The sequence below is a fragment of the Dyella japonica genome (assembly GCF_040545895.1).
Classification (GTDB): domain Bacteria; phylum Pseudomonadota; class Gammaproteobacteria; order Xanthomonadales; family Rhodanobacteraceae; genus Dyella; species Dyella japonica_D.
Map to the genome: position 1 here is coordinate 401,929 of NZ_JBEPMU010000003.1, position 57,671 is coordinate 459,599.

Here is a 57,671-nt window from a genome sequence, read left to right on the forward strand (position 1 = left end):
ATGGTGACCGCGCAATCGGCCACCGGCACCTGCCACGGGCCGACCATCGGGTCGCGCGCATTGAGGCCGCCGACGGTGCGGTCGCCGATGGTGATGAGGAAGCTCTTGCTGCCCACGGTGGGCAGACGCAGCACGCGCATCAGTGCTTCGTCCATGCTGATGCCGGCAAGGTCGGGCAACAGATCCACGCGCGGCTTCAGACGCTTGGCATCGCGATGCATGCGCGGCGGCTTGCCGAACAGCACGTCCATCGGCAGGTCGATCACCAGCGTGTCGGTGCGCGGATCGTGCACCACCAAGCGACGCTCGGCCGTGGCATCGCCGACCACGGCGTACGGGCAACGCTCGCGCTTGCAATAGCCCTCGAACTCGGCGAGATCGTCCGGCCCGATCGCGAGCACGTAGCGCTCCTGCGATTCGTTGCTCCAGATCTGCATCGGCGACAACGACGGGTCGTCGCATGGAATGGTGGAGAGATCGATGCGACCGCCCACGCCGGCGTCGTTGAGCAGCTCGGGAATGGCGTTCGAAAGGCCGCCCGCGCCCACGTCGTGCACGCTGACGATGGGATTCTTGTCGCCACGCGCCCAGCAGCTGTCGATGACCTGCTGCGCGCGACGCTCCATCTCGGCGTTGTCGCGCTGCACCGAGGCGAAATCGAGTTCCTTGCTGGACGTGCCCGACGCCACCGACGAGGCGGCGCCGCCGCCCAGGCCGATCAGCATGGCCGGACCGCCCAGCACGATCACCTTGTTGCCCGGCTGCACGTCGCGCTTCTGCACGTGGTCCGTGCGGATATTGGCGAGGCCGCCGGCGATCATGATCGGCTTGTCGTAACCGCGGCGCACGCCGGCTTCGCCGGTCTCGTGCTCGTAGGTGCGGAAATAGCCGCCCAACGCGGGGCGACCGAATTCGTTGTTGAACGCGGCGGCGCCCAGCGGACCATCGCGCATGATTTCGAACGCGGTGGCCATGTGCGGCGGCAGCGGGCGATCCACTTCCCAGGGACGCGGCAGGCCCGGGATGCGCAGGTCGGACACGGAGAAGCCGGTCAGGCCCGCCTTCGGCTTGGCACCACGGCCGGTGGCGCCTTCGTCGCGAATCTCGCCGCCGGCACCCGTGGCCGCACCCGGCCACGGCGCGATGGCCGTCGGGTGGTTATGCGTTTCCACCTTGATCGCGTAATCGATGCGTTCCGGGTGAGCGCGCCACACGCCGTCTTCGTCGGCGAAGAAGCGCTTGCCTTCGGAGCCTTCGATCACCGCCGCGTTGTCTTTGTAGGCGGACAGCGTGTAGGCAGGCGAATGCTGGTGGGTGTTCTTGATCATGCCGAACAGGCTCTTTTCCTGAGCCTCGCCGTCCAGCGTCCAACTGGCGTTGAATACCTTGTGGCGGCAGTGCTCGGAATTGGCCTGCGCGAACATGAAGAGTTCGGCGTCGGTGGGATCGCGGCCCAGTTCGGCGTAACGCGCCACCAGGTATTCGATCTCGTCATCGGCCAGCGCCAGGCCCAGTTCCTTGTTGGCCTGGTCCAGCGCACCCTTGGGGTCGCCGCCCAGCTCGATGTAGACCAGCGGACCGGGCTTGCCGCCGAGGAACAGGCTCTTGGCCTGGCCCAGGTCGGTGAGCACCGATTGCGTCATGGCGTCGTGCAGTACGGTCACCACCGCGTCGTACTGCGCGCTGCCGAGCGCCGGCAGGCTGGCCACTTGCCAGGCCACGCCACGCTCCACGCGATGCACGTCGAAACCGGCGCCATGCAGGATGTCGGTGGCTTTGCTGGACCACGGCGAAATCGTGCCCAGACGCGGCACTACCCACAGCGAGGCGGATTCGGGCGTGCCTTCCTTGGCCTCCAGCACTTCCAGCAGGCGACGATGCTGCTCGCCCTCCGGCGTGCGGTCGGCGTCGATGAAATAAACGAACCACGACGCCTGCACACGCGTGCCACGATGAATGGCTTCCAGGCGTGCGTTGAGGCGTTCGAGGCGAAAAGGCGAGAGGGCGCTCTGCCCGTCGAGTGCGATCATGCGGGGAACGGGAGGTAGGCGAAAACGCCGATTGTACCCCATGGCGCATCAAGACTGCCGCGACGCAGCATCGCGGCTCATGGGGCGGCATTGGCTTGCCCAACACCGAAAAAATCACCCAAACGCCTGAATCCCATGAAAATTCAGGCCCGTTCAGACACCCAAACGGGCCGATTGGAAGAACTTCAGCCGCCCGACTTCAGCGCCTGCAGCAGCTGGTCCGGCGTCACGTAGCCGCCCAGCATGGCGCCATCGGCCCCGATGATGGTGGGCGTACCGGATACGCCGAGCTTCACGCCCAGCTCGAATTCGTCCTTCACCGGGTTGGGGCAGTTGGTGGCCTTGGGCGTCTTGCCCTGCTTGGCGGCGGTGAATGCCGCCTTGCGGTCACTGGCACACCACACCGACACCATCTCGTTATAGGTAGGTGTGGTACGCCCGGCTTCGTTGGTGACGCCTTCGCGCGGCCAGGCCACGTACTCCACGGCGATGCCCGCCTTGTTGAAGTCGGCAATGTGTTCGTGTAGCTGGCGGCAGTAGGCGCAGTTGACGTCGGTGAACACGGTGACGCGGTAGCGCGGGTTGGCCGGCGAGAACACGATGCGATCGGCCTCGGGCACCTTGGCCAGCTCGGCCTTGCGGTAATCGGCCCAGCCGTCGTCGGTGATGTTCTTCTTTTTGCTCAAATCGATCAGGTCGCCATTGAGCATGTACTTGCCATCACTGGACACATAGACCAGATGGCCCGAGGCAATGACCTGATAGAAGCCCTGCATGGGCGCCGGGCGGATCGAATCGATGCTCGCATTGGGCACCAGCCCGAGCACAGCCTTGCGGATGGCCGATTCCTGACCGGCAGCGACGCCCGCCGTGCCATCGGGTGCGGCACAGGCATTGAGCGTCAATCCGCCGACGCACAGCGCCAGCAACCATTTCTTGAACATTGCGGACCTCTTGGACATGCATTTCCCCAGGGGGAAACGTGGGGGAAAGCCATTCTGGCACAGCCACATGAACGCGTATGCGGGCCGTTTGGCACAGCGGGCGTCGGTCAGCCGCGGGGATGGTGCTGGGCGTGCAGGCGCTTGAGACCTTCCTTCGCCACCAGGGTGTATATCTGGGTGGTGCTGAGTGCGCTGTGGCCCAGCAGCATCTGCAGGGCGCGCAGGTCGGCGCCGTGGTTGAGCAGGTGGGTCGCGAAGGAATGGCGCAGCACATGCGGCGAAATGCGCTTGGACACGATGCCCACCTGCACCGCGTAACGTTTCACCAGCGTCCAGAACATCTGCCGCGTCATGCCTTCGCCGCGATTGCTCAGGAACAGCGCCGCGGGTTGGCGCCCCTTGGCGAGCACCGGACGCGCCGTGGCCAGGTAGGCCTCGATGCGTTCGGCCGCCACCTCGCCGATGGGCACGAGGCGATCCTTGCCGCCCTTGCCGGTGACGCGCACCACGCCCTGCCGGAGGTTGAGCGAGGCAAGCGGCAGCTCGACCAGCTCGGACACACGCAGGCCTGAGGCATACATCAGTTCCAGCATCGCGCGATCGCGTAGGCCCAGCGTGCTGGCGATGTCCGGCGCATCGAGCAGGCCTTCGATCTCGCGTTCGGCCAGCGCCTTGGGCAGGCTGCGCGGCGTCTTGGGACGCTCGATCAACAATGTGGGATCGTCGAATCCCGGCTCGATGCGCGCCACGTGCGCGTAGTACCGGCGAAACGCCGACTGACGTCGCGCCAGCGAACGCACCGCCACCGGCTGGCTGCCGTGATACGCCGACAGATGATGCCGCTGGGCACTGCGCAAACTCTGGCCTTGCCTGCCGAGCCAGCGTGCGAGACCTTCCAAGTCCTGGCGATAGGCTTCGAGCGTGCGATCGGAAAGGCCATCTTCGGACCACACGCGCTCGATGAAGGCATCGATGCTGCGGCGGTCGGCTTCGGCGATACTGGGTTCTTCTTGCTGCATGGACGCGATGCTCGCCGCCCGCCTCGCCACGTGCAAGCGTTCCTTTTTTACGGGCCACCGTTTCGATGACTTCCATCCCCGCCACCGATGTCTACTGCCCGCTGTGGCGTCGCCTGATCGCCCTGGTCTATGACCTGCTCGCCGTGGTGGCCATCGTGATGGTGGTGGGTTACGTGTGCCAGCGCGTCACGGGCGGCACCTTGATCAGCACCGATGGACACGCGCGCATCGCCTGGTGGTACCAGCCGCTGCAGGCGCTGGTGGTATCGGCGTATTTCGTTGCGTCGTGGCTGCGCGGCGGACAAACGCTGGGCATGCGTCCGTGGCGCATTCGCCTGAGAAATGCGCAAGGTCTTGCCGTGTCGCCAACACAGGCGCTGGTACGCTTGTTCGCTGCCGCCGCGCCTTTGTTTTTGCTCGCATTGGCGCCGTGGATAGGTACAAGGGCGGCACTGTGGGCGGTGGCCATCGCATGGATCGGCTGGTTCGGCGTAGCCATGGTCGATCCGCAGCGACGAGCTCTCCACGATGTGATCGCGCGCACGATTTTGTGCAAGTAAGGAAAGCTTCACATGAAAGTGAAGTGGTTTCAGGCAACACTCCTTGTATGCCGTCGCTTGCGCTTTCCCATCGCACCGCCACCGAACTGAATCACGTCAACCAGGCGTTCTACGATTCGCTGTGGTCGGGCTCGCGACTCGTGGACCCATCGCGTTTCAACACCTGGCCCATGGTGCGCGAACTGGCCATGGCCTTGCCTCGTCGTCTGGAAATTGCACCGGGCCTGCGTCCGCGCCTGCCGCTGGACGGCACGTACTTCGTCGACATCAGCCAGGCCGCCCTCGGCGAGCTGCGTTCGCATGGCGCCAGCGCCACGCGCGCCAGCATCGGCGCCCTGCCCTGTGCCGATGCAAGTTTCGACCTGGTTTGTGCGCTGGACATCCTTGAACACGTGGCCGACGACGACAAGGCGCTGCGCGAGCTGTCCCGCGTCGCAGCACCCGACGCACGCATGCTGCTCTCGGTGCCGCTGCATGAAGAGGCCTGGACGGCGTTCGACGAGTTCGTGGGCCACTATCGCCGCTACGAGCCCAGCCAGATCCTGCGCAAGCTGGAATCGCATGGTTGGACCATCGAGCAAAGCGCCATCTACGGCATGCAACCCACCTCCAAGACCTTGCTGGGCCTAGGCCAGTGGTATTTGACACACCAGCGGGAACGCGCCCTGTGGTGGTACAACCGGGTGATCATGCCCTTGGGCCTGCGCCTGCAGAAACCGCTGCAGTGGCAGCGCGGCATGCCGGACTGCGATGGCGTGGACGAGCTGCTGCTGCTTTGTCGCCGCGCGTAAGCGTCTGATTCAGCAAGCCTGAGACAATGCGGCGGCGCAGCACGACCGCCTCAAACCGGGTAAGATGCCTGCCTCTGACGCCTCCCGGTTCCACCCCGATGCTTTATCAGATCCATGAGTGGCAGCGCGCTTTCCTCGGCCCGCTGAGCCATTACGCCGAAGCCAGCGCCAAGCTGCTGAGCGACATCACCAGCCCGCTTTCGCATCTGCCCGGCGCCCAGCGCATGGCGGCCGGCTACGAGCTGCTGCACCGTCTGGGCAAGGAATACGAGAAGCCCGCGTTCAATCTCCCGCAGGTCACCGCGCACGGCCAGGAAATTGCCGTGATCGAACGCGTGATGCTGGACAAGCCGTTCTGCCAGCTCAAGCGCTTCAAGCGCTTCAGCGACGATCCGGACACCATCGAAAAGCTGAAGAACGACCCGACCGTGCTGGTCGTGGCGCCGCTCTCCGGCCACCACGCCACGCTGCTGCGCGACACCGTGAAAACGCTGCTGCAGGACCACAAGGTGTACATCACCGACTGGGTCGATGCGCGCATGGTGCCGGCCAGCGAGGGCGCGTTCCATCTCGACGACTACGTGGCGTACATCGAGGAATTCATACGCCACATCGGCGCCGAGCGCGTGCACGTCATTTCGGTGTGCCAGCCGACCGTGCCGGTGCTGGCCGCCGTATCGCTGATGGCCGCGCGCGGCGAAAAGACGCCGCTCAGCATGACCATGATGGGCGGCCCGATCGAGCCGCGCAGCAACCCGACCGGCGTCAACAACCTCGCCACCAACCGCCCGCTCAGCTGGTTCCGCGGCAACGTGATCCATACCGTGCCGCCGAATTATCCGGGTAGCGGTCGTGAAGTGTATCCAGGCTTCCTGCAGCACGCCGGCTTCATCGCCATGAACCCGGGCCGTCACCTCAACTCGCACTGGGACTTCTACGAGAACCTGCTGCGCGGCGACCAGGACGACGCCGAAGCACACCGCAAGTTCTACGACGAATACAACGCCGTGCTCGACATGCCGGCCGAGTATTACCTCGACACCATCTCCACCGTGTTCCAGCAATTCCTGCTGCCGCGCGGCCTGTGGGATGTCTCGGGCGAACGCGTGAAGCCCTCCGCCATTACGAAGACGGCGCTGTTCACGGTCGAAGGCGAACTGGACGACATCGCGGGCCTGGGGCAGACCGAAGCGGCGCATGATCTGTGCACCAGCATTCCGGCGGATCGACGCGAGCATCGCGTGGTGGAAGGCGCGGGCCACTACGGCATTTTCAGTGGGCGCCGGTGGAGGCAGACGGTTTATCCGCAGGTGCGGGAGTTTATTCGTAGGTTTGATGCGCGCTGAGTTGGCGCGCGGCTCTTTCGGCTCTTTCGGCTCTTTCGGCTCCGTTTTCACGGCGGAGCCGAAATCCCTCTCTTTTTGCTCGTCATCCCGGCGAAGGCCGGGATCCAGCGCCCCGGTTTTAGGTTGTCGCGATTACGCCTGATCGCGCTTTTGCGGCGCTGCTGCAACCGGGCCGCCTACGCGGCGGGCGTTTCGATCGGCTGCCGCCGCTCGAGTCACTTTTCTTTTGCTGGCCCAAAAGAAAAGTAACCCAAAGAAAATGGCCTTCAGAGCAAAGGCTCGCAGCATCGTGTTGGGATAAGCCCGAGCGCTCGAGGATGGTCGTGGCGGGACACCCATGGGAGGCCACACAGCGGGTACTCCGTAGCGCTGCGCAACGCGCCCGAATCGTTGAGGACTTAAAGCGGAGCCTCACTGCGCATCGGCCTTTGCTTTGGCTTCGCTCTTCAAGCCGTCTCCGTGCACCGCACTTCTCCCTCTCCCCTTGTGGGAGAGGGTTGGGGAGAGGGGGCGGGTGCTCGCGAAAACACTACTGCTGCGAGCTTTGGCTCTGGCTCTTGGGGTCCCCGTATGACAGCGGCGGGCGGGTGAAGGAAAGCCCGCAGGGTGGCCGGCATGGATGCCGGCCAGTTTTTCGACAGGACACGGACGTCCTGTCGAAAAACCCCGCAACCCGCACGCGGACCTTCCGGGCTACGCCCGGAAGGCGCGTCATCCGGGGGGCCGTTTCTTTTGGCATTGCCACCATCTCGGTGGTTACTTTTCTTTGGGCAAGCAAAGAAAAGTGACCCGGCGACCGGCAGGTCGTCGGAAGCCCGCCGTAGGCGAGCCAGGTGGCGATATCGCAACAACCGAAGACTGACAAAACTGTATCCCGCCCTGCACCGGGATGACGAACAGACTTTGTGATTCTATCCAGCGAGGCAAGGGCACTCCTCCTTTCCAAGGGACGAGAAAGACCACCCCGCCAAGAATCAACCAAAAAACTGCCGAAACGCCGCAATAGTCCGCGCCACACCTTCATCATCGATATCCAGATGCGTCACCAACCGCAACGTCGGCAGATAACCGATGCTGATGCGAATACCTGCACTCCGCAAATGGACGTCCAATTCGCGCAGGCGATCCGCCGGAACATCGATGAACACCATGTTGGTGTGCTGACCCAACAGCTTCACACCGGGCAAATCACCCAGGCCTGCCGCCAGCATCACCGCCCGAGCGTGGTCGTCGGCGAGGCGATCCACATGATGATCCAGCGCGTACTGTGCGGCAGCGGCCAGCATGCCGGCCTGTCGCCAGCCGCCACCCGTCACCTTCTTCCAGCGACGCGCCTTCTCGATCAGCGCAGCCGAACCCACCAGCACGGAACCCACGGGTGCACCCAACCCCTTGGAGAGGCATACCGACACGCTGTCGAAATACCTGGCAATTTCTCGCGCCGGCACACCGCATGCCACGGCGGCGTTGAAGAGACGCGCGCCGTCCAGATGCAAACCCAGCCCACGTTCGCTGGCGAAAGCACGTGCCGCCTTCAGATAGTCCATGGGCAGGACACGACCGTGCCAGGTGTTTTCCAGCGCCAGCAGGCGCGTGCGCGCGAAATGCGGATCGACGGGCTTGATCGCGGCGGCCACCTTGTCGAGCGGCAGGCTGCCGTCCACGTCGTGTGCAATCGGCTGCGGCTGGATCGAGCCGAGCACGGCAGCGCCACCGCCTTCAAATTTGTAGGTGTGTGCGTCGGCACCCACCAGGTATTCGTCGCCACGCTCGCAATGCGACATCAACGCGATCAGGTTCGACTGCGTGCCGGTGGGCACGAACAGCGCCGCCTCGAAACCGAGATCGGCGGCCAGCCGCTGCTGCAACGCGTTCACCGTGGGATCTTCACCGTAGACGTCGTCGCCCACGGCGGCTTCCAGCATGGCGGCACGCATGGCCGGCGTGGGACGGGTGACGGTATCGCTGCGCAGGTCGATGGGTTCCACGATGGACTTCCGTTGCGTTGAACAGACCGAAAGCTTGATCGTTCGCCCAACCGGGAGCAAGAGCCTTGAACACGTACATATGACATCGGCTTGGGCTAGCCTTGCGGCGACGTCTCCACATGAGGTGGAGCCACCAGTCGTTCGGGGCCACCATGTCGTTCCTGGGTCTGTACTTGCGCGTCATCGGCTTGCTGGCGCCGGAAAAGAAACTGGCCATCACCCTGGCGCTGGCAAATCTTGCGCTGGCTGGCGTATTTTTTCTCGAACCGGTGTTGTTCGGTCGCGTAGTGGATGCTCTGGGCAGCGCGCACGAAGGCGATGCGCCGCGCCTGATCGCGCTATGGGCGGGCGTGGGTTTCGCCGGCGTGCTGGCGAACGTGTGGGTGTCGTTACACGCGGACCGGCTGGCGCATCGGCGACGGCTCGCCGCCATCGCACTGTTCTTCGAACACGCCGCGTCCATGCCCATGTCGTTCCACGGCGAATATCACACCGGACGTCTGTCGCGCATCATGAACGTGGGCGTGAGCAACCTGTTCAATCTCTGGCTGAGCTTCTTCCGCGAACATCTCGCCACCCTGCTTTCCATCTTCGTGATGGTGCCGGTGGCGCTTTGGATCAACTGGAAGCTGGCGCTGCTGATGATTGCGCTGCTGCTGTGCTTTTCCATCTTCAACGCCGTGGCCGTGCAGCGCACGCACAAGGCGCAGGGCGAAGTGGAAGAGTTGCACCACGAGATCGCCACGCGCGCAGGCGATGTGTTCGGCAACGTGACGGTGGTGCAGAGCTTCACTCGACTTGCGGCCGAATCGCGCGCCCTGCATGAACTGATGACGCGCACGCTCAATGCGCAATATCCGGTGCTGCGCGGATGGGCGATCCTGTCGGTACTCAATCGCGCCGCAAGCACGCTGACCATCGTGGCGATCTTTGCGGTGGGTGCGGCACTGCATTCGCGTGGCGAGATCAGCGTGGGCGGCATCGTCAGCTTCGTGGGCTTCTCCATGCTGCTGATCGGACGACTGGAACAGTTCGCCACCTTCCTCTCGAACCTGTTCTTCCAGTCGCAGTCGCTGCGTGACTTCTTCACCGTACTCGATCGCAAATCGGAGATCGCCGATCGCCCCGGCGCGCTCGCCCTGCCCCGTGTGCGAGGCGAGGTGGTGTTCGAGGACGTCAGCTTTGGCTACGACCCCGTGCAGCCGGCATTGCATGGTTTGAATTTCCGCGCGCCACCCGGCAGCACCATCGCGCTCGTCGGCCCCACGGGCGCCGGCAAGAGCACGGCGCTGAGCCTGCTGTATCGCGCCTACGATCCCAGCGAAGGGCGTGTGACGGTGGATGGACACGACGTTCGCGATGTAACGCTGGAATCGCTGCGGCAGAACATCGGCGTGGTGTTCCAGGACGCAGGCATGTTTTACCGCTCGATCCTGGACAACCTGCGCGTGGGCAACCCCGAAGCGGAACCGGACCAGATCGAGGCCGCCGTTGCAGCCGCGGAAGCTGCGGCGTTCATCGCACGCAAACCGGAGGGACTGGAAACGCTGGTGGCCGAGCGCGGCCGATCACTCTCTGGCGGCGAGCGGCAGCGCCTGGCGATTGCGCGCGCCATGCTGAAGGACGCGCCGATCTTGATCCTCGACGAAGCCACCAGCGCGCTCGACAACGCCACAGAGGCGCGCATCCAGCGCGCGCTGGACCGGCTCACCATCGGCCGGACCACCTTCGTCATTGCGCATCGCCTATCGACGGTGCGTAACGCTGATCTCATCCTCGTGCTCGATCAGGGGCAATTGGTGGAACAGGGCCGCTATGCCGAATTGATCGCACAAGACGGGCTTTTCGCCCGCCTCGCGCAGGAAGGCCAGTTCGCGCCCGATGCGCCGTCCGGCGAATGATCGACCCCGGAAGCACTTAGCGGTCTGTGCGCTTCTGCTCGTTGAAGATCGCCGAAGCCAGCATCGAAGCCTCATCGCGAGCCTGGATGACGCGGCCGTCAGTGAGGCGAACGTGCGAACGAATGCCAACACCCGTTGCCAATTCAATCTCGCGAATGTCACTGATGTGAGCGGATGCCACAAAATGCTTGCGACCAGCATGGTCTGTAATTTCGATCATCGAACTGCCCCCATTGCAAATAATGCGTGTTGGTGGCTTGAAGCGCCGCCGAACCCACCCATGGAAATGCACAGGACTCGGTCGGCGGGAATCAAACACGGGAGCCAAATATAGCGACGCCTTTGTCTGAAAAAGGCAGCTTAAGTCTTGCGCGCATGTCAGGAATCGCGCAGTTCATTTACAAACGTGTACCCGTTCCCACTTCGCCGCACACAGCGGCGAAGCGTCATCCGTGCTTGCGGAAATACACCCAGGCAATGACGGCAAGGATCACCGCTGGCAGTAGGTTCGCCACCAGCGGCGGCACGCCGTACACCGTGCCGAAGTTCACCATCGCCTTCTGCAGGAAATACCAGCCGATGGCCAGCAGCATGCCGATGAACATGCGCTTGCCCAAGCCGCCAGAGCGCAGCGTGCCGAACGAGAACGGCATGGCCAGCAGCACCAGCACCAGCACGTTGAGCGGATACAGCGCGCGCGTCCAGAACGCCGAGGCATACACGCCGGGGTTCTGGCCGTTCTGCTCGAGGTAGGCGATGTTGCGTCGCAGGTCGCGCATGGGCAGGTATTGCGGCTGGATTACCGACTGCTCCAGCACCTGCGGGTTGAGCTTGGAATCCCAGGTCTGGCTGTCGGCCGTGCTGGAGTGCGTGCCGGCATCGTCGATGGTGGTGCTGCGCACCTTGCTCATCACCCACTGGCGACCGTCATGCTCGGCCGTCTGCGCCCAGTCGAAACGCTTCACCTGGCCGTCCGGCGTGAGCGTGAACACGCGCACGTCGTGCAACTGCACGCTGCTGTGCGTGGCGGTGTGTTTGGCCATCCATCCCTTGGCGTTGATGACGCGATCGCCATCGCGCGCCCACAGGCCGGACTCGCCGCCCAGTCCCACGTTGTTGGACTTCAGGCGCAACTGCATGGCCTGCGCCTGCTGGTCGCCCCAGGGCGCCGCGGTTTCGCCAAGAATCACCACGCCCACCACGAGAATCGCCACCACGCCCACGGCCGACGCCGCAATGCGCAGCTTGGACAGGCCGCACGCGCGCAACGCGGTGAGTTCGTTGGTGGCGGCAAGGCCACCCAGGCCCAGCAGGCCGCCGATCAACGCCGCGTTGCCGAACATCTCGTACAGGCGCCGCGGGAACGTGACCAGCACGTACACCACCGCATTGGTCACCGTGTAGCCGTTCTTGCCCACGTTGCCGAGCTGGCGCAGGAACTGGAACACCGCGTCGAGGCCAGTGATCACCAGCCACACGGTGAGCATGGCGCCCAGCACGGTGGTGCCGACCAGCCAGTCGACGCGACGGATACGCAGGGCGGACATCATGCAGCCGCCTTGCGCGGTTTACGCGGCGAGTACTGGTTCTGGAACATGCGTGCCGCGATGGCGAGCACCATCAGGGTCACCATCCACATCGGGAACGAATGGTGCCAGTGGCCCTTGACGATCTGGCCGCGGCAGATGGCCAGCAGCAGGTAGTAGAAGTAGAACGTGAGAATGGCCAGGAACATGCGGCCAAAGCGCGGTTCGCGCGGACTCTGGCGCGACAGCGGCAACGCCAGCGCCAGCAGCACCAGTGTCATCGCCGGCGCGATGGTGCGCCAGGCGAACTCGGCGCGCGTGTCCGGATTGTCGGTGCGCAACAACTGCGCAAGCGTCATCGAATGGGCGGGATCTTCGGCATCGTCGTCGGACTGGATGCTGTCCAGCGAGGCATCGTTGCGCTCGTACTTCATCTTGCGCCAGTTGTCCGCGCCCAATGGGATGTCGTACTGGAAACCGTTCCACAACGCGAGGAAGCGGCCGCTGCCGTCGGTTTCCTGATACAGCTGGCCGTGCTTTCCGGTGACCAGCTTGATGTGCGGCACGTTGTCGTGACCCATGCGTTCGGTGGCAATGAAGGTATTGCCCAGCGTGCTGCCGTCGCGGCTCAGCTCGTCGACGAAGATGATGCCGCCCTTGCCCGGCAGCGGCGTGAAGCGCCCCGCGTCCAGGCCCGCGGCGATCACCGAGCGATTGGCCGCAGCCACCAGCTGGTCGGACGTGCGCGCGGCCCACGGCCCCAGCCACAAGCCCACGATGCCGACCAGGATGGCCAACACCACGGCAAGGATGGTCACCGGACGAAGCAGCCCGTCGGGGCCCATGCCCGAGGACGCCAGCACATGCATCTCGCTCTCGCGATACATGCGACCCAGCCCGTTGAGCACGCCCAGGAAGGCCGCCAGCGGCAGCAGCGTGGACAGGCCGTCGAGCATGTTCAGGCCCAGCACCTGGAACATCACGCTGGCCGGGAAGCTGCCGTTCGCCACCTGCTGCAGAACGTGCGCAAACGAGGTGCCGGCCATGACGGCCAGCAGCACGATGGCGGTAGCGGCAACGGTTTGCGCCAGCTCACGCAGGAAATAACGATCGAGGATGCTCAGAACCGGGCCTCAGGCATGCATGAACCCGCGCGGCCTGCGCGGGAGGAGAAACGACTGTGAAGTGTACGGGCTGGAGGGACAGTTTCTCGACATGCGATAAGATGAAAGGCTTGGCGCCGCCCCTTCCCGGGCGCGGCAAACCCCAAGTCTAGCCTGTCCGGGCCTTTCCGGACCTTTCCGCAGGACATTTCCATGACTCTCCAGTTCAGCCTTGGCTCCGCCGCTCCCGAATCCGTCGAAACCCCTTGCGTGGTCGTCGGCGTCTATGAGAACGGCGTATTCACCAGTGCGGCCGCCCGTGTGGACACCGCGGCGCACGGCGCCATCAAGCGCCAGGTGGAAAGCGGGGACATCAACGGCAAGGCCGGCACCACGGCCGTGCTGTTTGCGCCGGAGGGCGTGGCAGCCAAGCGCGTGCTGGTGGTGGGTCTGGGAACGCAGAAGACGTTCGACGGTGCACGCTATCAGAAGATAAACATCGAAGCCGCGCGCGCGCTGGGCCGCCTGCCGGTGGACAGCGCCGTCTCCTACCTCACCGACGTGGACGTTCCCGGCCACGACGCCAGCTGGCGCGTGCGCACCGCGGCCCTCGCCGCCGACTACGCCGCCTACCGCTACACCGCCACCTTCAAGCCGCGCGAGAAGGCCGCGCAGCCGGAGCTGGCCGCCATCGCATTCGCCGGTGGTGACGACGCCGCTGCCGGCCTCGCGCAGGCCGCCGCCATCGCCGAAGGCGTGCGCTTCGCCCGCGAGCTGGCCAACCTTCCGCCGAACATCTGCAACCCGGCCTACATCGCTACGCAGGCCGAACAGTTCGCCGCCCAGCACGACAAGGTGAGCTGCAACGTGCTCGACGAGGAGAAGATGGGCGAACTCGGCTTCGGCTCGCTGCTGGCCGTGGGCCGTGGCTCGGCCAACAAGCCCAAGCTCGTCATCCTCGACTACAAGGGCGGCAATGAAGGCGACAAGCCATACGCGTTCGTCGGCAAGGGCATCACGTTCGATACGGGCGGCATCAGCCTCAAGCCGGGCCCGGGCATGGAAGAGATGAAGTTCGACATGGGCGGCGCCGCCGGCGTGCTCGGCAGTTTCGTGGCCGCCGTGAAGCTCGGCCTGCCGGTAAACCTGGTGTGCGTGGTGCCGGCCGTCGAGAACATGCCCGACGGCGACAGCTACCGCCCCAGCGACGTGCTCACCAGCCTCTCCGGCCTGACCATCGAAGTGCTCAACACCGACGCCGAAGGCCGCCTGATCCTGTGCGATGCGCTCACCTACACCGCGCAGACCTTCCAGCCGAAGGTGCTGATCGACGCCGCCACGCTCACCGGTGCCTGCGTCATCGCGCTGGGCAAGCACGCCAGCGGCTTGATGAGCAAGCACGACGACCTCGCTGCCGAGCTGATTGCCGCCGGCGAATCCACGCTCGATCGCGCATGGCGCCTGCCGCTGTGGGACGACTACCAGGTGCAGCTGGAATCGGGCTTTGCGGACGTCGCCAACATCGGCGGCAAGAACGCCGGCGCCATCACGGCCGGTTGCTTCCTGGCGCGCTTCACCGAAGGCCAGCGCTGGGCGCATCTGGACATCGCCGGCACCGCGTGGGACGAAGGCCGCAAGGGTCTCGCCACCGGCCGCCCGGTGTCGCTGCTGGTGCAGTGGCTGATCGATCAGGCAGCTAAGTAAGCTCCAGAAGTAAGAGGTGAGGAGTGAGAGTGGGCAACGCCGTCTTCTTTCATTTCATGGGTCGCATGCGCTTCTCGCCGAATCGTCAGAGCAGAAAGCAGTAACTTCAGGCGAGAGATGGCACAACCGCCTCTCTCGCTACTCACTCCTCTCCACTCGCCCCTCACCCCTATGCCTCGCGCCGACTTCTACCTGATCGACAAGCCGCGCTTCCGCGAGCAACCGCTGTTGCTCGTCTGCGAACTGGCCAAGCGTGCCTATGCCGCACAGCAGCCCACGCTGGTGCTGGCGCGCGATTTCGCGCAGGCGGAAGCCATTGAAGAGCTGTTGTGGGAATTCGACGAGGACGGCTTCATCACGCACCAGCTCGCCGGCGACGATGACGATCACATCAATGCCGTGCTGATCGTGCCGCCCGGCATCGACACGCCCGATCGCCCGATGGTGATCAACCTGCGCGAAGAATGCGCGCCAGGCAACTACGACCGCGTGCTGGAAGTGGTGGCCGCCGATCCCGCGGAACGCGAGGGTTCGCGCACGCGCTGGACCGAATACAAGCGTCTGGGCTTCGACGTGACCAAGCACGACATGTAACGGCGCGCCGCTCTCGTGCGGCGCCGTGACAACGCTGGCGATCAGCCATCAACGGACATGTGCGACGCAACCAACTGCGTATTGATCGCGTCCTGTAGCTGCTCGCCGGTGAGCGGCTTGCGCAGGAAACCATCCATGCCGGCCTCGCGTGCACGCGCTTCCTCATCGCCACCCGAACGCGCCGTGATGGCCACGATGGGAATGCGCTGACCGGATTCCTCGCGCTGTCGAATGAGCCGGGCGATCTGGAAACCATCGATGCCCGGCAGATCGAGATCCAGCAGGATCACATCGCACGATGCCTGCGCCAGTTCCGCCAGTGCGGCGAGGCCATTGCCGACGTAACGCACGTCGTGGCCCTCCCGTTCGAGCAGGCCACGGATCACCGCAGCAACAATGGCGTCGTCTTCCACCAGCAGGATGCGCAGCGGTGGCGCGTCGATGCCCTGCGCTCGCTGCGCGGCAGCGGCCACGGGTTCGTGCGTCACCGGCAAGGGCAGGCGCACGTGGAAGGTGCTGCCGAAGGCGACTTTCGATTCCAGTTCGACGCTGCCGCCCATCATCGCCACGAGTTCCCGACAGATGGCCAGGCCCAGGCCGCTGCCCGCGCGACGCTGCGGACCGATGACCTGCTCGAAGCGCTGGAACAGCCGCGCCTGGCTCGCTTCGGGGATGCCCGGGCCGGTGTCGATCACGCTGAAGCGCAGGCCGTCGTCGGTGCGACGCACGCGCAAGGTCACGCCACCGCGTTCGGTGAACTTCAACGCATTGTTGGCGAGGTTGAGCAGCACCTGCTTGATGCGCAATGCGTCGCCGATCATGCGCGCCGGCAGGTCGGCCGGCATGTCCAGATCGAAACGCAGGCCCTTGGCGCGTGCCTGGCCGAGTTCGAGTTTCGCCACGTCCTCCACCAAGGTGCGCGGATCGAATGGCGCGTTGTCCAGTTCCAGCTTGCCCGCCTCGATGCGCGCCAGATCCAGTGCGTCGTTCACGAGCTTCAGCAGCATGCCGCCCGAACGCTGCATCGCTTCGGCGTAATCGCGCTGCGCGCGGCTGAGCGGCGTACTGAGCAGGAGTTCGGCCATGCCCATCACGCCGGTCATGGGCGTGCGTATCTCGTGGCTCAGCGTGGCAAGGAATTGCGTCTTGGCCGCGCTGGCCTGCTCGGCCAGGCGACTGCGCTGCTCGGCCAGTTGAATCTGATGCCGCTCGGCGAGTCGCCGGCGCCAGGCCTGCAACGCCAGCCACGCCAACAGCACGGCGAGCAACACATACGCACACCATGCCCACCAACGCATCCATGGCGGCGCCTGCACGTGGATCTGCAAGGGCTGCGGCAGTTGCGTCCATACGCCGTCCGCGCCGGCGGCCATCACTTCCAGCTTGTAGTCGCCGCGCGGCAATCCGGTGAGGTCGCGCTCGCCGTGACCGCCCGTGTCCACCCAGGCGTTGTCGAGTCCGGCAAGGCGGAACCGGTAGCGGTTCGCCGCCGGATCGACATAGGAAAACACGCGCGAATCCACCGTGAGGCCCGAATCGCGCCAGCCAATGGAAAGACGGCCCGACGCCGGAATCGGAAGCTCGTGCAAGGCGCCCTCACGACGCACGCTGATGCGCGTGAGCGCGAGGCGCGGCGGTTCGGTGGAGCGCCATACGCGGTTGGGATTGAAGCCCATCACGCCACCCAGGGTGGGCGAGTAGATCATGCCGTTGGTCATGCGGCTGTAGCCGCGCAGGAATTCGCCGTTGCTCAAGCCGTCCTGCAGGCCGAGCTGGCGAAATTGCGCCGTAGCCGGATCGAAACGCCACAGGCCGTCGCGACCGAAGATCCATACGCGTTGATGCTCGTCGACGGCAAGATCGACCACGTTGACTGATGGCCAGCCGCGCGTGGCGTCGATCTTGCGATCGAGCACCAGGCCGCCGTCGCCATAGTGGTAATGCTCCAGTCCATCGGGACGCGCCATCCACATGCCGTCGTCGGTGAAATCGAACGCATCCACCGCCTGGCGATTGTCCACGCCGGGCACCGGTTCAAAATGATCGTGCGTGCGATCCAAGCGCAGCATGCCGCCGTCGCTGGCGTACCAGAACGTGCCGTCCTTGAGCGTGAGCTGGCTGCCCCAGCGCGCTTTTTCCTGCGCGGGCTGCACCGGCACGGGCGTCACGGCGAGCGTGTCCTGGTCCACGCGGAACAGGCCTTCACCGAAGCTTCGCGCGTAGAGCTTGCCGTCCGGGCCCACTTCCACCTCGAGCGGATGCTTCAGTCCGTGCGCATAGCCGTCCACCGCATCCAGCTTGCCGTTGGCGTAACGGAACAACGCGCCCTGCACGGTCACCCACAGGCGCGATTGCGCATCTTCGGTGAGGCCAAGCACGTCGCCGCGCAGGCCCGAGATCATGTGCTCCACTTTGCCCGAGGCCGGCCATAGCCGATCGACCCGGCCGCCGCGCTCACCCACCCACACGGCGCCCTCGCGACCGCGCGCCACGGCATAGGCCACCGAGTCGCGCAGGCTGTTGTCGTCATCAGGAATATGCGTGAAGCGGCTGACGCTGTCCCAACCCGGGGCGAGGTAACCCACACCGCCGTCGAACAACGCAATCCACAGGCCGCCTTCGCTGTCCGGACGGATGTGCCACACCCACGTGCCCGGCAAATTGCCGTAAAGCACCGGCTGATTGGTGACGGCCTCGATCCTCGCGCCATGCGCTTGCTTGAGGAAAAGGCCGTGCTGCGTGCCCACCCACAGGCGGCCCGCGCGGTCGCGCACGCTGCTGAGGATGTTGGTATCGGGAAGCTCGCTGGCGCCGACCTGCCGCGCTACGTCATCGCTGCCGATCACGAACAGGCCGTGCGATGACGCCACGCGAATCTCGTCGCCATCGCCCTCGATGCGCCACGCATCGAGCGACTTCCCAGGCGATTCGGTGGCGATGGGATGAAACTCGCCCGCCATGTCGCGACGGAACACGCCGTTGTCGCTGCCCACCCATAGCTGGCCGCGGGCATCCACGTAGAGCGAGCCCACCGTGCCCAACGCTTCAGGCGTATTGCCCATCACCTGGACGTGATCAAAGCCACGTCCGTCCTTGCGCATGCGGTCCAGGCCCAGCGCGGTGCCGATCCACATCGAGCCGTCGCCGGTTTGCGCAATCGACCATGCCTTGTCGCTGCCCAGGCTGGTCGGATCGTTCGCGTCGTGTCCCCAATGATGGAACGTGCCTGAGCGTTCGTCGTAACGGTTGAGGCCGGCCTCCAGGCCCGCGGCCCACAAGCGGCCGGCGCGATCGAACATCAGCGCCGAAATGCCGTTGTTGAACAAGGACTGGGGATCGCCCGCCATGTGGCGGAACACTTTGAAATTCACGCCGTCGTAGCGCGCGATACCGCTCTTGGTGCCGAACCACATCGAACCGTCCGGCGATTGCACCACGGTATAAACGCTGCTGCTCGGCAAGCCTTCGGCCGTGCCGAAGCGTCGGAACTGCGGCGTGGCGAGCGCGGCATTGTCGGAGGCCGGTGCTGCGGCCGCCACGGATGCCGTCGACGGCGCCACGGGCAAGGACGCCGCCACCGGCGTGGACGCGCCCATGGTCAGGACAACGCTGAGCAGCAAGCACGGCAACATGCACTTCCCCCGGAATCTTTCGATTTTGCCAGACCCTCCGTGCAGGGAGGAGCATGGCTTTTGGCCGACGTCACATGACGGGGCGGTGACGTTATCGGCCGGGAAACGATCCGTTTCAGTGCGACGGCTGGCGCGGCTCCAGCGGATCGTCCAGACTTCGCTCCATGCCAAGGTCATGCCGCCCCAGCCGCCTTCTGTTCGCCCTGCTGTGCGCCATGGCGCCGCTTGCCCCTGCAGCAGCCGCGTCCGCCACGTACACCTACGACACCACGCACAGCCAGATCCTTTTCAGCATCGACCACAACGGGTTCTCGCGCCCGTTCGGGCGACTGCATATAGCGAAAGGCTGGTTGCGTTTTGATCCGGATGACTGGACGCAATCCGCCACCGAACTGGACATCGACCTGGCCAGCCTGGACATGGGCGATGCGGAATGGAACGCGGCGGTGCTCAAGCCGGCCTATCTCGACGCGGAGAAGGCTCGCTATGCGCATTTCGCAAGTACTTCCGTGGAACGCAAGGACGACACGCATGGTGTGCTGCATGGCAACCTGACGCTGCGCGGCGTGACACATACCGTGGATATACCGTTCACCTTCAACCGGCACGGCACCACGATCTATGGCATGCATACCATTGCAGGCTTCTCTGGCACGGCGATGCTCAATCGTGACGATTACGGCATTACCGCAACGCCCAATTCCATCGGCCACGGCGTGAGCGTGTGGCTGGAACTGGAAGCCATCCAGGAAGACCAGGCCCATAGCAAGGAATCACCATGAGTTTTCGCAACACCGAGCACCAATGGGGATCGGTCGCCAAATTCTTTCACTGGACCATCGCGCTGCTGATCATCGGCAACGGCATCTTCGGGCTTTGCATGGATCTCGCCCACGGCCCCATGCAGCAGATCAACTGGCTCGCCCTGCACAAGTCGATCGGCCTCACCGTGCTGGCGCTGTTCCTGTTGCGCGTGCTGTGGCGCCTCGCCAATCGCCCGCCGCGGGACGAACCCACGCCGCGCTGGCAACACTACGTGGCACACGGCGTGCACACCACGCTTTACGCGCTGGTGGCGCTGCTGCCGCTAAGTGGCTGGTGGTTCAACTCCATTGCCGGCAAGCCGCTGCAGTTCTTCAAGCTGTTCAACCTGCCCGCGCTCACTGCCGCCAACGACGACACGCGCCGCCTGTGGCACAGCGTGCACGAGTACCTGTTCTGGTTCCTGGTGCTGCTGCTGGTGCTGCACGTCGCCGGCGCGGTGAAGCATCACCTGGTCGATCGCGACAACACTTTGCGGCGCATGCTCCCCTTTGCACGCGTGCGCCCGAACAACCAAGGAGAACGCTGATGAACCGCTTCGCGCTCAAACTCGCCGCACCGTTGCTGCTGGCCCTCGCCCTGCCCGGCCTCGCCAGCGCGGCCGACTACGCCGTGCAACCTGCCGGCAGCAAGCTCGGTTTCAGCGGCAGCTTCCAGGGACAGTCGTTCGACGGCACGTTCGGTACGTGGACCGCCGCCATCAGCTACGACGCAGCCAAGCTCGCCACCTCGAAGTTCGACGTGGAAGTGGACCTCGCCAGCGTGAAGACCGGCGACAAGGACCGTGACGGTGCCCTGCCCGGCTCGGACTTCTTCAACATCGCCAAGTTTCCCAAGGCGCACTTCGTCACCAGCGGCTTCCGCCAGAACGGTGCGCAAGTGATCGCCGACGGCAACCTCACGCTGCGCGGTGTGACCAAGCCGGTGAGTCTCAACGTGACATTCAAGCCGCAAGGCACGGGCGCCACCTTGGACGTCACCGGCAGCGTGAAGCGCCTCGACTTCGGCGTGGGCGGCGGCGACTACGCCGATACGTCGGTGATCGCCAATGACGTGAGGATCAACGCGCATCTGGTGCTCACTGCGAAGTAGACATACTCACCGAGAGGGCGCGTCACCTGCGCCCTCTTATGCGTGTGCGTCTGAACTAGCGGATGTATTTCGTGCAATCAGGCCGTTCAGCAACCCATCCCGTGCGGATACTAAAAACCCCGCTCACATAGGGTCGCGCCAGTTCCACACGATAGAAATAGCCATAGTTTTCGTATGGCGTATAGATGTATGTAACTTCCACAGGAAGGCTGTTGTTTCCTGGCAGGCTAACAACGGTGTGTTCGAAACGGGTATATCCAGTGGAGACATCCGTTCTGTCTCCGAACTGTCCGTCTTCCGATGTCACGCGGTTCTGCGCGCGCTGGATCTGCGAATAATAGTCTTCGGGAATTAAGACTTGGGCACCTGTCTGCGCCATTCCCGTTGAGGCTAACAAATACATTGACGCAAACAGCAATGCGCGAGCCCTCGCGCAACGTCGAAACGACGACATGCCATCTCTCCCTGATTCCCCATGCCGCCAATTGACGGTTGGTTAGAGAATGGTTCTCTGAAGAGCTTTGGCACCATCGGCAGACGTAATTTTTTGCGCCGGATTTGTGGCCCGCCATTGCGTAGGCAAATGCTGCCCGGGCCGCTGAAAAAGCTATTGCTGGACGCTAAACGGCCTGATTAAGAAGCGACGAAGAAGCGCCGTACGGCGTCTGCATCAAACGGCCAGTCCAGTTCGCGCCCGTCGTCGTTGTCGCGCAGCACGGGTACGCGGGTGCCATAGCGCGCCTCCAGTGTTTCATCGTCGTCCACCCATTGACTGTCGAAGTCGGGCGCGCGCGCTTCGGCCATCACGGCCAGCGCTTGGTCGCACAGGTGGCAATAGTCCCGCTGGAAAAGCACGTATCGCATTGGCATAGGGGCGGGAAGATACCTCGCGCCGCTGCCTGTGGGCGATGCCCTTCTTGATCGGACAGCCCGTAACGGTCCGGTTTCAGCCTTCTGCGGCATCTCGGGACAGCGGGAGACTTGGCAAATACAAATGATAATGACTATCATTTGCGTCAGAAGGGCCAAACGAGCCCTGCCGGACGCCATTCACGCCCCGGCCTTCCCGATATCACACAAGACCAAAGGCCATCCCGATGCCCTCTCTCGCCTCGCCTGCGCGACGCCCGTTGCCGTACCGCAACTTGGTATTGGCGCTGTCACTGGCACTGTCCGCGCCGCTGCTGCACGCCGAAGACGTGCCCGATTCGACCGACACCACCAAGGTGAAGAACCTGGAAGGCGTGCAGACGACCGCCACCGTGACCGGCGATGGCGACTCGTACACCACCAAGGCCACCGAAAGCGCCACGCGCCTGCCGCTGTCGCTGCGCGAGACGCCGCAGTCGGTGAGCGTGGTGACCGAGCAGCAGATGAAGGATTTCAACCTCACCAACATCAACGCGGTGCTGGACACTACCACCGGCGTGAACGTGGAACGCGTGGAAACCGATCGCACCTATTACAGCGCGCGTGGTTTCGACATCACCAATTTCCTCGTCGATGGCGTGGGCCTGCCGTTCGCCAACGGCGAGCAGGAAGGCGATATCGACACGGCGCTGTATCAACGCATCGAAGTGCTGCGCGGTGCCAACGGCCTGTTGTCGTTCACCGGCAATCCGTCGGCCACGATCAACTTCGTGCGCAAGCGTCCGACCGCCGATGCTGAAGGCAGCATCGGCCTCTCCGTGGGCAGCTGGGACAACCGCCGCCTGGATGTGGATCTGTCCGGTCCGCTCAACGATGCCAAGAGCGTACGCGGCCGCTTCATCGCTGCCGGCCAGGACACCGACAGCTATCTGGACCGCTACAACCTGCGCAAGCAGGTGCTCGGCGGTATCGTGGAAGCGGATCTGAGCAGCAGCACGCTGCTCAGCGCGGGCATCAGCTACCAGAAGAACAAGACGCACGGTGGCATGTGGGGCGCGCTGCCGCTGTACAACACCGACGGCACGCCGACCGACTACGACCGCGACACGAGCACATCGGCCGACTGGTCGCGCTGGAACGTGGCCGATACGCGAGCCTTCGTGGAACTCACCCAGCAACTGGGCAACGACTGGAGCATCAAGGCGTCGCTCAACTATCGCCGCATCGCCGAGGACAGCGAGCTGTTCTACGTGTACGGCACGCCGGATGCGCAAACGGGGCTGGGGCTGTATTCCTATCCGTCGGCCTATACCAGCAAGGAACGGCAGTACTTCGCCGACGTTTATGCCACCGGCCCGTTCGAACTCTTCAACCGCAAGCACGAACTGGTGCTCGGCGCGAACTGGGCCGAAGACAACGTGCATCAGTTGTCCGGTTACGGACAGGGCATCGGTACGCCGCTGCCGCCGCTTACCGAGTGGACCGGCGATTACCCGGAACCACCGTTCGATGCGTCGTACGGCAACGGCGATTTCCACATCAAGCGCAAGACGCTCTACGCCACGGCACGCTGGAACGTCGCCGATGCCCTCACGCTGATCACCGGCACCAGCGTCACTCACATCGAACAATACGGCGCGAACTACGGTGTGCCGAGCAACTACGAGAAGACGCAGAGCACGCCGTTCGCCGGTCTCGTCTACGACTTCGCGGAGCATTATTCGGCCTATGCGAGCTATGCGCAGTTGTTCAATCCACAGACGCTCACCGACATCAACAACAAGGTGCTCGATCCCGTCACCGGCGCCAACGTCGAAGTGGGTGTGAAGGGCGAGTGGTACGACGGACGTCTAAACGCCACGTTCGCGCTATTCCGCGCGCGGCAGGACGGCCTGGCCGATTACGCCGGCCACAACCTGGCGACTAACCAGGACTACTACACCGGCATCGACGCTACCTCGAAGGGTTACGAGTTCGACGTGAGCGGCCAGATCACCGACCACTGGCAGCTGAGCGGCGGCTACACGCAGCTGGGCATCACCGACCCCAACGGCAACAACGTACGCACCTACGTGCCGCGCCGCATGTTCCGCCTCGCCACCAGCTACCGCTTCGATGCACTGCCGGGCTTCAAGGTGGGTGGCACGCTACGCTGGCAGGACCGCATCTACCGCGACCAGCAGGACGTGGCGCTGGATGGCAGCGAGATCTTCACCACGCAGGGCTCGTACGCCGTGCTCGGCCTGATGGCCGGCTACGACTTCGGCCAGCACTGGAGCACCACGTTCAACATCGACAACGTGACCAACCGCAAGTACATCCCCAGCCTGTACTGGTCGCAGGGCTTCTACGCGGCGCCACGCAACTACATGTTGAACGTGCGGTATTCGTTCTGAGTGCACTCCACGGCTCGTCATTCCGGCTTTCGCTGGGATGGCGAGCAACGAGCAACATCGCCCTCCATACGCCCGCGCACCGTCGCATCGCTGCGGCGCGGCAACGCATGCCCGGCGTCACGCGTAGAATAGGTGGTTCTCCCCGCCCACTTCGCGTGTCTCCATGGCTGTCAGCGTTTTCGACCTGTTCAAGATCGGCATTGGTCCGTCCTCCTCGCATACCGTTGGCCCGATGCGCGCTGCCGCGCGGTTCGCCGAGCGATGGCTGGAAGAAAAAGGCGTGCTGGACCGCGTGGTGCGCGTGCGCGCGGAGCTGTACGGTTCGCTGGCGATGACCGGCCGTGGACACGGCACCGACAAGGCGGTGCTGCTGGGTTTCGAAGGTTCGCATCCGGATACGGTTGATCCCGACCACATTCCCGAGACGTTGCACCGCATCCGCACCACGCACCGCCTGCGCGTGCTGGGCAAGCACGAGATCGAGTTCGACGAAAAGCGCGACCTGGTGTTCAACAAGCGCCAGAAGCTGCCGTTCCATACCAACGGCATGCGTTTCTCCGCCTACGACGCCGAAGGCCACGAGCTGGCCACGCGCGATTACTACTCGGTCGGCGGCGGCTTCGTCGTGAACCACGACGAGGCCGCTGAAGACCGCATCGTGGCCGACACCACCGAGCAGCCCTATCCGTTCTCCTCGGGCGACGAGTTGCTGGCGCTTTGCGAGAAGAACCACCTCACCATCGCGCAGCTGATGATGGAAAACGAAAAGGTGTGGCGCAGCGAAGCGGAAACGCGCGCCGGCCTGCTCACCATTTGGAAGGCCATGCAGGATTGCGTGAACCGCGGCCTGCGTTCGCCGGGCGTGCTGCCGGGCGGCCTGAAGGTGACGCGTCGCGCGCCGCAGATGGCCGACGATTTGCGCTCGCAGCCGGAAGCCGCGCTCAAGGATCCGCTGACCATTCTCGATTGGGTGAACCTCTACGCGCTCGCCGTGAACGAGGAGAACGCCGCCGGTGGTCGCGTGGTCACCGCGCCGACCAATGGCGCGGCCGGCATCGTGCCGGCGGTGCTGCACTACTACCACCGCTTCTGCCCGAAGTCGGATGAGAAAGGCATCGTGGACTTCATGCTCACCGCGGGCGCCATCGGCATCCTGTACAAGGAAAACGCCTCGATTTCAGGCGCGGAAGTGGGCTGCCAGGGCGAAGTGGGCGTGGCCTGCTCGATGGCGGCCGGCGGCCTTACCGCCGCGCTGGGCGGCAACGTGCTGCAGGTGGAGAACGCCGCCGAAATCGGCATGGAGCACAACCTGGGCCTCACCTGCGATCCCATCGGCGGACTGGTGCAGATTCCGTGCATCGAGCGCAATGCCATGGCCTCGGTGAAGGCCATCAACGCCAGCCGCATGTCGCTCAAGAGCGACGGCAAGCATCGCGTCTCGCTCGACAAGGTGATCGCCACCATGCGCGACACCGGCCGCGACATGAAGGACAAGTACAAGGAAACCTCGCGCGGTGGTTTGGCGGTGAACGTCATCGAGTGCTGACGCGGCGGATTTGATCCAGCCACGCCGGATCGTTCAGATCCGTCATCCCAGCGGAGGCTGGGATCCAGTGACTTTCGCGTGCGTCAAATCCGAAGGCGCTGGATCCCGGCTTTCGCTGGGATGACGGCGAAAATCAGGCCGATGGCCATCTCTCGTCAGCCGGCCGGCGCCGATGCAGCGCCTGCCGCGGCGTCCACCCGCGCCTTCAACTGCGCCAGTTGCGTCGGCGTGAGTTTCGCCGAGGCCTTCGCTAAATAGTCCGCCGCGGTTTTGAGCTGCTGCTGATTGTCCATGCGCTGCGCCAGCGAGATCTCGTACCAGCCTTCGGCCGGGTTCTCGGCGATGCCTGTACCCGTTACATAGGCCACGCCCATCGCGTAATGGCCCAGCATTTCGTTGCTGGCCATCGCCTTGCGCGCAAGCGCCACGCCACGCGCAGCATCGACGGGCACGCTTTCCTTGCCGGTGATGAGGAAATACGCCAGCGTGCCCGCGGCCTTGGCGCTGCCGGCATCGGCGGCAGCCTGCAGCCAGCGCGCGCCGGCAGCGACATCGTGACGGCCGAACAGTCCGGTGATGTAGAACTGGCCCAGCGAGAGTTGCGCATCGACGTCGCCCTTCTGCGCCGCGGACGCGAGCAGCTTCTCGGCGAGGGCGACGTCCTTGGGCAAACCCATCTCACCGGACAGGCGCGCCATCGCCAGCACTTCCATGCCCTTGGACGAGCCCTTGTCGGCGGCTTTCTGCGCCCATTGCAGGGCTTCCTGCGTGCCGCCTGTCGCCAGCAATGCCACCGCAAGCACGGCCATGTGATCGGCGTTCTGGTCGATGGCGACGCTCTTGCGCATCCAGTCGATGGCGGTGGGTACATCACGCGTCACGCCCACGCCGGCCATGGTGGACGAGCCCAGCATCCAGGCACCGTCCGCGCTACCGGCCTGGGCGGCCTTGCGATACCACTCGGTGCCGGCGGCCTTGTCGGCAGCTACCCCGTCGTCCTGCAGCGCGCGGCCCAACGCTACTTGCGCCTGCACATCGCCGGCCTGGGCGCGCTTGGTCAACGCATCGCGGGTCGCATCGCCTGAAGCCGCCGTCGAAAGCGCGACCAGCGCCGCACCCATCACCACCAGCCACGTCGCACGGATCATGGTGCGCCACCCTCGGGGGAAGTCTCGATACTAGCGGTCCGCTCCGCTCACGCCAATTTGCCGTACGCCAGATCGCCGCCAGCTCGGCTGGCGACCCGTTTCAGTCGTCGATTCAATAACCTGGGTGCTGCGCTGCGCCACGGCTCGCAAGGCCGGGCGGGCTGACAGCTCCCTGACCGGTCTGTCATGATCCGCCCCTTGTGTCGCCCCTAGGGGCGGCCGCCATATGTGTCGCCCCGGGAGGCGGCCCGTCGATCCACTGACCTGGGGACCTGCATGTCTCAATCTCCGATCCGCCGCGACGTCGGCCCGTTCGCCCTCATGCTTACCGGCCTGGGCTCGATCATCGGCTCCGGCTGGCTGTTTGGCGCGTGGAAGGCCGCTGGCCTGGCCGGCCCTGGCGCCGTCTGGGCCTGGGTGCTGGGCGCCGCGATCATCATGACCATCGCGCTGACCTACGCCGAACTGGGCGCCATGTTTCCCGAGTCGGGCGGCATGGTGCGCTACAGCCACTACTCGCACGGTTCGCTGGTGGGCTTCATCGGCGCATGGGCCAACTGGATCGCCATCGTCTCGGTGATTCCGGTGGAAGCCGAGGCCTCGGTGCAGTACATGGCCTCGTGGCCGTGGAAGTGGGCGCAGGATCTCTACATGCACATGCCCGATGGCCACGGCGAACTGAGCCTGCCGGGCCTGTACATCGCTGCGGTGCTGGTGCTGATCTATTTCCTTGTGAACTTCTGGAGCGTGAAGCTGTTTGCGCGCTCCAACACGCTCATCACCACCTTCAAGCTGATCGTGCCGGCTGCCACGGGCCTGGCGCTGATCGCCAGCGGCTTCCATCGCGAGAACTTCTCGGTGGGCGTGAATGGCGACGCACACGCCATCGACTTCGCCGCCGTGCTCACCGCCGTGGCGACCGCGGGCATCGTCTTCAGCTTCAACGGTTTCCAGAGCCCGGTGAACCTGGCGGGCGAAGCGCGCAACCCGGGCAAGAGCATTCCGTTCGCGGTGATCGGCTCGATCCTGCTGGCCACCGTGGTGTACCTGATCCTGCAGGTGGCGTACCTGGGTTCGGTGCCGCCGGACATGCTGGCCAAGGCCGGCTGGCACGGCATCGATTTCCGTTCGCCGTTCGCCGAGCTCGCCATCATCGTCAACCTGCACTGGCTGGCGATGCTGCTGTACGTGGATGCGTTCATCAGCCCCAGCGGCACCGGCATGACCTACACCGCCACCACCGCACGCATGATCTACGGCATGGAGCGCAACGGCACGCTGCCGAAGATCCTGGGCAACGTGCATCCGAAGTGGGGCGTGCCGCGTCCGGCGATGTGGTTCAACCTCGTCGTGTCCTACCTGTTCCTGTTCCAGTTCCGCGGCTGGGGCACGCTGGCTGCAGTGATCTCGGTGGCCACGATCATTTCCTACCTCACCGGCCCGGTGAGCGCGATGACGCTGCGCCGCACCGCGCCCAACCTGCATCGCCCGCTGCGCATCGCCGGCCTGCCGATTCTCGCGGGCGTGGCCTTCATCATGGCGACCGAGCTGCTGTATTGGGCGCGTTGGCCGCTCACCGGCGAGATCATCCTGCTGATGGTGGTGGCGCTGCCGGTGTACCTGTACTACCAGGCCAAGCAGCAGTGGCATGACTTCGGCCGCCAGCTCAAGGGCGCGTGGTGGCTGATCTTCTACCTGCCCGTGCTGGCGCTGGTGTCGTGGCTGGGCAGCGTGGATTTCGGCGGCCAGGGCTACCTGCCTTACGGCATCGACCTGGTCGTGGTCGCCGTCATCGGCCTGGCGTTCTATATCTGGGGCGTGAAGTCCGGCTGGCGCACGCCGTCGGTGGAAGAGGCGGAAGCCAATCCGCACCGGCACGACTGATCGGCACGGATCGTTCCGTCAAAACAAAAAAGCGCGGCGAAAGCCACGCTTTTTTTTGTGGATTCACGTAGCGGGAAGGAACTACGCCAAGGCGAGCACGTCACCCAGCAACGCCTGCGCCGTCACTTCGGGACCCGCGCCAGGGCCCTGGATCACCAGCGGCTGCGAGTTGTAGCGCGTGGTGCTTAGCGCGAACTGGTTGTCGGTGCCGTAGAGGCGCGTGGCGGGATGATTCGCCGGCACTTCCACCAGGCCAACGCGTGCACGGCCGCGCTGGTTGAGGCGTGCAAGGAAACGCAGTGCACCGCCGCGTGCCTTGGCTTCGGCAAAACGTGCCGACAGTGGTTCGTCCAGTTCCTCAAGACGTGCGAGAAACGTTCCGACGTCCACGCCACGCAGGCTTTCCGGAACGAGGCTTTCCACTTCCACTTCGTCAGGGCGCAGTGCAAAGCCCGCGCAGCGCGCGAGGATCAGCAGCTTGCGCGCCACGTCTTCGCCGGACAGATCGCTGCGCGGATCGGGCTCGGTATAACCCAGTTCGCGTGCGCGACGCAGCAAGGCGGAGAACGGCTGGCTGCCGTCGTACTGATTGAACAGATACGAGAGCGAGCCGGAAAACACGCCTTCCAAAGTCAACAGCGCATCGCCGCAATGGCGCAGGCGACGCAAGGTGGAAATCACCGGCAGGCCCGCGCCCACGGTGGCCGAATCACCGTAACGGCCGCCTTGCGCCAAGGCCGCCTGCAACGCGCGCCAGCCCGGCAGATCGCCACCGGCGAGCGACTTGTTGGCAGTCACCACATGGTAGCCACGCGCAAGCCACTCGGCATGGCGCGATGCGAGCGTGCCGCAGGCCGTGGCGTCGATGATCACCTTCACCGAGGCATCATTGGCGTCGAGTGCTTCAAGCAAGGTGACGTCGTTGCGAACGTCGCCGTGCGTCTTGAGCTTCTCGCGCAAGGCGCGATCGGCCAGTTGCTCCGCCTGCGTCTGCTGGCGACGCGAGTTGGCTGCACCCACCAGGCGAATCGATGCGGCGGCGGGCGTATTGAGCAGCTTGAGGAAGGCGCCGCCCACCACGCCGGTGCCAAGCAGCACGGCGGCAATGGCGGGCGACGCCTGCGGTTTCGACGCGCTGACGCTTTCCGCTAGCACTGCGCTCATGCGAGCACCCGGCGTTTGGCATGGCTCACGGCGTCGGCGCGCAGCAGCGCGGCATCCAGATCGCGCAGCAGATCGTCGCCATCTTCGATGCCGACCGACAGACGCAGCAGCGTATCGGCGATGCCGGCCGCGCGACGCGCTTCCGGCGCCATGGCGGCGTGCGTCATCGACGCGGGATGCGCCACCAGACTTTCCACGCCGCCGAGCGATTCGGCCAGCGAGAAGTAGTGCAGTCCGTCGACGAAGGCGGCCACCTGGTCTTCGCCACCTTCCAGTTCAAAACTCAGCATGGCGCCAAAGCCCTGCTGCTGGCGCGAGGCGAGCGCGTGGCCAACATGGTGTTCGAGGCCGGGGTAATACACCTTGCGAACAGCCGCATGGCCGTCCAGACGCTCGGCGATGCGTACCGCGTTTTCCTGATGCTGGCGCAGGCGCACGTTCAAGGTGCGGAGACCACGCAAGGTGAGGAAGCTGTCGAACGGCGCACCGGTGAGGCCATTGCAGTTGCCCCACCACTTCAGCTGCTCGGCAACGGCGGCGTCACGCGCCACCACCGCGCCACCCACCACATCGCTGTGGCCGTTGATGTACTTGGTGGTGGAATGCACTACCACATCGGCGCCGAGCGCCAGCGGCAGCTGCAGGGCGGGCGAGAGGAAGGTGTTGTCCACCACCACCAGCGCGCCTACCGCGTGCGCGGCCTGCGCCACGTGACGGATGTCAGTGATGCGCAGCAGTGGGTTCGATGGCGTTTCCACCCACACCAGCGACGGCTTTTCCGCGAGGCCCTCGGCCAAGGCATGCGCGTTGGTGAGATCGACGAAGCGAATCTGGAAGCGACCCTTCTTTGCCCATGCATCCAGCAGACGCCAGGTGCCGCCGTAGCAATCGTGCGCGGCGAGCACCAGCGAGCCGGCCGGCACGAGCTCCAGCGCCAGCGCCACGGCCGCCATGCCACTGGCCGTGACCACGGCGCCCGCGCCCTGCTCCAGTTCGGCCAGCGCATCGCCCAGCAGGTCGCGCGTGGGATTGCCGCTGCGCGAATAGTCATAGGCGCGCTTGCCGCCCAGCCCGGTGAAGGCGTAGTTGGTGGACAGATGCAACGGCGGCACCACGGCGCCGTGCTGGGTGTCCGATTCGATGCCGGCGCGCACGGCGCGGGTAAAGGGGCTGGGGGTGTCGCTCATGGTGAATCTCCGTGCGTGATGCTAGTGAATTCGGGTCAACAACCGGCCAGCGCGTCGCGCAGCAACGGCGCGAGGCGGTCGGTTTCCTTGAGGAAGGCGTCGTGGCCGTAGGGCGACTCGACCACTTCGAGCGTGGCCGGGCCATGCAGGCGGCGCTGCAGTTCGCACAGGTCGGCCAGCGGCACCAGGCGATCGGACGGAAAGCCGATCAGCGTGGCGGGCGCAGCGACCTGCTCCGGCGTCACGTCGTGCAGGTCGATGGATTCGGACAGGGCGAGGAAGCGCTCCACGTCGAAACGCTCCACGAAGCGGCGGCCGGCGTGTTCGAGATAGTCCTCGACCGGGAAGTGAAAACGGCCATCGCGGTATTCCGGCGCGGCGGTGAAGCGCCGGGCGAATTCCTCGCTGCCGCGATAGGTGGTCATGGCCAGTTGGCGGGCCAGCGCCAGCGCCTGCTCGGCCTGGCCGCTTTCCAGCCCCAGCCGCACGATGCCGCGCTGCACCGAACGCTGCGCCGTGGCCAAGGGATGCGGGCGATGCGCCCCGGCCAGCAGCACCAGCCGACCCAGCGCGTACGGATGACGCGCCGCAAAGGCCAGCGCCACCATCGCGCCGTACGACGAACCAATGAAGGCGTGCACGCGGTTGATGCCCAGCGCTTCCACCAGGGCGGCGAGCGCGTCGGCCTGGTCCTCGCTGGACACGGCCTGCACGCCGTCCAGATCGGCCGGGGTGATCCAATCGATGGAGAGCACGCGGTAGCGGTCCAGATCGAGCGGCTGGCCGGCGCCCACCTGGGCCTGCCACCAGCCGGCGGCGGCTTCATCGTCCAGCGCCACCACGTCACGCGTGGCCGAGATGCCGCCCTGCACGATGACCGTGGGCGCATCCGGCGCGCCGCACCACAGGTAGCTCACTTCCAGCTCGCACGGCGCGCTGCCGTACTTGGGACGGATGACGAGGCGGCGGGTGCAGCGCTGGGTGGTGAGGTCCGGCCGCATGCTGCCGATGACCGCGGCGGGAGCGGACACGGCGGGCGGGACGGGTTGCGGCTGGCTGGACATCTGGCTCTTCTCCGGTCGGCATCGACCTGCGGACCGGAGGGAGAGAGCAAGGCACGACCGGCCTGGGGCGCGGCGGTGCTGGCTTGCCCTCATCTCGCGGCTTGCGCCCGAAGCGCCGCCGCAGGAATTGGCACCGTCGCGGAAGGATTCCGCAGGTTGCCCCGGCTTCAAAGGGCCTGTCCCTCCGCCGGTCTCGATGAGTAAAGGGGAATCTAACGACCGCCAGCCATCGTGTCAATAGACGTCTAAACGTCTATGCATCTAGCCATCGACACTTTTTGCGAAAACCGTGACGGTTACAGCTGTAACCACGGTTATCCTGCGCCTGGGCCGGCCTTGGCCCGGGCGCAGGCACCACCGTCACTGCTTGACGGCAACAAACGCCATGGAGCGGTTGCGCAGCTTGTCGTCGAAATGGACGTCCATCGTCTTTCCATCCGCGGATACGGTGGAGGTAAGCACGGCCACGACCTTGCCGTCGCGCTTGTCGGTTTCCACCATCGAATTCTTGCCGGTCTTCTTCACCGTCACGCTGTTGATGCCGGGGTCGCCCTTGTACGGCGCCTCGGTGCCGTCCAGCTTCGCCGCATAGGACTGGCCCGTCGGCGCGCTCATGTTGAGCATGCCGCCCTCTTCCTTGAAGGTGATCTCGGTGGCGTTCTCGGACATGTTGGCCATGCCGGCAGTGACCCACGAACCTGATATCGCATGCGCACCGACCGGCCCGGCGGCCACCTGTTTCAGGTCGGCACTGCCGGTGACCGGCGCGCCGCTGGAGTTGCTGCTGTCACTGAAGTCGACCTTTGCCATCTTGCCGTCGGGCGCCACGGTGGTGGTCGAGGTGGCGACGACCTTGCCACCCTTCTTGTCGGTTTCCTTGACGGTGCGCGCATCCACCACCTGGATGGCCATCGAATCGATGTAGGGATGGCCGGCGATCGCGTGATCCTGCCCATCGGCCTTGATGCTCACCGGCGGCACGCAGGTCTTGCAGTCGTAGGTGCCGTCCTTGAGCACCAGCACGTCGGGCTTCTTGGGCATCTGCACCTTGCTCATGTCGACCTTCCAGGTGCCGTCGAACGGCCCATCGGCCATGGCGGCAAGCGGAAGCAGCAGAAGCAGGCACAGGCCGGCGGAGAGTGGCTTGTTCATGGCATGACTCCCAGAGATTGGAATGACCGGGCCGATCCCTCCCCTGGTGCGACGTCACTGTCCTGCGGGCGATCCATCCTTCGGGCCCAGCTTTTCGAACCTACGCCGCACCCCGAACCCAGGCCACTGGCCGGAAGTGTTAGCCCCGACGCATTTGCCCCGTCGCACGCGGGCTGCAACACTGCGCGCCTCTCTTGCCGCATGCCACCGCCGATGTACGTCGCCGCCCATCTCGTTGTCGCCCTCGTCGCCCTGCTCCACGTGTGGTTCCTGGTGCTGGAGATGTTCCTGTGGACGCGCCCCTCCGGCCGCCGCGCATTCGGCCTGAGCGAGGAATTCGCCAAGCAGTCGAAAGTGCTCGCCGCCAACCAGGGCCTGTACAACGGCTTCCTCGCTGCCGGCCTGTTCTGGGGCCTGTGGCAGGGTGTGGCGGGTCGGCCGATCGTGCTGTTCTTCCTCGGATGCGTGCTGGTGGCCGGCGTGTACGGCGGCTTCACGGCCAGCCGCAAGGTGCTGTGGATCCAGGCGCTGCCGGCGCTGGTCGGCCTGATACTGGTCATGCTTGCCTGAGCAAATCCGGAGCTGCCGTACTCCTGCATCGGTCGTCACGCTGTGCGATGCTTTGAAGCCTTTCCGGCGAACGCAGCCCGCGCATGAACCCCATTCACCAGGAAGCGGTCGGCAACCGCTTCGATCCACAGCACATGCTGCACGCACGCGAGCGCAGTTGGGCCGCGCTGCACGGCATCCGCGAGCGCATGCGCCCGGGCATCACTGAAGACGAAGCCAAAGCCGAAGCGGCCAAGGTGTTCACCGCGCTGGGCATGGAACGGCTGTGGCACCCGGTGATCATCCGCATCGGCAGCAACACCACCAAGACTTATCGCCAGCGTTCGGAACCCGTGCGGCTGGGCGAGAACGACATCTACTTCATTGATCTGGGACTGGTGTTCGAAGGCCATGAAGGCGATGTCGGCGACACCTTCGTCGTGGGACACGCGCCTGAACAGCAAGCCTGCGCCGATGCCGCCCGCGAACTCTTCCGCGTGACCGCCGATGCATGGCGCCACCAGGGCCTGAGCGGCGAGGCGCTGTATGCGTTTGCCGAGCAGCAGGCCGACGCGACGGGCTGGCGTCTCAATCACGAGATCAAGGGCCATCGCGTGAGCGACTTTCCCCATTCGGTGCACAAGGCGGGCGATCTGGGCGAATACGGCGAGCGTCCATCCAACGGACTGTGGATCCTGGAGATCCAGATTGCGCACCCCACCGAACCCTACGGCGCGTTCTATGAGGATTTGTTGACGGCCGACTAAGCCGGGAACCCGTCCAACAAACCGTTACAGTGCATCCGCTAGCATGCACTCACTTACCCCCGAGTGCATCGCATGTCCCCTGAGTCCTCCCATCGAGTGGCTGACGCCGCTCGATCCTCGCATGCAGATGCCACCACGGATCGGCTCAAGTTCAACGGCGACAACGTGTTTCAACGTGAGCTGCGACGGCGCGTGGAGGCTCATTTCAAGCACAGCGGACAAAAGCAGCGCGATGGTGCACGCATCTACTTGAAGACGGCGATCATCCTCGCGACCTTCATGGCGTCGTATGTGTTGCTGGTGTTTTTCGCGGCCACGTGGTGGCAGGGCTTGCTGATCAGCATTGTGCTTGGCGTGGCGACTGCTCAGATCGGCTTCAACATCCAGCACGATGCCGGCCATCAGGCGTTTTCGGAGCGCCGCTGGATAAACAAGTGCATGGCCATGACGCTGGACCTGGTCGGCGGCAGTTCCTACGTGTGGCACTGGAAGCACGCGCATTTCCACCACACCTACGTGAACATCGACGGCTATGACAGCGACATCAACCTCGGCGCGCTGGCGCGGTTCTCGCCGCAGCAGAAGCGGTATGCGCATCATCGGTGGCAACACATCTACCTATGGGCGCTCTACGGCTTGACCGTGGTGAGCTGGCATCTGCACGACGACTTCCGCGACGTCATCACCGGCACCATCGGCAAGCGACGCTTCCCGCGGCCGCGCGGCAAGGATCTGGCGGTCTTCGTCATCGGCAAACTGGTGTTCTTCACCCTCGCTTTGGGCTTGCCGCTGATGTTCCATTCGCTGGGCGCGGTGCTGCTTTGCTACGGCGTGGTCGCCGTGGTGGCGGGCCTGCAGCTGGCACTGGTGTTCCAGTTGGCGCACGCGGTGGAAGAAGCCGCCTTCCCTGCGCCCAGCGAACCAGGACGCATGAACACGCCCTGGGCGATCCACCAGCTGGAAACCACGGCGAATTTCTCGCGCGACAGCCGCGTGATCACCTGGCTCGTTGGTGGCCTGAATTTCCAGGTGGAGCACCATCTGTTTCCGCGCATCTGCCACATCCACTACCCGGCCATTTCGCGCGTGGTTGAAGCGACGTGCCGCGAATACGGCGTGCCCTACCACGCCAACCGCTCCTTTGGCGCTGGCCTGGCCTCGCACTATCGATGGCTGCGGCGCATGGGCAGGCCCGATGCCATGCCGGCTCCGCTGGTGCTGGAGCCGCTGGCGCAGAACTGACCGCCAGGCGTGCCCGTGGGCCCGACCCGGCCCGCCAAAACCCAGGCGACACAAGGTCTTGCTGTCGCCAAACCCGGCTGGCGGGCCGTTCCACGCTATCATTGGCGGCTAGCCTTCCTGCCGATTCGCCTGAATGTCCACGCATCTCACCGAAACCCGCCGCCGCCGCACCTTCGCCATCGTCAGCCACCCTGACGCGGGCAAGACCACGTTGACCGAAAAGCTGCTGCTGTTCGGCGGTGCCATCCAGATGGCCGGCTCGGTGAAGGGCCGCAAGGCCGCGCGCCATGCGACGTCCGACTGGATGGCGCTGGAAAAGGAGCGCGGCATCTCGGTGACCTCGTCGGTGATGCAGTTCCCGTATGAGGGCCGCATCGTCAACCTGCTCGACACGCCAGGCCACGCGGACTTCTCCGAAGACACCTACCGCGTGCTCACCGCAGTGGACTCGGCGCTGATGGTGATCGACTGCGCCAAGGGCGTGGAAGAGCGCACCATCAAACTGATGGAGGTGTGCCGCCTGCGCGACACGCCCATCATGACCTTCATCAACAAGCTCGACCGCGAAGGCCGTTCGCCGATCGAACTGCTGGACGAAGTGGAATCGGTGCTCGGCATCGCCTGCGCGCCGCTCACCTGGCCGATCGGCATGGGCAAGCGCCTGAAGGGCGTGTATCACCTGCTGCTCGACGAGGTGCACGTGTTCGAGCAGGGCAAGAACTTCACGCGCCAGGATTCCACCATCTTCAAGGGCCTTGACGCACCGGGCCTTGAGGAAATGATCGGCAGCGAAGCTCTCAACGAACTGCGCGACGAACTGGAACTGGTCCAGGGCGCCTCGCATCCGTTCGACATCGAGCAATACCTGGCCGGCAAGCTCACGCCCGTGTTCTTCGGTTCGGCGGTGAACAACTTCGGCGTGCAGCTGCTGCTGGATTTCTTCGTGGAGCACGCGCCGTCGCCGCGTTCGCGCGCCACGCTGTCGCGCGAAGTGAAACCGGAAGAGGAAGCGCTCACCGGCTTTGTGTTCAAAATCCAGGCGAACATGGACCCGGCGCACCGCGACCGCATCGCCTTCATGCGCGTCTGCTCGGGCACGTACAGCGCCGGCATGAAGATGATGCAGACGCGCACCGGCAAGGACGTGCGCATCGCCAACGCGCTCACCTTCATGGCGAGCGACCGCGAAATCGTGGAAAGCGCCTATCCCGGCGACGTGATCGGCCTGCACAACCACGGCACCATCGGCATCGGCGACACCTTCACCGAAGGTGAGATGGTCAGCTTCACCGGCATCCCCAACTTCGCACCGGAATTGTTCCGCCGTGCGCGCCTGCGCGATCCGCTGAAGATGAAGGCATTGCAGAAAGGCCTTGCGCAGCTGTCCGAAGAGGGCGCCACCCAGTTCTTCCGCCCGCTGATGAGCAACGACCTGATCCTCGGCGCGGTCGGCGTACTGCAGTTCGACGTGGTGGCCTATCGCCTGAAGGACGAATACGGCGTGGACGCCAGCTTCGAGCCGGTCACCGTGGCCACCGCACGCTGGATCCATTGCGACGACGCGAAGAAGCTCGAGGAATTCCGCGAGAAGAACGCCAACAACCTGGCCATCGATGCAGCCGGCGAGCTGGTGTATCTGGCGCCGTCGCGCGTGAACCTGCAGCTGGCGCAGGAGCGTTCGCCCGCCGTCCGCTTCTCTGCCACACGCGAGCACGCGACGTCGCTCGATCTGTAAAACGCGTTCAAGCACTCAGCTAACCAGCGACTCCCTCACGTCATTCCCGCGAAAGCGGGAATCCAGTGCCTTCCCGCACCATGAAAAGGCGCGGGATTCCCGCTTTCGCGGGAATGACGGTGAGCTTGATGAGCTTTTGTGGGAGCGCACTTGTGCGCGACAAAACCCTGCCCCTGTAACAAGCTCCCACCCCACTGCTACCCTCCCCTCATCACCAGGGGGATACCACTTATGCCAGCCGCACAGATCGCCTTCACCACGCCTGCGAGTGCCACACCGTGGCAACGCTGGGTGGTGCTCTCGCCCGTCGGCCGCATCGTCTTTTTCGTGGCGCTCTATCTGGTGCTGCTCAAGATGGCCTCCGTCGTGATCGGCGCCTCCGGCGCACTGGATGCAGGCACGTCTTTGCTGACCCGCGCCCTCGCCTATGCGGCGATTCGCTTGATTCCCTCCATCCTTGCCTACACCGTGCTGGTCAAGGCGGTGGAGCGGCGAAGCATGGACGAGCTGGACCCGCGTGATATTCCCCGACTGGGCACTATCGGGCTGGTCGGTGGCGCGCTGCTGATGAGCATCGTGGTGCTTGTGCTGTGGCTCGGCGGCATCTACCACGTCAGCGGTACCGATGCCGCGGTGAACTGGCTGCCGGCAGTGCTCACCACTGGTTTGGCCGCCGCCATCGACGAAGAGATCTGCACGCGCGGCGTAATATTCCGCATCACCGAAGAGGGACTGGGTACGTGGTCGGCCCTGGTCATCTCGGCGGTTCTGTTCGGCGCAGCCCATATCTTCAATCCGGGCGCCAGCATGTGGAGTTCACTGGCCATCGCCATCGAAGCCGGCGTGCTGCTGGCCCTGCTCTATCACGTGACCCGTTCGCTATGGCCTTGCATCGGCCTGCACGCAGCATGGAACGTGATGCAGGGCACAGTATTCGGCATTCCCGTGTCGGGCACGGAGGCACACGGCTGGCTGGTGTCCAGCCGCACCGGCCCGGACTGGCTGAGCGGCGGCGTGTTCGGCGCCGAGGCATCGGTGGTGGCGCTGATCGTCTGTTCGGCCTGCTCGGCACTACTGCTCATCGTGGCGATACGGCGCGGCACCATCGTGCCGCCGGCCTGGCGCCGGGCCGCGATCCATACCGCCTAACGTCAGCTACCGCCTTCACAAAACTGCGGATACCCTGATGGGAACCGCCCCGGCCTGGCAGGATTGCCAGGCCTAAAAACTGTGAAGACGTATGGCCGCCCCGAAAACCCGCTATTCCTGGCTGGCCCACCAGCCGATGCAGCAGAAAATCCTGGTCGCGATCGGCACCCTCGTGCTGCTGTTCGTGATCTGCGGCGTGGTCAGCCTGCAATCGCTTGCCCGACAGGACACGAGCGCGCAATGGTCCAGGCACACGTACGACGTGCGCGCCAGGCTCGACGATGTGATCGAACACCTGCAGGCCAGCCAGATGGCGCTGCGTGGGTACCTGCTCAACCCGGAAGGCCCGGAGCTGGCTGCACATCAGCAGGCAAACGCGGCGCTGGCCGCTGATCTGGAAAAGCTGCGTAGCCTGACCAACGACAACCCGCTGCAGCAGACCCGCATCGATCGCATCGAGTCGATGGCCGGCCAATGGCAGAAAGACGCGCTGCAGAACGGCATCGAGCCGATGCAGGCGATCCATGCGAGCGATGCCGGCGAAGCGGCGATGGAACGCGCACGCGTTCAAACCAGTTACCTGGCCCGTCGCACGATTTTCGTGGCCGATATTCTCGGTGTGCTCAAGGAGATGGACAACACCGAAGCCGGGCTCCTGGACGAACGCAAGGCCACGCAAGAGCGCGACGTGCGGGAAGTGCGCGCCATCACCTGGATCACCATGATGCTGAGCCTGCTGCTCGGCGGCTCGGTGGTGTACATGACCTTCCGCCTCGTCACGCGGCCCATTCGCCGCATGACCGACCTGATGACGCGCCTGGCCGAACATGACCACACGGTGGAAATCCGCCAGCTGGAGCGCCGCGACGAGATCGGTGAGATCGCCCGCGCGCTGCAGGTGTTCAAGCAGATGTCCATCGAAACCGCGGCGCAGACCTGGGTGAAGACGCAGGTCTCGCAGATCGCCAGCGACCTGCAAAAAGTGGAAACCGAGCGCGAGTTCGCCGAGCAGCTCACCGGCACGCTGGGCCCGCTGCTCGAATGCGGCGTGGGCGTGTTCTACCGTTTTGACGAACAGGACCGCCGCCTGCGCCTGCAGGGCAGCTACGGCTACCAGCAGCGTCGCCACCTAAGCACCGAATACGCGCTGGGCGAGGGGCTGGTCGGCCAGAGCGCGCTGGAACGCAAGCCCATCACGCTGCAGGACGTGCCCGACGATTACGTGCGCATCCATTCGGGCAGCGGCGAAGCCTCGCCGCGCGCCGTCACCGTGTTGCCGCTGCTGCTGCGCGACAAGCTGCTGGGCGTGCTGGAGCTGGCCAGCTTCCACCATTTCACCGAGCCGCAGCAGCGCCTGTTGAACGAGCTGTTGCCGATTGCTGCGCTGTCACTGGAAAACCTCGGCCGCGCGATCCGCACGCAGGACCTGCTCCAGCGCACCAGCGAACAGGCTGACGAGCTGCGTGCGTCGGAAGAAACCTTGCGTCGCCAACAGCAGGACCTGCAGGTCACCAACGAAGAACTCAACGCGAAGACGCACGAGTTGCAGGAGCAATCGCAACGCCTGCTCGCGTCGGAAGAAGAACTGCGCGTGCAGACCGAGGAACTGCAGGCCTCCAACGAGGAGCTGCGCCAGAAGACCGACACGCTCAACCAACAGAAGCTGGTGCTGGAAACCCTGCAGCGCGAGACGCAGGAGAAGGCGGAAGAGCTGGCGCGGGCCAGCCAGTACAAGTCCGAGTTCCTCGCCAACATGTCGCACGAGTTGCGCACGCCGCTCAACAGCCTGCTGATCCTCTCGCGCAGCCTCGCCGACAACCGCGAAGGCAACCTCGACGGCGAACAGGTGGAGTCGGCGCGCATCATCCACGATTCCGGCAGCAACCTGCTGCGCCTCATCAACGACATCCTCGACCTGTCCAAGGTCGAGGCCGGCAAGATGGACGTGGTGCTGGACGATTTCCCGCTGGCGGATCTGGAACGCGCGCTCAAGCGTACCTTCAACCACGTGGCACAGGACAAGCAGCTCGACTTCATCGTGAAGATCGACCCGGGCCTTCCCGAAACCTTGCGCACCGATGCCACCAAGCTCGAGCAGGTGGCCAACAACCTGATCGGCAACGCGTTCAAGTTCACGCGCCAGGGTTCGGTGACGGTGCACATCGGGCGTCCTTCCGCCGCCGTTGCGTTACCGCCGTCGCTGCAGGGCAAGGATGTGATCGCCATTGCGGTCACCGACACGGGCATCGGCATTCCGCCGGAGAAAGCGCAGAAGATCTTCCAGGCGTTCGAGCAGGTCGACGCCAGCACCAGCCGCCAGTACGGCGGCACGGGCCTGGGCCTGACCATTTCCAAGCGCATCGCCGAGTTGCTCGACGGCGACATCCTGTTGCACAGCGATGTCGGCCACGGCAGCACCTTCACCATCCTGTTGCCGCTGCAGGGGCCGTCCGGCGCGGCTGCCACGTACGCGCCGGCCACCGCAACCGCGACGCCCTCGGCGCGCCCCGCCATGACGTCGGCGCTGCTTCCAGAAACCATCGAGGACGATCGCGAAGAGATAACCGCAAGCGACACCGCCATTCTCATCATTGAGGACGACCCGGTGTTCGCACGCATCCTCGCCGACATGGTTCGTCGCAAGGGCTATCGCGTGCTCGCCGCGGCGGATGGCGAATCGGGCTTGCAGCTGGCGACGCGCTATCGTCCCACCGGCATCCTGCTCGACGTGATGCTGCCGGGCATGGACGGCTGGACGGTGATCGAGCGCCTGAAGGAAAACGCAGCCACGCGGCACGTGCCCGTGCACTTCATCTCCGCCGTGGACGAGGCCAACCGCGGCCGCGATCTCGGCGCCGTGGGCTTCCTCACCAAGCCGGTCAGCCGCGAAGCCATTGGCGAGGCGTTCGATCGCCTGCTGCATTTTGCCGAAGGCCGCATGCGTCACCTGCTGATCGTCGATGACGACGCCGATTCGCGCGCCGCCATGCGCACGCTGTTGCGCAACGACGAAGTCACCATCGAGGAAGCCGGCAGCGCCGAGGAAGCGCTGGAACGCATGGCCCATACCCGTTACGACTGCATCGTGCTCGACCTGGGTTTGCCTGGCATGTCAGGCGTCGAATTCCTTGAGCAGCTCTCCGCCAGCGGCAGCATTCCGCCAGTGGTGGTGTATTCCGGACGCGAATTGAGTCGCGAGGAAAGCCTCAAGTTGCGCCAGTACACGGACAGCATCGTGATCAAGGGCGCGCGTTCGCCCGAGCGCCTGCTCGACGAGGTGAGCCTGTTCCTGCACAGCATCCAGGGCGGGCGCGCGCGTCAGGTAGCTGGTGGCGTGGCGGTAGCAGTGGCGGCGCCGTCGCCCGCGCCTGACGCCGGCGAACTGCTCAACCGCAAGGTGCTGCTGGTGGATGACGACATGCGCAACCTGTTCGCGCTGTCCAAGGTGCTGCGTGGCTGGGGCATGCACGTGACGATGGCGCAGGACGGCCTGAAGGCGCTCAAGGCATTGGCCGACAGCGACGACATCGAACTGGTGCTGATGGACGTGATGATGCCGGTGATGGACGGCTACGACACGATCCGCGAGATCCGCGCGCAACCGCGCCTGGCCAAGCTGCCCATCATCGCGCTCACGGCCAAGGCCATGCGCGGCGATCGCGAGAAGTGCCTCGAGGCGGGTGCCAACGACTATCTGTCCAAGCCCATCGACATCGACAAGCTGTCGTCGATGATGCACGTGTGGCTGCATCGATGAGCAAGGCCGCCAGCAAGGCGAAAGCGACCGATACAGCGCTCGAGGACATCGAGATCGAGCTGTTCGTGCGGGCGCTCAAGCTGCGTCACGGCTACGACTTCACCCAGTACGCACCCGCGTCGCTGCGGCGGCGCGTGTTGCAGCTGGCGCATGCGCATCACGCCGACACGGTGAGCGCGCTCACCACCCGCTTGCTGCACGAGCCGGATTTCCTGCCACTGGTACTGGAAGGCCTGTCGGTACCGGTGTCGGAGATGTTCCGCGACCCGGACGTGTTCAAGGCGCTGCGTGAGCAGGTGTTTCCCGTGCTCGCCTCCTACCCGCAGATCAATGTCTGGCAGGCCGGCTGCGCGCACGGGCAGGAAGTCTATTCGCTGGCCATCCTGCTGGAAGAAGCAGGCTTGTACGAACGCACGCAGATCTACGCCACCGATTTCAACGAGGCGGCCTTGAAGCACGCGCAGGAAGGCATCTACCCAGCGAAAGAGGCGCAGCTGTGGTCGCGCAACTATCTCGCCGCGGGCGGCAGCCACACGCTGGCCGACTACTACAGCGCGCGCTACGAGCTGATCAAGCTGGACCAGCGGTTGCGCCGCAACGTGATCTTCGCCAACCACAACCTGGTCACCGACGAAGTGTTCTGCGAAGCGCACCTGGTGCTGTGCCGCAACGTGCTGATCTATTTCTCCGATCCGCTGCAGGACCGCACGCTCGCACTCTTTCGCGACAGCCTGGTGCGCGGCGGCTTTCTCTGCCTCGGCACGCGCGAAAGCCTGGACTTCGCGCCTTCGGCCACCGACTTCACGCCGGTGGATGCGGCACGCCGCATCTATCGCCTGGGGTCGCGCAACGCGGGCAAGGAATAGACATGGCCACGCCACAGGCGATCGTGATCGGTTGTTCGGCGGGAGGGCTGACGGCGCTGGAACACTTGCTCGCCGGCCTCGACCCCGCCCTGCCCCAGCCGATTGCCGTGTGCTGCCACACCGGCTCGGCCACGGTCGATCTGTTGTGCGAACTGCTGGCCAAGCACGCCACGCTGCCGGTGGAAGAAGCACGCGAACGCGCACCGATGCGCGGCGGCGTCATCCACGTGGCGCCCAGCGGTTATCACCTGCTGGTGGAAACCAGCCGGCGCTTTGCGTTGTCGGTGGACCAGCGCGTCAGCTTCGCGCGGCCGTCCATCGACGTGTTGTTCGAATCCGCCGCCGAGGCCTATCGCGAGGCGCTGATCGGCATCGTGCTCACCGGCGCGAACAGCGACGGCGCGGACGGACTCCTTCACGTGCGGCAGGACGGGGGACTGGCCATCGTGCAGGAGCCCTCGGATGCCGAAGTGCCCACCATGCCTGCCGCCGCGCTCGAACGCGCCGGCGCGGATCATTGCCTTCCCCTGGCGGCCATCGCGCCGCTGCTCAATCGCCTATGCCTGCCATGAACCTGCCAGCCCCCAAGATCCTTGTCGTCGACGATACGCCGGCCAATCTCGTCGCCATGCGGCACCTGCTCGCTGACAGCGGCGCCGAACTCTACGAAGCCGACAATGGCAACGCGGCGCTGGCGCTTTGCCTGGACAACGAGTTCGCGCTGATCCTGCTCGACGTGAACATGCCCGAGATGGACGGCTTCGAAGTGGCGTTCCTGATCGGCGAAGACGAGAAGCTGCGCGAGACGCCGATCATTTTCGTCACCGCGGCCTATGCGGACGACATCAACCGTGTGCGCGGCTATCACTTCGGTGCGGTGGATTACATCGCCAAGCCCATCAACGACATGATCCTGCAGTCGAAGGTGCGTGTATTTCTCGAGCTCTACCGTGCACGCGCCGCGCTCAAATCCACGCTGGCCGAACTGGAGGAACGCAACGATCAGCTCAACTCGGAAATCACCGAGCGTCGCCGCATCGAGGCGCAGATCCGCCACCAGGCCACGCACGACATGCTCACCGGGTTGCCCAACCGCACGCTGTTCCACGACCGCCTGTTGACCGCCATGCAACGCGTGCCACGGCACGGGCCCGGCTTTGCGCTGGCCATGCTCGACATCGACGGCTTCAAGGGCGTGAATGACAACCACGGTCATCCGGCCGGCGATGCCTTGCTCAAGGCCATCGCGGAACGACTCGGCGACCAGGTTCGCAGCAATGACACGGTCGCTCGCCTAGGCGGCGACGAATTCGCGCTGATCCTCGAAGACGTGTCGGATGAGGCACTGCTGATGCGCCGCTGCGAAGAAATCGGCGTAGCCCTCGCCGCGCCCTATCCACTCGAAGGACGCCACGGCGCGTTCGAGGCCGCCGTCAGTGCAAGCATTGGCGTGGCGATCTGGAAGGGTGACGGACAGGCCGACGAAGACCTGATCCAGGCCGCTGACCGTGCGCTCTACCAGGCCAAGGATGGCGGCAAGAACTGCTGCGTGATGGCAGCTTGAATCAAGCCGCTTTGCGCGGCGAGACCCACATGTCGATACGGGCGCGGAACACATCCTCGCCTGCTTCGTTGCGCACCTTCACCAACACCGGCCACGCATAGCCGCTGGACGCTTCCCGCGCCGGCGACTCGGGCTCGGCCAATGCCACCAGCGTGCCCTTGGCCTTGGCCAGGTATTCCACCGTCATGCCCTTGGGAATCCAGCGCATGCTCGAAGGAATGGTCACGTCGGTCATCATGCCGGCCGTGAGTTCGGCGGCATTGCACAGGGCAATGGCGTGCACGGTGCCGATGTGGTTGTGCACGCGGCGGCGGTCGCGAATGGCGACTTCGCAGCGCCCAGGTTCCAGCGCGAGAAAACGCGGCGCGATGGTGGCGAAGTAAGGTGCTTTGAAGCAGATCAGGCGTCCATAAAGCCAGCGGCCACCGGGGAGAGACACAAGGCGGCGATAGAGGGAGAGCGCTTGGTTCACCGTGGCATTCCTTTGAGTGATGCGCAGGGGGTGTTGCCAGGATGGAGCGTCGGATTGGGAAGTCGCTGGATCCCAGCGTTCGCTGGGATGACGAGCAAGACCTGCTTTCGCTTCACCGTTGCGCGGTCGTCCCTCACCGTCATCCCAGCGAACGCTGGGATCCAGTGCCTTCAGCGCAATACGCGCGCCAGCGAAAAGGCGAGGCTCCGTCAACAACGGAACCTCGCCATCCCATCAAGCCGCGTCGGCCAGTTTCTTGTTGCGGTCGGCGCGCGTCACGGCGGCACCCAGTTCCGACGGATCGAAATCGTCCACCGAGATGAACTCGAACACGCCTTCGCGCACGCGCTTGAGGAGTTCGAACTCGGCGGTGTTGATCACGCCAGCCTGCATGGCTTCGGTGAGCTGGCCCACGTAGTCGTGCGACTTGAACTGGCCCGACTTCTGCGCCTTGCCGAACTTGCGTTCCACCGGCTCGGCCGCGATCACGTCCGGCAGCAACGCATTCATGCGGCCGATGGTGTTGTTCGCGGTGGGCGTGAGGTACGTCCATTCGGTGAGGCGATCGCGTGCTTCGCCCGGCGCGGTGATGATGGCGGCGACGCGGCGACCCAGGCGGTCGGACGGCGGCACTTCGCGACGGCCCCACGGGAACACCAATACGCGCAGCAACCACGACACCGGCTTCACCGGGAAGTTGCGGATAGCGCCGTCAAGCGAGGTCTGGATGCGCCACATGCATTCATGGAACGCCCACGCCAGCAGCGGGCGATCCGCTTCCGGACGGCCGGTGTCTTCGTAGCGCTTGAGCATGGCGCTGGCAATGTAGAGATAGCTCAGCACGTCGCCAAGACGCGCCGACAGTTTCTCTTTGAACTTCAACTTGCCGCCCAGCACGCCCATGAACGTATCGGCGCACAGCGCGAGCGCGGCCGAGTAGCGATTGAGCTTGCGGTAGTAGCGGCGCACGTACGCATCGCCCGCGGTGTCGCCGATGCGCGAACCGGTGAGGCCCAGCGTGAACGCACGCACCGCATTGGAGATGCCGAAGCCGATGTGGCCGAACAGCGCGCGATCGAAAGCCTTCAGGCGATCGCCATACTCGGGGATCGACAGCGCCTGCATTTCCTTCAGCACGTATGGATGGCAGCGGATGGCGCCCTGTCCGAAGATCATCAGGCTGCGCGTCATGATGTTCGCGCCTTCCACCGTGATGGCGATAGGCACGCCCTGCCATGCGCGGCCCGCGTAGTTCTTCGGCCCCAACTGCACGCCCTTGCCGCCGTGCACGTCGAGTGCGTCACCCGCGATGGTGCGGCCCCACTCGGTGGCGTGGTACTTGGCAATCGCCGACGGCACCGCCGGCTTCTCGCCGCGATCCACCGCCGCCGCCGTGGCGCGCGACAGCGCAGCCGTGGCATAGGTCAGGCCACCGATGCGAGCGAGTGCTTCTTCCACGCCTTCGAAGCGGGCGATGGAAAGACCGAACTGCTTGCGCATGCGCGCATAGGCGCCCGTTGCGGCAACGGCCGCACGCACGCCACCCGTCGCGTTGGACGGAAGCGAAATGGCGCGGCCCACGGAAAGGCATTCCACCAGCATGCGCCAGCCGTGGCCGGCCATGTGCGGGCCACCAATCAGCACCGACATCGGCACGAACACGTCCTTGCCATGCAGCGGACCGTTCTGGAACGGGATGTTGAGCGGGAAATGGCGACGGCCGATTTCCAGGCCCGGCGTCGAACGCGGCAGCAGCGCGAGCGTGATGCCGAGGTCTTCCTTGTCGCCCAGCAGCTTCTCCGGGTCGTACAGACGGAAGGCCAAGCCCACCACCGTCGCAATCGGCGCCAGCGTGATGTAGCGCTTGTCGAAGGTGAGCTTCATGCCCAGCGTTTCGACGCCATCGACCACCTGCTTGCACACGACACCGAAGTCGGTGATCGACGTGGCGTCGGAACCGGCATACGGGCCGGTGAGCGCGAAGCAGGGAATTTCTTCGCCGATGGCAAGGCGCGGCAGATAGTGATTCTTCTGCTCGTCGCTGCCGTAATGAAGCAGCAGTTCCGCCGGGCCAAGCGAGTTGGGTACGGCGACGGTGGAAGCCACTGTTGCCGACATCGTCGCCAGCTTCTGCAGCACGGCCGAATGCGCCAGCGCCGAGAAGCCGAGACCGCCGTACGACTTCGGAATGATCATGCCGAAGAACTTGTTCTTCTTGATGAAGGCCCAGACGTCTGGCGGAAGGTCGGCCAGTTCGTGGGTGATCTGCCAGTCGTCGATCATGCCGCAGAGTTCTTCCACGGGACCATCGAGATACGCCTGCTCTTCCACGCTCAGCTCGGGCTTGGGCTGCTTGAGCAGCTCATGCCAGTCGGGCTTGCCGGAGAACAGCTCGCCCTCGAAACCCACCGTGCCCGCTTCCAGCGCGGTCTGTTCGGTTTCGGAAAGCTTGGGCGTCACCTTGGCGAAGATTTTCAGCAGCGGCGCGCTGATCTGCTTGCGACGGAAGCCATCCATCAGCAGCGGCACGGCGATGGCCAGCTCGATCACCACCAGGAAGAAGATTGTCCACGGCGCGCCGGCCATCAGGCCGACCACGACGGTGGTGATCACCGTGGCGATCGCCCACGTGCGCAGGCTGCTGCGGTGGTAGGCAGAGGCGCCGGTCGCAATCAGCGCCGCCAGCAGGGTCAATATCACGGACATCCAAACACCTCGTTACGAATGACGTCTTGGTGGAACAGGGATTTCATCGGCTCATGCCGTGACCGCATCGCTGCGATCGGTGGAAGAAAGCTGGCCTACGAATCGTGCGATCTCGCGGGTGAATGCGTCGTTGGCGTCACCCGCCACCATGTGCGTGGCGCGCGGCAATTCCACGTGCTCGGCGTGCGGCACCAGTTGCAGGAATTCATCGACGGTATCGCGCGACACCACGTCGCTGCGACCACCCGACAACAGCAACACCGGCACGCGCACCTTCGCCGCGGCCGACATCAGGCGCGGCTGGTAACGCTCGCTCTCGCTGACGAGGCCATTGAGCAGGGCCGGGTCCCAGTGCCAGCGCAGTCGGCCGTCGTCGCCCTCGCGCATCAGTGGTCGCAACTGGTCTTCTGTCTTGCGCTCGGCGCGATGTGGCAGGTACTTGGCAATTTCCTCGGCGGCCTGCGCGTAGCTCGCAAAGCCATCGGGATGCGCCTGCATGAAGGCAAGGATGCGTTCCACGCCCTTGGTTTCCCAGCGCGGCGTGATATCCACCAGCACGAGGGCGCGGAAAGCGTCAGGATCGATCTCGCCCGCGATCACCAGTCCCAGCAGTCCGCCCATCGATGCGCCGACCAGGATCGGCTTGCGCAGTTCGGCGTGGGCCAACAGGCGCAGATCGCCGACGAATTGCTCCATGTGGTAGTCGCCGCCGGCCACATGGCCGCTCTCGCCATGGCCGCGGGCATCGAAGGTGACACAGCGGAAACCCTCGTCCGCAAGCGCCTCCGCCGTGCTGCGCCAGGCGCCACGCGTCTGGCCGAAACCATGGGCGAACAGCAACGTCGGATGACCCGACGGCTGGCGAACTTCAAGGGCCAGCGTCAGGCCATCCACGGCCGTGACGTGGGTGAGAGTCTTCTCGATAGAGGGTGTCGATACCATACGCATGAGTATGGATCGCAACAAATGGCTGCGTCAATATGCGCTGCGGCAAGGGGAGTCCCCGCCGATTCAACGACTTGCCGCAACGCCAATTGCAAAGCCGTCGGCAGGGGCTACCATACTCGTATGAATGCAAGCGCCAAACCCGAACGCACCCGCCTTTCCGCCGAGGATTGGGAGGACGCCGCCCTCAGGCTGATCGCCGATCAGGGCGTCGGCGCCCTGGCTGTCGAAGCGCTGGCACGCCAGCTCGGCGTCACCAAGGGCAGCTTCTACTGGCATTTCCGCACCCGTGAAGCCCTGTTGCAGGCGGCGCTGGAGCGTTGGGAGCAATACGGCGAGAAAGAGGTGATCAGCCAGATCGAGGCCATGCCCGATCCGCGCGCGCGCCTGCCGGAACTGTTCCGCCGCGTGGCGCACGAAATCGCCCCTCATCGCGTTTATGCCGCGCTGCTGAAGGCGCTGGACCATCCGCAGGTGGTGCCGGTGATGGCGCGCGTCTCGCAGCGCCGCATGGAATTCCTCACCAACATCTACCGCGAGGCCGGCCTGGCGCCGGACGAAGCGCTCAACCGCGCCCGCCTCACCTACGCGGCTTATGTGGGTTTCCTGCAGCTCAACTTCACGCTGGGCCTGCCGCGCATCAGCCACGACGAATTCGATGCCTACGTCGAGCACATGATCCGCACGCTCACGCCGGCCTGACCTTTCGTCAGGCACCATCATTTGCACGAACGCCGCCCTCGGGCGGCGTTTTTTTATGGCACCTAGCCACTGGTAGTCCACCTGGCAAAGTGGTCTGCAGTTGCATCTGTAACTATCGGGTTGGGCAGTGATTTCGGGGTGCGCCCAGTTGCATTTTGCTGCGTCGAACCTTGCCATGCCAGTACACGTAAGTTAGCGTTTCTACTCTTTTTTGGCTTAAGACCAGAGTGAGGAAACGATGTCGAGCAAGCTGGCAGCGCTGCAGCGCTGGGTTGATGAGGTCGCGGCGCTGACCCGTCCCGCAAAGATCCATTGGTGCGACGGCTCGGAGTCCGAGTACCAGCAGCTGGTGCAGCAGATGCTGCAAACCGGCGACCTGATCGAGCTGAACCAGCAGACCCATCCGGGCTGCTACCTGCATCGCTCGAGCCCGTCCGACGTGGCCCGCGTCGAACACCTCACCTTCGTGTGCACCAAGACCGAGGAAGACGCCGGTCCGAACAACCACTGGATGGCGCCCGCCGACGCGCACGCCAAGATGGACGCGCTGTTCGACGGCTGCATGGAAGGCCGCACCATGTACGTCATCCCGTACTGCATGGGCCCCATCGACTCCCCACTCGCGCGCTGCGGCGTGGAAATCACCGACAGCCCGTACGTGGTCGCCAATATGCGCACCATGACGCGCATGGGCGCCGCCGCGCAGGCGCGCATCGAGCGCGAAGGCACGTTCGTGAAGGGGCTGCACTCCACCGGCGAGCTCGATCCGGAGCGTCGCTTCATCATGCATTTCCCCGAGGAGCTGACCATCAAGTCGTACGGCTCCGGGTACGGCGGCAATGCGCTGCTCGGCAAGAAGTGCCACGCGCTGCGCATCGCCAGCTACCAGGCCAAGTCCGAGGGCTGGCTGGCCGAGCACATGTTGATCGTGGGCATCGAGAACCCGCAGGGCGAAACGCACTACATCGCCGCGGCGTTCCCGTCGGCCTGCGGCAAGACCAACCTCGCCATGCTCATTCCGCCGGAGGCTTACCGCCAGGACGGCTGGAAGGTGTGGACCGTGGGCGACGACATCTGCTGGATGCGCCCGGGTGCGGATGGACGTCTATACGCCATCAACCCGGAAGCGGGTTACTTCGGCGTGGCGCCGGGCACCAGCGATGCCACCAACCCGAACGCGCTGTCGACCATCGCGCGCGACACCATCTTCACCAACGTCGCTGTCACCGCCGATAACCAGCCGTGGTGGGAAGGCCTGCCGGGCACGCCGGTCACTGATTGGCAGGGGCGTCCGTATGACCCGGCGAATGGTCCGGCAGCGCATCCCAACTCGCGCTTCACCGTGAGCGCCAAGCAGTGCCCGACATGGTCGCCGCGCGCCGAGGATGCGCAGGGCGTGCCGATCAGCGCCATCGTGTTCGGTGGCCGTCGTCCGTCACTCATCCCGCTGGTGTTCGAGGCGAAGGACTGGAAGCACGGCGTGCTGGTCGGTGCCGCCATGGGCTCGGAAACCACCGCCGCCGCCACCGGAGCCGTTGGCGTGCTTCGCCGCGACTCGATGGCCATGAAGCCGTTCGCCGGCTACCACTACGGTGACTACTTCCGTCACTGGCTGTCGTTCGACCAGCCGGGCGCGAAGCTGCCGAAGATTTTCCACGTCAACTGGTTCCGCAAGGGCGAGGACGGTCGTTTCCTGTGGCCGGGCTTCGGCGACAACCTGCGCGTGCTCCAGTGGATGATCGATCGCGTGGAAGGCCGCGCCGCTGGCAACCACACGCCCATCGGCACCCTGCCCAAGGCAGGCGAGATCGAGCTCGACGACCTGCAGCTCGATCGCGCCACGATCGACACGCTGTTCCACGTCGACCACGCCGGCTGGACCGCGGAACTGGCGGCTATCGGCGAATACCTGGACAGCTTCGGCGAGCGCATGCCGACCGAGCTGCACGACGAACAGCAGCGCGTCGCCAAGGCGCTGCACGATGCGGCCGTGACGCCGCGCACGGCCGTCGCCTCCTGACGACGCCATGCCCGCCGGCCCCATGCGGCCGGCGGGACCTTTGCGGCGGCCTCCTCCGGTCGCTTGCAGTCGGGCTACAAAACCTCCTCTAAACCTTGCCACGCTTTGGCGCATCCAAGCTGGCAAGATGATCGCAGCCTGCCCCGCCACCGGAACCACGATGCCGCCGCCAGCGCCCGCCGCGGACCCCCACGACATGGACGACGTCCGGGCGGCCGCCGACGGTGATCGCCAGGCATTCCATCGCCTCTACCGTGCCCATGTGGATCGCGTGTACGGCGCCGTGCTTCGCCTGGCCGGTTACGACCACGCGCGTGCCGAAGATCTCACGCAGGAGGCTTTCGTACGTGCGTGGCAGAAGTTGTCCGGTTTTCGTGGCGATAGCGCGTTTGGTACATGGCTGTACCGCCTGGCGGTGAATGTCGCGTTGATGGACATCCGCTCGCGCGGTTCGGATCCGGTCACCGTGATGGACGAGGACAACCTCCCCGATCATGGCGAAACGCCTTTCTGCGCCGCCGAACGCGACGAACTGGAACGTGCGATCGGCAAACTGCCTCCCCGAGCGCGCGCCGTTTTGGTGCTGCACGACGTGGAAGGTTGGCGACACGAGGAGATTGGTGCCGAACTCGGCATGGCAGTGGGCTCGTCCAAGGCGCAATTGCATCGCGCACGCGGCCTGCTGCGGAAAGTTTTGGGAGAACGCTCATGAACGAATTTGAATGGCTCCGCCAGACACGCGCCTTGCGCGAACCGGTATCGCCACGCCGCGACCTGTGGGCCGGCATCGATGCGGCCCTGGATGCAGCCGACGGAAAGACGACCGCGCCCACGGCGCGGCGGGCATGGCGCCAGCCGCACAACTGGCTGATCGCGGCCAGCTTCGTCGGCCTGTCGCTGTTCGCCGGCAGCCTGGCCGTGCATCTGCGCGACCGCACGCTCACCAATGCCACCGTCAGCACCACAGATGTGGGCCGCTGGCGCCCGAACGACCCGCGCCTTGCCGGCGCGGCGGTGGAACTCGATGCCGCCAACATGGAGCTGCGCCAGGCCATGGAGCAGGCACCCGACTCGCCGGCGCTGCAACGCCTGCTTATGCGTACCCAGAAACAGCAATCGCAACTGCGTCAGATGGAACACCAGGCTGGTTGAGTCCAGCGGAGCCTTCACCATGAAAACCGCACGCGTCATCCCACTCCTGCTCAGCCTGTCGATCGGCCAGGCCTTGGCCGACACGCCCATCAACCTCAGCCACGACGCGTCGCCCAACGCGCACGTGAGCATCAGCAACGTCAAGGGCGAGGTCACCGTGAGTGCCTGGGATCGTAACCAGGTACAGGTCACCGGCCGCCTCGGCGACGGCGCCAAGCCGCTGGCCATCGAAGGCAGCAACAGCAGCATGAGCATCAAGGTGGAATCGGCGGGCAAGTCCGGCTGGTTGAACTGGGGCAGCGACACTTCGATGGGCTCCACCACGCTGGATGTGCGCGTACCCAAGGGCGCATCGCTGGACGTGGACGTGGTCAGCGCACCGATGAACATCGACGGCATCGAGGGCGGCACCATCAAGGTCAACACGGTCAGCGGCAAGGCGCGCATCAATGCACGCTCGCCCAGCATCGATGCCGACGCCGTCAGCGGCAGCATCGAGCTGGCCGGCAGCGCGGACAGGGTGAACCTGCAGACGGTGAGCGGCGACATTCTCGCGCCGAACGTGGGCGCCGAGGCCAGCCTGCAGACCGTCTCCGGCCGCATCCGCGTCAATGGCGGCCCGTGGCGGAAACTCAATCTGAGCACCGTGTCGGGCGACGTGCAGCTGTCCGGTGGTGTCGCGCCCAACGGCGCCTACGATGTCGACAGCATGAGCGGCGACGTGCAGATCCAGGTGCCGTCCAATCTCTCGGCCGTGATCAAGGCCTCGACCTTCAGCGGCGACCTGCGCAGCGACTTCGGCACGGTGAAGAAACCGGAACATGGTCCAGGCAGCGACCTGCAGACCACCGTCGGTGCAGGCGGCGCCAAGATGAATGTGGAAACTTTCAGCGGCGATCTGCGCATCCGACGCCAGGATTGATTCGCCAACGCGTCAAACGAAAACGCCGGGCAGCGCCCGGCGTTTTTCATGGTGCGTCCGATGGAACCGGCGCGACTCAGAGATCCTGGTGATATTGCACGTACGGCGTGCGCGACTGATCAGGCTCCGGACCCGCTGGCGTATTCACACCATTGCCCGACGACCACAAGTTCTGCGCGCCAATGCTCAACTGACCCTGCCACGGCAGGCGCCAGGTCACGCCGAGATCGATGCTGTTCCAGCGGCGGTCCGGGTTGTAGCCGGCGCCACCTGGGACGCCCGCTTCCGGCGCCATGGTGCGACCCACGATGCTGCCGCTCAACGGACCACGATCGACGCCGAAGCTCACGGCCTTCTGGTCGAGCGCATTCACGCCCAGCACATTGCCCGGCAGCAGACGCACACGACCGACGCTTGCGCCCAGATCAATGCCGCTCTTGCCGTCGAGTGCAAAGCGGCCGCGCGCGTTGACCTGCGTGCTGCCGTCGAAACCCGAAAGGCCGTTGACGCCCGGCATGGCGCCAGGCAACAGGCGCGGCAGCGTGGCGGCGCCCTGCACATTATCGGTACCCACGCTCAGGCCCAGCGAATAGCGGCCATCGCTGTACGTGGCACCCACTTCGCTGCCGATGATGCGCGGCGCCTGGTTGTTCGCCCAGTTGCGCTCGCTCACACCCACATGCGCCTGCAGGTTCGGTGCGATGCCATAGCGGATATCGGAGGACTGCACGGTCGCCGAATCGACGGCGCGGAACTGCAGGGGCGAATCCTGCTGCGAGGCGGCCAACGTATCGCTGTTCGACTGCAGCGCCAGCCAATGGCCATCGGCGCCACGCCACAGCGGCACGCCGTTGGAGGCGGCCTGCGAAGTCTCAGGCGTCTGCGACAGCAAGCGTCCAGCGGCGCTGTAGGAATCATTGGCCGCACTCTGCCCTGCCGCGACAAACGGCATGAACAGCAATGGCAATGACAAGAACAGACGACGCATGAACGCGAAAACCCCCGCGATACCGTAGGTCAGGAACGAAATCGCCCCCTCCCAGAGACGAGTTAGGTCTAACGATATCACATTTTACTTTTTACTAACACCCAGATTCCCAATTTGTGAACCGTGCCCGGCTGGCCCTGGATCACAAATTTTTGACATCCGGGAACCGATTAGGTTCCCGGTTCATGGAGCCGGCGACAAAGCTGAATGGAGGCGATATATAGTCCATTCCTATCGACAATGCCGGATTCGCCCTGCGACTGATGACCTCGGTCCCTTCCAGCACTACGCCCACCTGGCCAGCGGACAGCGCTGTCGTGGCCATGCATGCCGCGGTGGAGCGACTCTTCCGCGCGGGCGATGCTGCCAGCGTGGCGGAGATCTGCGAGGTCATGCTGCGCGACATGGGCATCGAAGGCAGCCTCCATTGGCGCTTGCTGGGCGATACGGAACCACCGAACGAGCAGATCACCCAGCTCGATCTGGCGGAAGATCCGCAAGGCTTGCGTTCGCTCGTGCTGGCCTTGCCCACGGGCTCGATCTCGGACCCGACGAGAGAGAATCTCTCGTGGATAGGAAGACTGGTCGCCTGTCGCCTGCGCCAGTTGGCGGAAACCTCGCGACTCTACGAAGCCATCTCCCGTCTCGCGCTCGCCGAACGCCTGCAACGCGCGCTCTACGCCATTGCCGATCAGGCCGGCGCCGAGCACAACATGACCGAGATGATGCACTCGCTGCACGCCATTCTCGGCAGCCTGATGTATGCGGAGAACTTCTACATCGCGCTGTACGACGCGGCCACCGACACAGTGCGCTTCCCGTACTACGTCGACACGATGGACAAGGAACCGCCCTCGCCCGACGAGTCGGTGCCGCTGCAGGAAATGCGTTACAGCCTCACCTGGAACCTGCTGCAGAGCGGCCAGGCGATCATGGGCTCGGTGGCGGAGCTGACCGAACAGTTCAAGGGCCGCTTCGTGCTGCTCGGTCCGGTGTGCGAACACTGGTTGGGCGTGCCCTTGCTGCGTGACGGCCGCGTCGTCGGCGGCATCGTGATGCAGAGCTATCGCGAAGACACCCACTACAGCGAGCACGACCGCGAACTGCTCAGCTACGTCGCCAAGCACGTGCAGACGGCGCTGGAGCGACGCGAGGCGCACGAGGAACTGGAGCGCCGCGTCTCCAGCCGCACGGCCGCACTGCGCGAGGCCAACCGCGTGCTGCGCCAGCAGGTGTTGCAGCGCCAGCGCGGCGAGCGGCTGCAGGCGGCGCTGTTCCGCATTGCGGAGCTGGCGAATGCCTCCGAGAGCATCGACAACTTCTACGCCGCCGTGCATCGCGTGATCGGCGGCCTGCTCTATGCCCGCAACTTCTACATCGCATTGCTGGACGAAGAGCAGAAGACCCTCAGCTTCCCTTACTCCGTCGACGAATTCGATACGGTGCGCCTGCCGCGCGCACATGGCCGCGGCGTCACCGAGTACGTGCTGCGCCACGCCAAGCCGCTGCTGGCCGATCCCACGGAATTCGATCGGCTGCAGCAGATGGGCGAGATCACGCACCGCGGTTCGCGTTCGGTGTGCTGGCTGGGCGTGCCGCTGGTATGGGGCGATCGCGCCATGGGCGTGTTGGCCGTGCAGAGCTACTCGCCCGAGCACACCTACGACGTGCGCGACCAGGAGTTGCTCACCTTCGTGGGTTATCACGTCGCCAACGCCCTGCAACGCAAGCACACCACCGAATCGCTGAAACAGGCCTATGCGAGCCTGGAGCGCCGCGTCACCGAACGCACGCGGGCCCTCGCCCTGGCCAACCGCGACCTGCGCGAACAGATCGCCGAGCGCGAGCGCGTGGAGCGCCGCCTCAAGTACGAAACCCTGCACGATTCGCTGACCGGCCTGCCCAACCGCACGCTGTTGCTGCAACGCCTGGAGCAGGCCTTGCAGCGCTACCACGGCGACACGCAGGAACTGTTCGCGGTGTTGTTCATCGACCTCGATCGCTTCAAGGTCATCAACGATTCCGTCGGCCATCTGGTCGGCGACGACCTGCTGTTCCAGGTGGGCGGCCGCATACGCGCGTGCCTGAAGACACGCGATGTGGTGGCGCGACTTGGCGGCGACGAATTCGCCGTGCTGGCCGAAGGCATCACCGATCCGAAGATGGCGATGCTTATCGCCGAGCGCATCATTGACGAGCTGCAGACGCCGTTCCGCCTGGGCGCAAAAGAAATCTTCACCTCGGCCTCGATTGGCATCGCCCTGCCCAGCCCGCACTACCAGCGCCCGGAAGAATTGCTGCGCGACGCCGATGCCGCGATGTATCGCGCCAAAGACGAAGGCCGCCACCGCGCCGCCGTGTTCGACGACCGCCTGCGCCGCGAAGCACTCTCGTTGCTGGAAATGGAAGGCGACCTGCGCCGCGCGCTGAGCCGCAACGAATTCGTGCCCTTCTACCAGCCCATCGTGGCGCTGCAGACCGGCCGCACGGTGGGCTACGAGGCACTGCTGCGCTGGCGTCATCCGGATCGCGGCTTGCTGACTCCCGGCGATTTCCTCGCGGTGGCCGAAGAAAGCGGCTGCTCGGAAAGCATCGACTGGCAGATCTTTGAACAGGTGTGCGCCCAGGCCGAGGCCTTGGCGGGCAGCGACGGCTTCGTCAGCATCAATGTG

Annotated in this window: 46 protein-coding genes and 1 riboswitch (2 of these 47 only partly in view); of the genes, 27 read left to right on the plus strand and 19 right to left on the minus strand. The window is 64.9% G+C overall.

From position 1 onward, the window contains the following. The 3 genes from purL to xerD form a co-directional block, all read right to left on the minus strand. Window positions 1–2,030 carry the 5' portion of a phosphoribosylformylglycinamidine synthase gene (gene purL, locus ABIC75_RS12065; RefSeq protein WP_354014099.1) on the minus strand. It extends 1,831 nt beyond the left edge of the window, so only the first 2,030 of its 3,861 coding nucleotides appear in the window; it begins with the start codon at window positions 2,028–2,030; its stop codon lies off the left edge, out of view. 185 nt (window positions 2,031–2,215) lie between these two features. After that, on the minus strand, window positions 2,216–2,974 hold the full coding sequence (locus ABIC75_RS12070; protein ID WP_354014352.1) for a DsbC family protein: 759 nt from the start codon (window positions 2,972–2,974) through the stop codon (window positions 2,216–2,218). Window positions 2,975–3,081: 107 nt separating this feature from the next. Next, on the minus strand, window positions 3,082–3,993 hold the full coding sequence (gene xerD, locus ABIC75_RS12075; protein ID WP_354014100.1) for a site-specific tyrosine recombinase XerD: 912 nt from the start codon (window positions 3,991–3,993) through the stop codon (window positions 3,082–3,084). A 65-nt stretch (window positions 3,994–4,058) separates the two neighbouring features. Between xerD and ABIC75_RS12080 the strand changes: the two genes are divergently transcribed. From ABIC75_RS12080 to ABIC75_RS12090, 3 genes are all read left to right on the plus strand, one after another. Next, the gene (locus ABIC75_RS12080) at window positions 4,059–4,553 is read left to right on the plus strand and encodes an RDD family protein (protein WP_354014101.1); all 495 of its coding nucleotides are present in this window, start codon (window positions 4,059–4,061) and stop codon (window positions 4,551–4,553) included. A 47-nt stretch (window positions 4,554–4,600) separates the two neighbouring features. Then, window positions 4,601–5,344 (plus strand): class I SAM-dependent methyltransferase, encoded by a 744-nt coding sequence (locus ABIC75_RS12085; protein WP_354014102.1) that lies wholly within the window; start codon window positions 4,601–4,603, stop codon window positions 5,342–5,344. 98 nt (window positions 5,345–5,442) lie between these two features. Beyond that, the gene (locus ABIC75_RS12090; protein ID WP_354014103.1) at window positions 5,443–6,690 is read left to right on the plus strand and encodes a polyhydroxyalkanoate depolymerase; all 1,248 of its coding nucleotides are present in this window, start codon (window positions 5,443–5,445) and stop codon (window positions 6,688–6,690) included. Window positions 6,691–7,664: 974 nt separating this feature from the next. Here ABIC75_RS12090 and ltaE read toward each other — a convergent pair. Continuing rightward, a complete protein-coding gene (gene ltaE / locus ABIC75_RS12095) occupies window positions 7,665–8,678 on the minus strand; it encodes a low-specificity L-threonine aldolase (protein ID WP_354014104.1) in 1,014 nt (337 codons plus the stop codon). A 152-nt stretch (window positions 8,679–8,830) separates the two neighbouring features. On the opposite strand from ltaE, the gene ABIC75_RS12100 reads away from it, so the two are divergent. Then, a complete protein-coding gene (locus tag ABIC75_RS12100) occupies window positions 8,831–10,579 on the plus strand; it encodes a glucan ABC transporter ATP-binding protein/ permease (RefSeq protein WP_354014105.1) in 1,749 nt (582 codons plus the stop codon). Between the two features lie 16 nt (window positions 10,580–10,595). On the opposite strand, the gene ABIC75_RS12105 is transcribed toward ABIC75_RS12100, so the two are convergent. The 3 genes from ABIC75_RS12105 to lptF all read right to left on the minus strand — a co-directional run bounded on the left by ABIC75_RS12105 (window position 10,596) and on the right by lptF (window position 13,223). Then, window positions 10,596–10,799 carry a hypothetical protein gene (locus ABIC75_RS12105; protein WP_354014106.1) on the minus strand — a complete coding sequence of 68 codons (204 nt, stop codon included), beginning with the start codon at window positions 10,797–10,799 and terminating at the stop codon, window positions 10,596–10,598. 226 nt (window positions 10,800–11,025) lie between these two features. Next, window positions 11,026–12,126, minus strand: coding sequence for an LPS export ABC transporter permease LptG (gene lptG, locus ABIC75_RS12110; RefSeq protein WP_354014353.1), 1,101 nt, complete (start codon window positions 12,124–12,126; stop codon window positions 11,026–11,028). Further along, the gene (gene lptF / locus ABIC75_RS12115) at window positions 12,126–13,223 is read right to left on the minus strand and encodes an LPS export ABC transporter permease LptF (protein ID WP_354014354.1); all 1,098 of its coding nucleotides are present in this window, start codon (window positions 13,221–13,223) and stop codon (window positions 12,126–12,128) included. Before lptF ends, lptG begins: the two co-directional genes overlap by 1 nt. A gap of 198 nt (window positions 13,224–13,421) precedes the next feature. Between lptF and ABIC75_RS12120 the strand changes: the two genes are divergently transcribed. Beyond that, on the plus strand, window positions 13,422–14,912 hold the full coding sequence (locus tag ABIC75_RS12120) for a leucyl aminopeptidase (protein ID WP_354014107.1): 1,491 nt from the start codon (window positions 13,422–13,424) through the stop codon (window positions 14,910–14,912). A 171-nt stretch (window positions 14,913–15,083) separates the two neighbouring features. After that, window positions 15,084–15,506 carry a DNA polymerase III subunit chi gene (locus tag ABIC75_RS12125; RefSeq protein ID WP_354014108.1) on the plus strand — a complete coding sequence of 141 codons (423 nt, stop codon included), beginning with the start codon at window positions 15,084–15,086 and terminating at the stop codon, window positions 15,504–15,506. A gap of 41 nt (window positions 15,507–15,547) precedes the next feature. Here ABIC75_RS12125 and ABIC75_RS12130 read toward each other — a convergent pair whose 3' ends face one another. Beyond that, window positions 15,548–19,138 (minus strand): hybrid sensor histidine kinase/response regulator, encoded by a 3,591-nt coding sequence (locus ABIC75_RS12130; RefSeq protein WP_354014109.1) that lies wholly within the window; start codon window positions 19,136–19,138, stop codon window positions 15,548–15,550. A 164-nt stretch (window positions 19,139–19,302) separates the two neighbouring features. Here ABIC75_RS12130 and ABIC75_RS12135 point away from each other — a divergent pair, with 164 nt between their 5' ends. Genes ABIC75_RS12135 through ABIC75_RS12145 form a run of 3 tightly spaced genes read left to right on the plus strand, consistent with a single transcriptional unit; the run spans window position 19,303 to window position 21,052 of the window. Further along, window positions 19,303–19,920, plus strand: coding sequence for a YceI family protein (locus ABIC75_RS12135; RefSeq protein ID WP_354014110.1), 618 nt, complete (start codon window positions 19,303–19,305; stop codon window positions 19,918–19,920). Next, window positions 19,917–20,489 (plus strand): cytochrome b, encoded by a 573-nt coding sequence (locus tag ABIC75_RS12140; RefSeq protein ID WP_354014111.1) that lies wholly within the window; start codon window positions 19,917–19,919, stop codon window positions 20,487–20,489. Before ABIC75_RS12135 ends, ABIC75_RS12140 begins: the two co-directional genes overlap by 4 nt. Continuing rightward, window positions 20,489–21,052, plus strand: coding sequence for a YceI family protein (locus ABIC75_RS12145; protein WP_354014112.1), 564 nt, complete (start codon window positions 20,489–20,491; stop codon window positions 21,050–21,052). Before ABIC75_RS12140 ends, ABIC75_RS12145 begins: the two co-directional genes overlap by 1 nt. 55 nt (window positions 21,053–21,107) lie before the next feature. On the opposite strand, the gene ABIC75_RS12150 is transcribed toward ABIC75_RS12145, so the two are convergent. Both ABIC75_RS12150 and ABIC75_RS12155 read right to left on the minus strand, forming a co-directional pair. Beyond that, a complete protein-coding gene (locus ABIC75_RS12150; RefSeq protein ID WP_354014113.1) occupies window positions 21,108–21,506 on the minus strand; it encodes a hypothetical protein in 399 nt (132 codons plus the stop codon). Between the two features lie 179 nt (window positions 21,507–21,685). Further along, complete coding sequence (locus ABIC75_RS12155; protein ID WP_436407913.1) at window positions 21,686–21,916, minus strand: glutaredoxin family protein; 231 nt, start codon at window positions 21,914–21,916, stop codon at window positions 21,686–21,688. 233 nt (window positions 21,917–22,149) lie between these two features. On the opposite strand from ABIC75_RS12155, the gene ABIC75_RS12160 reads away from it, so the two are divergent. Continuing rightward, window positions 22,150–24,318, plus strand: coding sequence for a TonB-dependent siderophore receptor (locus tag ABIC75_RS12160; protein WP_354014115.1), 2,169 nt, complete (start codon window positions 22,150–22,152; stop codon window positions 24,316–24,318). 163 nt (window positions 24,319–24,481) lie between these two features. After that, window positions 24,482–25,864: an L-serine ammonia-lyase gene (locus ABIC75_RS12165; RefSeq protein ID WP_354014116.1), complete on the plus strand. Its 1,383-nt coding sequence runs from the start codon at window positions 24,482–24,484 to the stop codon at window positions 25,862–25,864. 155 nt (window positions 25,865–26,019) lie between these two features. On the opposite strand, the gene ABIC75_RS12170 is transcribed toward ABIC75_RS12165, so the two are convergent. After that, window positions 26,020–27,012, minus strand: coding sequence for a tetratricopeptide repeat protein (locus tag ABIC75_RS12170; protein ID WP_354014117.1), 993 nt, complete (start codon window positions 27,010–27,012; stop codon window positions 26,020–26,022). Window positions 27,013–27,288: 276 nt separating this feature from the next. On the opposite strand from ABIC75_RS12170, the gene ABIC75_RS12175 reads away from it, so the two are divergent. After that, window positions 27,289–28,896, plus strand: coding sequence for an APC family permease (locus ABIC75_RS12175; protein WP_354014118.1), 1,608 nt, complete (start codon window positions 27,289–27,291; stop codon window positions 28,894–28,896). A gap of 81 nt (window positions 28,897–28,977) precedes the next feature. Here the strand turns inward: ABIC75_RS12175 and ABIC75_RS12180 are convergent, their stop codons facing one another. The 4 genes from ABIC75_RS12180 to ABIC75_RS12195 all read right to left on the minus strand — a co-directional run bounded on the left by ABIC75_RS12180 (window position 28,978) and on the right by ABIC75_RS12195 (window position 33,463). Continuing rightward, window positions 28,978–30,060: a homoserine dehydrogenase gene (locus tag ABIC75_RS12180; RefSeq protein WP_354014119.1), complete on the minus strand. Its 1,083-nt coding sequence runs from the start codon at window positions 30,058–30,060 to the stop codon at window positions 28,978–28,980. After that, entirely contained in the window at window positions 30,057–31,247 is a 1,191-nt protein-coding gene (gene metB / locus ABIC75_RS12185) for a cystathionine gamma-synthase (RefSeq protein WP_354014120.1), read from the minus strand. The genes ABIC75_RS12180 and metB overlap by 4 nt, the downstream gene beginning before the upstream one ends. Before the next feature lie 35 nt (window positions 31,248–31,282). Beyond that, window positions 31,283–32,311, minus strand: a complete 1,029-nt coding sequence (metX, locus tag ABIC75_RS12190) for a homoserine O-succinyltransferase MetX (protein ID WP_354014121.1) — start codon at window positions 32,309–32,311, stop codon at window positions 31,283–31,285. A gap of 86 nt (window positions 32,312–32,397) precedes the next feature. After that, a riboswitch (SAM riboswitch) is annotated at window positions 32,398–32,514 on the minus strand. Window positions 32,515–32,671: 157 nt separating this feature from the next. Further along, window positions 32,672–33,463, minus strand: a complete 792-nt coding sequence (locus ABIC75_RS12195) for a hypothetical protein (protein ID WP_354014122.1) — start codon at window positions 33,461–33,463, stop codon at window positions 32,672–32,674. 213 nt (window positions 33,464–33,676) lie between these two features. Between ABIC75_RS12195 and ABIC75_RS12200 the strand changes: the two genes are divergently transcribed. The 9 genes from ABIC75_RS12200 to ABIC75_RS12240 all read left to right on the plus strand — a co-directional run bounded on the left by ABIC75_RS12200 (window position 33,677) and on the right by ABIC75_RS12240 (window position 45,092). Next, window positions 33,677–34,033, plus strand: a complete 357-nt coding sequence (locus tag ABIC75_RS12200) for a DUF1304 domain-containing protein (RefSeq protein WP_354014123.1) — start codon at window positions 33,677–33,679, stop codon at window positions 34,031–34,033. Window positions 34,034–34,116: 83 nt separating this feature from the next. Next, window positions 34,117–34,779, plus strand: a complete 663-nt coding sequence (locus ABIC75_RS12205) for a M24 family metallopeptidase (protein ID WP_354014124.1) — start codon at window positions 34,117–34,119, stop codon at window positions 34,777–34,779. 72 nt (window positions 34,780–34,851) lie between these two features. Further along, window positions 34,852–36,021, plus strand: a complete 1,170-nt coding sequence (locus ABIC75_RS12210; RefSeq protein ID WP_354014125.1) for a fatty acid desaturase family protein — start codon at window positions 34,852–34,854, stop codon at window positions 36,019–36,021. Window positions 36,022–36,154: 133 nt separating this feature from the next. Beyond that, window positions 36,155–37,756 (plus strand): peptide chain release factor 3, encoded by a 1,602-nt coding sequence (locus tag ABIC75_RS12215; RefSeq protein ID WP_354014126.1) that lies wholly within the window; start codon window positions 36,155–36,157, stop codon window positions 37,754–37,756. A 231-nt stretch (window positions 37,757–37,987) separates the two neighbouring features. Beyond that, window positions 37,988–38,905: a CPBP family intramembrane glutamic endopeptidase gene (locus tag ABIC75_RS12220; RefSeq protein WP_354014127.1), complete on the plus strand. Its 918-nt coding sequence runs from the start codon at window positions 37,988–37,990 to the stop codon at window positions 38,903–38,905. Window positions 38,906–38,996: 91 nt separating this feature from the next. Beyond that, on the plus strand, window positions 38,997–42,662 hold the full coding sequence (locus tag ABIC75_RS12225; protein WP_354014128.1) for a response regulator: 3,666 nt from the start codon (window positions 38,997–38,999) through the stop codon (window positions 42,660–42,662). Next, on the plus strand, window positions 42,659–43,528 hold the full coding sequence (locus ABIC75_RS12230; RefSeq protein WP_354014129.1) for a CheR family methyltransferase: 870 nt from the start codon (window positions 42,659–42,661) through the stop codon (window positions 43,526–43,528). The genes ABIC75_RS12225 and ABIC75_RS12230 overlap by 4 nt, the downstream gene beginning before the upstream one ends. A gap of 2 nt (window positions 43,529–43,530) precedes the next feature. Beyond that, on the plus strand, window positions 43,531–44,100 hold the full coding sequence (locus ABIC75_RS12235) for a chemotaxis protein CheB (protein WP_354014130.1): 570 nt from the start codon (window positions 43,531–43,533) through the stop codon (window positions 44,098–44,100). Then, the gene (locus ABIC75_RS12240; protein WP_354014131.1) at window positions 44,097–45,092 is read left to right on the plus strand and encodes a diguanylate cyclase domain-containing protein; all 996 of its coding nucleotides are present in this window, start codon (window positions 44,097–44,099) and stop codon (window positions 45,090–45,092) included. Before ABIC75_RS12235 ends, ABIC75_RS12240 begins: the two co-directional genes overlap by 4 nt. A 1-nt stretch (window position 45,093) precedes the next feature. Here the strand turns inward: ABIC75_RS12240 and ABIC75_RS12245 are convergent, their stop codons facing one another. The 3 genes from ABIC75_RS12245 to ABIC75_RS12255 all read right to left on the minus strand — a co-directional run bounded on the left by ABIC75_RS12245 (window position 45,094) and on the right by ABIC75_RS12255 (window position 49,212). Further along, complete coding sequence (locus tag ABIC75_RS12245) at window positions 45,094–45,564, minus strand: hotdog fold domain-containing protein (protein WP_354014132.1); 471 nt, start codon at window positions 45,562–45,564, stop codon at window positions 45,094–45,096. A 234-nt stretch (window positions 45,565–45,798) separates the two neighbouring features. Next, entirely contained in the window at window positions 45,799–48,270 is a 2,472-nt protein-coding gene (locus ABIC75_RS12250) for an acyl-CoA dehydrogenase (protein WP_354014133.1), read from the minus strand. A 51-nt stretch (window positions 48,271–48,321) separates the two neighbouring features. Further along, window positions 48,322–49,212, minus strand: coding sequence for an alpha/beta fold hydrolase (locus ABIC75_RS12255; protein WP_354014355.1), 891 nt, complete (start codon window positions 49,210–49,212; stop codon window positions 48,322–48,324). Between the two features lie 126 nt (window positions 49,213–49,338). Between ABIC75_RS12255 and ABIC75_RS12260 the strand changes: the two genes are divergently transcribed. From ABIC75_RS12260 to ABIC75_RS12280, 5 genes are all read left to right on the plus strand, one after another. Beyond that, entirely contained in the window at window positions 49,339–49,917 is a 579-nt protein-coding gene (locus ABIC75_RS12260) for a TetR/AcrR family transcriptional regulator (protein WP_354014134.1), read from the plus strand. A 238-nt stretch (window positions 49,918–50,155) separates the two neighbouring features. Next, the gene (locus ABIC75_RS12265; RefSeq protein ID WP_354014135.1) at window positions 50,156–51,937 is read left to right on the plus strand and encodes a phosphoenolpyruvate carboxykinase (GTP); all 1,782 of its coding nucleotides are present in this window, start codon (window positions 50,156–50,158) and stop codon (window positions 51,935–51,937) included. Between the two features lie 160 nt (window positions 51,938–52,097). After that, a complete protein-coding gene (locus tag ABIC75_RS12270) occupies window positions 52,098–52,649 on the plus strand; it encodes an RNA polymerase sigma factor (protein ID WP_354014136.1) in 552 nt (183 codons plus the stop codon). Then, complete coding sequence (locus tag ABIC75_RS12275) at window positions 52,646–53,089, plus strand: hypothetical protein (protein WP_354014137.1); 444 nt, start codon at window positions 52,646–52,648, stop codon at window positions 53,087–53,089. Before ABIC75_RS12270 ends, ABIC75_RS12275 begins: the two co-directional genes overlap by 4 nt. A gap of 19 nt (window positions 53,090–53,108) precedes the next feature. Further along, complete coding sequence (locus ABIC75_RS12280; RefSeq protein WP_354014138.1) at window positions 53,109–54,011, plus strand: DUF4097 family beta strand repeat-containing protein; 903 nt, start codon at window positions 53,109–53,111, stop codon at window positions 54,009–54,011. Between the two features lie 76 nt (window positions 54,012–54,087). Here ABIC75_RS12280 and ABIC75_RS12285 read toward each other — a convergent pair whose 3' ends face one another. Beyond that, window positions 54,088–54,999: a hypothetical protein gene (locus ABIC75_RS12285; protein ID WP_354014139.1), complete on the minus strand. Its 912-nt coding sequence runs from the start codon at window positions 54,997–54,999 to the stop codon at window positions 54,088–54,090. Window positions 55,000–55,262: 263 nt separating this feature from the next. Here ABIC75_RS12285 and ABIC75_RS12290 point away from each other — a divergent pair, with 263 nt between their 5' ends. Then, window positions 55,263–57,671, plus strand: partial view of an EAL domain-containing protein gene (locus tag ABIC75_RS12290; protein WP_436407914.1) — the 5' portion only. The gene runs 489 nt beyond the window's last position; 2,409 of the gene's 2,898 nt are visible here — the first part of the coding sequence; the start codon lies at window positions 55,263–55,265; its stop codon lies beyond the right edge, outside the window.

What these genes read in the sequence shown, in the direction of transcription:
- ABIC75_RS12270 (WP_354014136.1), top strand. Translation starts at nt 52,098, where the DNA reads ATGCCGCCGCCAGCGCCCGCCGCGGACCCCCACGACATGGACGACGTC.
- ABIC75_RS12210 (WP_354014125.1), top strand. Translation starts at nt 34,852, where the DNA reads ATGTCCCCTGAGTCCTCCCATCGAGTGGCTGACGCCGCTCGATCCTCG.
- ABIC75_RS12200 (WP_354014123.1), top strand. Translation starts at nt 33,677, where the DNA reads ATGTACGTCGCCGCCCATCTCGTTGTCGCCCTCGTCGCCCTGCTCCAC.
- ABIC75_RS12215 (WP_354014126.1), top strand. Translation starts at nt 36,155, where the DNA reads ATGTCCACGCATCTCACCGAAACCCGCCGCCGCCGCACCTTCGCCATC.
- ABIC75_RS12250 (WP_354014133.1), bottom strand. Translation starts at nt 48,270, where the DNA reads ATGTCCGTGATATTGACCCTGCTGGCGGCGCTGATTGCGACCGGCGCC.
- ABIC75_RS12275 (WP_354014137.1), top strand. Translation starts at nt 52,646, where the DNA reads ATGAACGAATTTGAATGGCTCCGCCAGACACGCGCCTTGCGCGAACCG.
- ABIC75_RS12100 (WP_354014105.1), top strand. Translation starts at nt 8,831, where the DNA reads ATGTCGTTCCTGGGTCTGTACTTGCGCGTCATCGGCTTGCTGGCGCCG.
- ABIC75_RS12170 (WP_354014117.1), bottom strand. Translation starts at nt 27,012, where the DNA reads ATGATCCGTGCGACGTGGCTGGTGGTGATGGGTGCGGCGCTGGTCGCG.
- ABIC75_RS12140 (WP_354014111.1), top strand. Translation starts at nt 19,917, where the DNA reads ATGAGTTTTCGCAACACCGAGCACCAATGGGGATCGGTCGCCAAATTC.
- ABIC75_RS12085 (WP_354014102.1), top strand. Translation starts at nt 4,601, where the DNA reads ATGCCGTCGCTTGCGCTTTCCCATCGCACCGCCACCGAACTGAATCAC.
- ABIC75_RS12205 (WP_354014124.1), top strand. Translation starts at nt 34,117, where the DNA reads ATGAACCCCATTCACCAGGAAGCGGTCGGCAACCGCTTCGATCCACAG.
- ABIC75_RS12225 (WP_354014128.1), top strand. Translation starts at nt 38,997, where the DNA reads ATGGCCGCCCCGAAAACCCGCTATTCCTGGCTGGCCCACCAGCCGATG.
- metB (WP_354014120.1), bottom strand. Translation starts at nt 31,247, where the DNA reads ATGAGCGACACCCCCAGCCCCTTTACCCGCGCCGTGCGCGCCGGCATC.
- ABIC75_RS12240 (WP_354014131.1), top strand. Translation starts at nt 44,097, where the DNA reads ATGAACCTGCCAGCCCCCAAGATCCTTGTCGTCGACGATACGCCGGCC.
- ABIC75_RS12090 (WP_354014103.1), top strand. Translation starts at nt 5,443, where the DNA reads ATGCTTTATCAGATCCATGAGTGGCAGCGCGCTTTCCTCGGCCCGCTG.
- lptG (WP_354014353.1), bottom strand. Translation starts at nt 12,126, where the DNA reads ATGTCCGCCCTGCGTATCCGTCGCGTCGACTGGCTGGTCGGCACCACC.
- ABIC75_RS12260 (WP_354014134.1), top strand. Translation starts at nt 49,339, where the DNA reads ATGAATGCAAGCGCCAAACCCGAACGCACCCGCCTTTCCGCCGAGGAT.
- ABIC75_RS12120 (WP_354014107.1), top strand. Translation starts at nt 13,422, where the DNA reads ATGACTCTCCAGTTCAGCCTTGGCTCCGCCGCTCCCGAATCCGTCGAA.
- metX (WP_354014121.1), bottom strand. Translation starts at nt 32,311, where the DNA reads ATGTCCAGCCAGCCGCAACCCGTCCCGCCCGCCGTGTCCGCTCCCGCC.
- ABIC75_RS12160 (WP_354014115.1), top strand. Translation starts at nt 22,150, where the DNA reads ATGCCCTCTCTCGCCTCGCCTGCGCGACGCCCGTTGCCGTACCGCAAC.
- ABIC75_RS12180 (WP_354014119.1), bottom strand. Translation starts at nt 30,060, where the DNA reads ATGAGCGCAGTGCTAGCGGAAAGCGTCAGCGCGTCGAAACCGCAGGCG.
- ABIC75_RS12070 (WP_354014352.1), bottom strand. Translation starts at nt 2,974, where the DNA reads ATGTTCAAGAAATGGTTGCTGGCGCTGTGCGTCGGCGGATTGACGCTC.
- ABIC75_RS12145 (WP_354014112.1), top strand. Translation starts at nt 20,489, where the DNA reads ATGAACCGCTTCGCGCTCAAACTCGCCGCACCGTTGCTGCTGGCCCTC.
- xerD (WP_354014100.1), bottom strand. Translation starts at nt 3,993, where the DNA reads ATGCAGCAAGAAGAACCCAGTATCGCCGAAGCCGACCGCCGCAGCATC.
- ABIC75_RS12155 (WP_436407913.1), bottom strand. Translation starts at nt 21,916, where the DNA reads ATGCGATACGTGCTTTTCCAGCGGGACTATTGCCACCTGTGCGACCAA.
- ABIC75_RS12195 (WP_354014122.1), bottom strand. Translation starts at nt 33,463, where the DNA reads ATGAACAAGCCACTCTCCGCCGGCCTGTGCCTGCTTCTGCTGCTTCCG.
- ABIC75_RS12230 (WP_354014129.1), top strand. Translation starts at nt 42,659, where the DNA reads ATGAGCAAGGCCGCCAGCAAGGCGAAAGCGACCGATACAGCGCTCGAG.
- ABIC75_RS12255 (WP_354014355.1), bottom strand. Translation starts at nt 49,212, where the DNA reads ATGGTATCGACACCCTCTATCGAGAAGACTCTCACCCACGTCACGGCC.
- ABIC75_RS12285 (WP_354014139.1), bottom strand. Translation starts at nt 54,999, where the DNA reads ATGCGTCGTCTGTTCTTGTCATTGCCATTGCTGTTCATGCCGTTTGTC.
- ABIC75_RS12080 (WP_354014101.1), top strand. Translation starts at nt 4,059, where the DNA reads ATGACTTCCATCCCCGCCACCGATGTCTACTGCCCGCTGTGGCGTCGC.
- ABIC75_RS12135 (WP_354014110.1), top strand. Translation starts at nt 19,303, where the DNA reads ATGCCAAGGTCATGCCGCCCCAGCCGCCTTCTGTTCGCCCTGCTGTGC.
- ABIC75_RS12220 (WP_354014127.1), top strand. Translation starts at nt 37,988, where the DNA reads ATGCCAGCCGCACAGATCGCCTTCACCACGCCTGCGAGTGCCACACCG.
- ABIC75_RS12150 (WP_354014113.1), bottom strand. Translation starts at nt 21,506, where the DNA reads ATGTCGTCGTTTCGACGTTGCGCGAGGGCTCGCGCATTGCTGTTTGCG.
- ABIC75_RS12265 (WP_354014135.1), top strand. Translation starts at nt 50,156, where the DNA reads ATGTCGAGCAAGCTGGCAGCGCTGCAGCGCTGGGTTGATGAGGTCGCG.
- ABIC75_RS12130 (WP_354014109.1), bottom strand. Translation starts at nt 19,138, where the DNA reads ATGTTGCCGTGCTTGCTGCTCAGCGTTGTCCTGACCATGGGCGCGTCC.
- ABIC75_RS12235 (WP_354014130.1), top strand. Translation starts at nt 43,531, where the DNA reads ATGGCCACGCCACAGGCGATCGTGATCGGTTGTTCGGCGGGAGGGCTG.
- ABIC75_RS12125 (WP_354014108.1), top strand. Translation starts at nt 15,084, where the DNA reads ATGCCTCGCGCCGACTTCTACCTGATCGACAAGCCGCGCTTCCGCGAG.
- ABIC75_RS12105 (WP_354014106.1), bottom strand. Translation starts at nt 10,799, where the DNA reads ATGATCGAAATTACAGACCATGCTGGTCGCAAGCATTTTGTGGCATCC.
- ABIC75_RS12175 (WP_354014118.1), top strand. Translation starts at nt 27,289, where the DNA reads ATGTCTCAATCTCCGATCCGCCGCGACGTCGGCCCGTTCGCCCTCATG.
- ABIC75_RS12280 (WP_354014138.1), top strand. Translation starts at nt 53,109, where the DNA reads ATGAAAACCGCACGCGTCATCCCACTCCTGCTCAGCCTGTCGATCGGC.
- ABIC75_RS12165 (WP_354014116.1), top strand. Translation starts at nt 24,482, where the DNA reads ATGGCTGTCAGCGTTTTCGACCTGTTCAAGATCGGCATTGGTCCGTCC.